This is a genomic window from Paenibacillus sp. J22P169 (assembly GCF_059691995.1).
On the sequence record NZ_JCAUAO010000004.1, the window covers coordinates 173,015 to 230,685 of the forward strand.

Annotated in this window: 52 protein-coding genes (2 of these 52 running past the window's edge); 46 read left to right on the forward strand and 6 right to left on the reverse strand. The window is 46.5% G+C overall.

Annotated features, from left to right (window positions below; genetic code table 11):
• Positions 1-27: the start of a metallophosphoesterase family protein gene (locus AC58QG_RS20955; RefSeq protein ID WP_497364069.1), read on the reverse strand. It extends 927 nt beyond the left edge of the window; only the first 27 of its 954 coding nucleotides appear in the window; its start codon is at positions 25-27; its stop codon lies beyond the left edge, outside the window.
• A gap of 103 nt (positions 28-130) precedes the next feature.
• On the opposite strand from AC58QG_RS20955, the gene AC58QG_RS20960 reads away from it, so the two are divergent.
• The 9 genes from AC58QG_RS20960 (at position 131) to AC58QG_RS21000 (ending at position 7,945) form a co-directional block, all read left to right on the forward strand.
• Positions 131-265 (forward strand): hypothetical protein, encoded by a 135-nt coding sequence (locus tag AC58QG_RS20960; protein ID WP_497364070.1) that lies wholly within the window; start codon positions 131-133, stop codon positions 263-265.
• Between the two features lie 10 nt (positions 266-275).
• On the forward strand, positions 276-1,046 hold the full coding sequence (locus AC58QG_RS20965; RefSeq protein WP_497364071.1) for a DeoR/GlpR family DNA-binding transcription regulator: 771 nt from the start codon (positions 276-278) through the stop codon (positions 1,044-1,046).
• A 144-nt stretch (positions 1,047-1,190) separates the two neighbouring features.
• Complete coding sequence (locus AC58QG_RS20970; RefSeq protein ID WP_497364072.1) at positions 1,191-2,618, forward strand: spore germination protein; 1,428 nt, start codon at positions 1,191-1,193, stop codon at positions 2,616-2,618.
• Entirely contained in the window at positions 2,615-3,685 is a 1,071-nt protein-coding gene (locus AC58QG_RS20975; protein WP_497364073.1) for a GerAB/ArcD/ProY family transporter, read from the forward strand. The genes AC58QG_RS20970 and AC58QG_RS20975 overlap by 4 nt, the downstream gene beginning before the upstream one ends.
• Positions 3,682-4,794 carry a Ger(x)C family spore germination protein gene (locus tag AC58QG_RS20980; protein WP_497364074.1) on the forward strand — a complete coding sequence of 371 codons (1,113 nt, stop codon included), beginning with the start codon at positions 3,682-3,684 and terminating at the stop codon, positions 4,792-4,794. The genes AC58QG_RS20975 and AC58QG_RS20980 overlap by 4 nt, the downstream gene beginning before the upstream one ends.
• A 169-nt stretch (positions 4,795-4,963) precedes the next feature.
• A complete protein-coding gene (locus AC58QG_RS20985; RefSeq protein WP_497364362.1) occupies positions 4,964-5,518 on the forward strand; it encodes an NADPH-dependent FMN reductase in 555 nt (184 codons plus the stop codon).
• 117 nt (positions 5,519-5,635) lie between these two features.
• Positions 5,636-6,196, forward strand: a complete 561-nt coding sequence (locus AC58QG_RS20990) for a nucleoside/nucleotide kinase family protein (RefSeq protein WP_497364075.1) — start codon at positions 5,636-5,638, stop codon at positions 6,194-6,196.
• The gene (locus tag AC58QG_RS20995; RefSeq protein ID WP_497364076.1) at positions 6,181-7,050 is read left to right on the forward strand and encodes an aminoglycoside phosphotransferase family protein; all 870 of its coding nucleotides are present in this window, start codon (positions 6,181-6,183) and stop codon (positions 7,048-7,050) included. Before AC58QG_RS20990 ends, AC58QG_RS20995 begins: the two co-directional genes overlap by 16 nt.
• A 133-nt stretch (positions 7,051-7,183) precedes the next feature.
• Positions 7,184-7,945: a sulfite exporter TauE/SafE family protein gene (locus AC58QG_RS21000; protein WP_497364077.1), complete on the forward strand. Its 762-nt coding sequence runs from the start codon at positions 7,184-7,186 to the stop codon at positions 7,943-7,945.
• A 145-nt stretch (positions 7,946-8,090) separates the two neighbouring features.
• Here the strand turns inward: AC58QG_RS21000 and AC58QG_RS21005 are convergent, their stop codons facing one another.
• Complete coding sequence (locus AC58QG_RS21005; protein WP_497364078.1) at positions 8,091-9,158, reverse strand: GntR family transcriptional regulator; 1,068 nt, start codon at positions 9,156-9,158, stop codon at positions 8,091-8,093.
• A 325-nt stretch (positions 9,159-9,483) separates the two neighbouring features.
• Between AC58QG_RS21005 and AC58QG_RS21010 the strand changes: the two genes are divergently transcribed.
• From AC58QG_RS21010 to AC58QG_RS21095, 18 genes are all read left to right on the forward strand, one after another.
• Complete coding sequence (locus tag AC58QG_RS21010; RefSeq protein ID WP_497364079.1) at positions 9,484-10,776, forward strand: ABC transporter substrate-binding protein; 1,293 nt, start codon at positions 9,484-9,486, stop codon at positions 10,774-10,776.
• A 99-nt stretch (positions 10,777-10,875) separates the two neighbouring features.
• On the forward strand, positions 10,876-11,760 hold the full coding sequence (locus tag AC58QG_RS21015; RefSeq protein ID WP_497364080.1) for a carbohydrate ABC transporter permease: 885 nt from the start codon (positions 10,876-10,878) through the stop codon (positions 11,758-11,760).
• 2 nt (positions 11,761-11,762) lie between these two features.
• Complete coding sequence (locus AC58QG_RS21020) at positions 11,763-12,611, forward strand: carbohydrate ABC transporter permease (protein WP_497364081.1); 849 nt, start codon at positions 11,763-11,765, stop codon at positions 12,609-12,611.
• Between the two features lie 92 nt (positions 12,612-12,703).
• Complete coding sequence (locus AC58QG_RS21025; RefSeq protein WP_497364082.1) at positions 12,704-13,663, forward strand: glycoside hydrolase family 43 protein; 960 nt, start codon at positions 12,704-12,706, stop codon at positions 13,661-13,663.
• A gap of 55 nt (positions 13,664-13,718) precedes the next feature.
• Positions 13,719-13,862: an RAxF-45 family protein gene (locus AC58QG_RS21030; protein ID WP_497364083.1), complete on the forward strand. Its 144-nt coding sequence runs from the start codon at positions 13,719-13,721 to the stop codon at positions 13,860-13,862.
• Between the two features lie 109 nt (positions 13,863-13,971).
• Positions 13,972-15,915: a ribosomal protection-like ABC-F family protein gene (gene abc-f, locus AC58QG_RS21035; RefSeq protein ID WP_497364084.1), complete on the forward strand. Its 1,944-nt coding sequence runs from the start codon at positions 13,972-13,974 to the stop codon at positions 15,913-15,915.
• A 3-nt stretch (positions 15,916-15,918) separates the two neighbouring features.
• Positions 15,919-16,044, forward strand: a complete 126-nt coding sequence (locus AC58QG_RS21040; RefSeq protein ID WP_497364085.1) for a hypothetical protein — start codon at positions 15,919-15,921, stop codon at positions 16,042-16,044.
• Positions 16,045-16,079: 35 nt separating this feature from the next.
• Positions 16,080-16,778 carry a pirin family protein gene (locus AC58QG_RS21045; RefSeq protein ID WP_497364086.1) on the forward strand — a complete coding sequence of 233 codons (699 nt, stop codon included), beginning with the start codon at positions 16,080-16,082 and terminating at the stop codon, positions 16,776-16,778.
• 33 nt (positions 16,779-16,811) lie between these two features.
• Positions 16,812-17,141, forward strand: a complete 330-nt coding sequence (locus AC58QG_RS21050; protein ID WP_497364087.1) for a hypothetical protein — start codon at positions 16,812-16,814, stop codon at positions 17,139-17,141.
• 14 nt (positions 17,142-17,155) lie between these two features.
• Positions 17,156-18,244 (forward strand): nitric oxide synthase oxygenase, encoded by a 1,089-nt coding sequence (locus tag AC58QG_RS21055; protein ID WP_497364088.1) that lies wholly within the window; start codon positions 17,156-17,158, stop codon positions 18,242-18,244.
• Between the two features lie 660 nt (positions 18,245-18,904).
• On the forward strand, positions 18,905-20,770 hold the full coding sequence (locus AC58QG_RS21060; RefSeq protein WP_497364089.1) for a sensor histidine kinase: 1,866 nt from the start codon (positions 18,905-18,907) through the stop codon (positions 20,768-20,770).
• Complete coding sequence (locus tag AC58QG_RS21065) at positions 20,736-21,545, forward strand: response regulator transcription factor (RefSeq protein ID WP_497364090.1); 810 nt, start codon at positions 20,736-20,738, stop codon at positions 21,543-21,545. The genes AC58QG_RS21060 and AC58QG_RS21065 overlap by 35 nt, the downstream gene beginning before the upstream one ends.
• 93 nt (positions 21,546-21,638) lie before the next feature.
• Positions 21,639-22,997, forward strand: coding sequence for an extracellular solute-binding protein (locus AC58QG_RS21070; protein ID WP_497364091.1), 1,359 nt, complete (start codon positions 21,639-21,641; stop codon positions 22,995-22,997).
• A gap of 87 nt (positions 22,998-23,084) precedes the next feature.
• Positions 23,085-23,966, forward strand: coding sequence for a carbohydrate ABC transporter permease (locus tag AC58QG_RS21075; RefSeq protein WP_497364092.1), 882 nt, complete (start codon positions 23,085-23,087; stop codon positions 23,964-23,966).
• A gap of 21 nt (positions 23,967-23,987) precedes the next feature.
• Complete coding sequence (locus AC58QG_RS21080; RefSeq protein WP_497364093.1) at positions 23,988-24,869, forward strand: carbohydrate ABC transporter permease; 882 nt, start codon at positions 23,988-23,990, stop codon at positions 24,867-24,869.
• Positions 24,870-25,007: 138 nt separating this feature from the next.
• Positions 25,008-25,160, forward strand: coding sequence for a hypothetical protein (locus AC58QG_RS21085; RefSeq protein WP_497364094.1), 153 nt, complete (start codon positions 25,008-25,010; stop codon positions 25,158-25,160).
• Between the two features lie 221 nt (positions 25,161-25,381).
• The gene (gene rarD, locus AC58QG_RS21090) at positions 25,382-26,263 is read left to right on the forward strand and encodes an EamA family transporter RarD (RefSeq protein WP_497364095.1); all 882 of its coding nucleotides are present in this window, start codon (positions 25,382-25,384) and stop codon (positions 26,261-26,263) included.
• 183 nt (positions 26,264-26,446) lie between these two features.
• Entirely contained in the window at positions 26,447-27,925 is a 1,479-nt protein-coding gene (locus AC58QG_RS21095; protein WP_497364096.1) for an alpha/beta fold hydrolase, read from the forward strand.
• A 572-nt stretch (positions 27,926-28,497) separates the two neighbouring features.
• Here AC58QG_RS21095 and AC58QG_RS21100 read toward each other — a convergent pair.
• The gene (locus AC58QG_RS21100; protein ID WP_497364097.1) at positions 28,498-28,725 is read right to left on the reverse strand and encodes a hypothetical protein; all 228 of its coding nucleotides are present in this window, start codon (positions 28,723-28,725) and stop codon (positions 28,498-28,500) included.
• A gap of 496 nt (positions 28,726-29,221) precedes the next feature.
• Here AC58QG_RS21100 and AC58QG_RS21105 point away from each other — a divergent pair, with 496 nt between their 5' ends.
• From AC58QG_RS21105 to AC58QG_RS21165, 13 genes are all read left to right on the forward strand, one after another.
• Positions 29,222-30,088 carry a MurR/RpiR family transcriptional regulator gene (locus AC58QG_RS21105; RefSeq protein WP_497364098.1) on the forward strand — a complete coding sequence of 289 codons (867 nt, stop codon included), beginning with the start codon at positions 29,222-29,224 and terminating at the stop codon, positions 30,086-30,088.
• A gap of 179 nt (positions 30,089-30,267) precedes the next feature.
• A complete protein-coding gene (gene murQ / locus AC58QG_RS21110) occupies positions 30,268-31,182 on the forward strand; it encodes an N-acetylmuramic acid 6-phosphate etherase (protein WP_497364099.1) in 915 nt (304 codons plus the stop codon).
• 70 nt (positions 31,183-31,252) lie between these two features.
• The gene (locus AC58QG_RS21115; RefSeq protein ID WP_497364100.1) at positions 31,253-32,689 is read left to right on the forward strand and encodes an ABC transporter substrate-binding protein; all 1,437 of its coding nucleotides are present in this window, start codon (positions 31,253-31,255) and stop codon (positions 32,687-32,689) included.
• A 94-nt stretch (positions 32,690-32,783) separates the two neighbouring features.
• A complete protein-coding gene (locus AC58QG_RS21120) occupies positions 32,784-33,686 on the forward strand; it encodes a carbohydrate ABC transporter permease (protein WP_497364101.1) in 903 nt (300 codons plus the stop codon).
• A gap of 17 nt (positions 33,687-33,703) precedes the next feature.
• On the forward strand, positions 33,704-34,564 hold the full coding sequence (locus AC58QG_RS21125) for a carbohydrate ABC transporter permease (protein WP_497364102.1): 861 nt from the start codon (positions 33,704-33,706) through the stop codon (positions 34,562-34,564).
• Between the two features lie 30 nt (positions 34,565-34,594).
• Positions 34,595-35,563 carry a GNAT family N-acetyltransferase gene (locus AC58QG_RS21130; RefSeq protein ID WP_497364103.1) on the forward strand — a complete coding sequence of 323 codons (969 nt, stop codon included), beginning with the start codon at positions 34,595-34,597 and terminating at the stop codon, positions 35,561-35,563.
• Positions 35,563-36,267 (forward strand): PIG-L deacetylase family protein, encoded by a 705-nt coding sequence (locus AC58QG_RS21135; protein WP_497364104.1) that lies wholly within the window; start codon positions 35,563-35,565, stop codon positions 36,265-36,267. Before AC58QG_RS21130 ends, AC58QG_RS21135 begins: the two co-directional genes overlap by 1 nt.
• Before the next feature lie 91 nt (positions 36,268-36,358).
• On the forward strand, positions 36,359-37,498 hold the full coding sequence (locus tag AC58QG_RS21140; RefSeq protein ID WP_497364105.1) for an exo-beta-N-acetylmuramidase NamZ family protein: 1,140 nt from the start codon (positions 36,359-36,361) through the stop codon (positions 37,496-37,498).
• 25 nt (positions 37,499-37,523) lie between these two features.
• On the forward strand, positions 37,524-38,435 hold the full coding sequence (locus AC58QG_RS21145; protein WP_497364106.1) for an N-acetylglucosamine kinase: 912 nt from the start codon (positions 37,524-37,526) through the stop codon (positions 38,433-38,435).
• A 29-nt stretch (positions 38,436-38,464) separates the two neighbouring features.
• Positions 38,465-40,087, forward strand: a complete 1,623-nt coding sequence (gene nagZ, locus AC58QG_RS21150) for a beta-N-acetylhexosaminidase (protein WP_497364107.1) — start codon at positions 38,465-38,467, stop codon at positions 40,085-40,087.
• A 559-nt stretch (positions 40,088-40,646) separates the two neighbouring features.
• Positions 40,647-41,717, forward strand: a complete 1,071-nt coding sequence (locus AC58QG_RS21155; protein WP_497364108.1) for a serine hydrolase domain-containing protein — start codon at positions 40,647-40,649, stop codon at positions 41,715-41,717.
• Positions 41,718-41,743: 26 nt separating this feature from the next.
• Complete coding sequence (locus tag AC58QG_RS21160; RefSeq protein WP_497364109.1) at positions 41,744-42,925, forward strand: anhydro-N-acetylmuramic acid kinase; 1,182 nt, start codon at positions 41,744-41,746, stop codon at positions 42,923-42,925.
• A gap of 245 nt (positions 42,926-43,170) precedes the next feature.
• Positions 43,171-44,019, forward strand: a complete 849-nt coding sequence (locus AC58QG_RS21165) for a tetratricopeptide repeat protein (protein ID WP_497364110.1) — start codon at positions 43,171-43,173, stop codon at positions 44,017-44,019.
• Between the two features lie 131 nt (positions 44,020-44,150).
• Here the strand turns inward: AC58QG_RS21165 and AC58QG_RS21170 are convergent, their stop codons facing one another.
• On the reverse strand, positions 44,151-44,747 hold the full coding sequence (locus tag AC58QG_RS21170) for a hypothetical protein (RefSeq protein WP_497364111.1): 597 nt from the start codon (positions 44,745-44,747) through the stop codon (positions 44,151-44,153).
• A gap of 38 nt (positions 44,748-44,785) precedes the next feature.
• On the opposite strand from AC58QG_RS21170, the gene AC58QG_RS21175 reads away from it, so the two are divergent.
• Positions 44,786-47,140, forward strand: coding sequence for a sensor histidine kinase (locus AC58QG_RS21175; RefSeq protein ID WP_497364112.1), 2,355 nt, complete (start codon positions 44,786-44,788; stop codon positions 47,138-47,140).
• A 36-nt stretch (positions 47,141-47,176) separates the two neighbouring features.
• A complete protein-coding gene (locus AC58QG_RS21180) occupies positions 47,177-47,821 on the forward strand; it encodes a response regulator transcription factor (protein ID WP_497364113.1) in 645 nt (214 codons plus the stop codon).
• 47 nt (positions 47,822-47,868) lie between these two features.
• Here AC58QG_RS21180 and AC58QG_RS21185 read toward each other — a convergent pair whose 3' ends face one another.
• Both AC58QG_RS21185 and AC58QG_RS21190 read right to left on the reverse strand, forming a co-directional pair.
• On the reverse strand, positions 47,869-49,530 hold the full coding sequence (locus AC58QG_RS21185; RefSeq protein ID WP_497364114.1) for an MORN repeat-containing protein: 1,662 nt from the start codon (positions 49,528-49,530) through the stop codon (positions 47,869-47,871).
• A 28-nt stretch (positions 49,531-49,558) separates the two neighbouring features.
• On the reverse strand, positions 49,559-49,945 hold the full coding sequence (locus AC58QG_RS21190; protein ID WP_497364115.1) for a DUF4280 domain-containing protein: 387 nt from the start codon (positions 49,943-49,945) through the stop codon (positions 49,559-49,561).
• A 269-nt stretch (positions 49,946-50,214) separates the two neighbouring features.
• On the opposite strand from AC58QG_RS21190, the gene AC58QG_RS21195 reads away from it, so the two are divergent.
• The 4 genes in view from AC58QG_RS21195 to AC58QG_RS21210 are tightly spaced (at most 30 nt apart) and all read left to right on the forward strand, a layout consistent with a single transcriptional unit that may run on beyond the window.
• Positions 50,215-53,460, forward strand: coding sequence for a stalk domain-containing protein (locus AC58QG_RS21195; protein WP_497364116.1), 3,246 nt, complete (start codon positions 50,215-50,217; stop codon positions 53,458-53,460).
• A 16-nt stretch (positions 53,461-53,476) separates the two neighbouring features.
• Positions 53,477-56,245 carry an adenylate/guanylate cyclase domain-containing protein gene (locus tag AC58QG_RS21200; RefSeq protein WP_497364117.1) on the forward strand — a complete coding sequence of 923 codons (2,769 nt, stop codon included), beginning with the start codon at positions 53,477-53,479 and terminating at the stop codon, positions 56,243-56,245.
• Positions 56,246-56,260: 15 nt separating this feature from the next.
• The gene (locus AC58QG_RS21205; protein WP_497364118.1) at positions 56,261-56,764 is read left to right on the forward strand and encodes a GNAT family N-acetyltransferase; all 504 of its coding nucleotides are present in this window, start codon (positions 56,261-56,263) and stop codon (positions 56,762-56,764) included.
• A gap of 30 nt (positions 56,765-56,794) precedes the next feature.
• On the forward strand, positions 56,795-57,671 hold the start of the coding sequence (locus AC58QG_RS21210) for an MFS transporter (protein ID WP_497364119.1). Its footprint extends 2,183 nt past the window's final position; 877 of the gene's 3,060 nt are visible here — the first part of the coding sequence; the start codon lies at positions 56,795-56,797; its stop codon lies off the right edge, out of view.

Genomic DNA, 57,671 nt, shown 5'->3' on the forward strand with positions numbered 1-57,671 from the left:
TTCTCGAAAGACGAGGGGGTGCGGCATGAATAAGTCCTCCAGTTTCATTCTATTAGTTGTAATTATGTGGTTTTATAATAAAAAGATGTTGTTTGTTGACAATTGTAGCCCGTGAGAGAACGGACTGTCAATGAGTAATTTCAAGATTATCCTAGACAACCATTTAGTTGACAGGTCTGGCGCCTCCAAATACAATGGTAAAAACAACAAAAATCCACATCAATATGATGTGATCGGTCAAATGTGGAAGACGTTAAACGATTAGGAGGTCTGGAATGTCATTAACCTATGAAGATCGCAGGATGACGATTCTGAATCATTTGGAGCTGGAAGGGAAAGTTCAGGTCCATCACCTTGCGGAATTGCTTGCAGTATCGACGGAAACCGTTCGGCGGGATTTGGATCGTTTGGAGAAGGAAGGTAAGCTGCGTAAGGTTTACGGGGGCGCTGTCAAAATGCGCATGGAACTGGTTGAGCCTCCATTTTTGAATCGCGTGCAAATGATGAGGCCAGAGAAAGCCGCGATAGGTATGCTGGCAGCCTCACTCGTTCAAGATGGGGAAACGATTATGCTGGATAATGGCACAACGACGATCGAAATTGTCCCGTTTCTGAAAGACAAGACGAATGTTACGCTCATTACTAACTCGATCCCGATCCTCAATCTGGCGATGGAAACGTTCCGGGGAAGAATTATTTTTGCGGGCGGGGAGGTAAGTCAGGAGTGTAGAGCCGTAACGGGGTCTCTTGCAGATCAATTGCTGGATCAGTTCAAAGTGAACAAAGCCATTATTTCGGCTGGCGGCATCTCCTTGCACGATGGCATTACTGACTTTCATTTGGCCGAAGCTGTTATTTCGCGGAAAATGATGCAGCGTGCTGAAGAAACAATTCTGGTTGCAGACCACAGCAAATTCGGACTTTCTACTTTCGCAAGAGTTGCTAAGCTTGAGGAAATCTCTATGCTGATTACAGATTCGGGCTGCCCGAAAGAATGGGTGGATACGTTTGAGGCACTTAGCATTGAAGTGCGCATTAGCGAGTAGGCTATGTAGCGATACAAGAGGATAAGATAGGTTACGCTTCCTTCGTGATGAGGAGGCGTTTTTGTCGTCTGCAGGCATGTACTTGGATAATCTTGACCGACTGGTAAATACTAACGGAAATGTAGCAGAGCGGGAGGGAAAGGTGTGGGAATTGAACAGGATTCATTTCATATCTCGGAAGAGATCGAGACGAATATTCGTAATCTTTACCAGTGCTTTCATTCTTCCGATGATGTGCGCTCCAGGGCCTTTACAATGCAAGGCCTAAAGGGAAGCCTCCTTTATCTGACTACAATTACAGATACAGATAAACTGCAATCGGACATTCTCAAACCCTTACTACAATCGGCGGATGGCCGTCTTGAAGATACACTTCCTATTTTAGATATTGAGCTTGTCACTGATTTGAAGTCAGCCGCGGCAGGGATGCTTCAGGGGAAATGTGCTATTTTGCTGGAACACCGGATGGATATTGTATTAGTCGATGCCAGTGTAAGAGCTGTGCACAGTATGGGAGAACCACAAAACGAACAAACGGTTCGTGGATCGCATGTCGGTTTTGTGGATGACGTTTCCGTTAACGCGCAATTAATCCACCAACGATTAAAGAATGCGAACTTGGTTGAGAGGCACTTCACACTAGGCTCGGAAAACCCAACGAGCGTAAAACTCCTCTATATGTGTGATGTTGCTGATATGAATGTAGTCGATGAAATTATTGCCAATCTTCTTACAAATCAGGCTACCTTCATTAAATCCCCGGGCCAAATCACAGATCGTTTGGAAAGCAGTCATTTATCGCTATTTCCCCAAATGCTATTTACGGAAAGACCTGACAGTACGGTGTCGCATTTAATGGAAGGCCGAGTAGCATTATTGATAGACGGCAGCTCGTTCGCAACTATTTTGCCTGTGACGTTCTTTATGTTTTTTCAGGCCGCAGACGACTTTAATGTCAGGTGGTGGAACGGGACTTTTGTTAGGATTCTTCGGCTCATCAGCGCCATGCTCGGCATCGCCCTGCCATCTGTATACATATCTATTGTTTCGAATCACTTTGATATATTGCCGATTGATTTGGTGTTTTCCTTGAAAGCTTCGTTGGAAAATATACCATTCAATCCGCTCATGGAAGCCTTATTCATGATTACCGTGCTGGAGATTCTCAGAGAAGCCGCGATCCGATTGCCGAAATCGATTGCATCAACACTGTCCATTGTGGGAGGACTAGTTCTTGGAAGTGAAGTCGTCAATGCGAATTTAGTTTCCACGACAATGATTGTTGTCATTTCCCTAACAGCCGTTGCTATGTTCAGCGTGCCTTCTCATGAAATGCGCCTTACCATTCGGCTCATCTCATTCCCGATGATGGTCGCATCCTCACTTCTAGGTTTTGTGGGGATTGCCTTTAGCTTCAGCTTGTTATTTATGCATTTAAGTAAGCTTGAAACGTTCGGCGTGCCCTACTTTTATCCGTTCATGCCGTTTAAACCCAAACGTATCCTGATCACGCTAGTCCAGCTGCCAAGACGGATCTTCGGCAGGAAAGCTTCAGATAGGAGGGTATCATGACACGGGTACAATTATTTGCCTTCATTTTGCAAACACAGATCGGTATCGCAGTATTGTCATTCCCCTATGATTTGCATAAAGCTGCCGGTGCGGATGGATGGATATCGTTACTTTTGGCTGGAGGGTGCGTGCAGCTTGTCTTACTTGGTTACGTCCTACTGTGCAAAAGATTTCCCGGACAAAGCCTGTATGAATTCGTACCTCTCATCGTTGGCAAATGGCTCGGAAATACGATCACAGCGATTGTTATTTTGCATTTTACCTTTACAACCTGTCTGATTCTATTGCTGGAGATGACATTTGTCGAGCTGTGGATATTACCTTTTTCGAATCCTTGGCTTATCATCGTTGCGAATTGTTTGGTTTGCCTCTATTTAGCTAAAGAGAATATCCGGATCATTGCTCGTTACCATGCGATGATTAGTTTATTAATCATTATTATGTTAGCGATTATGCTGACGAGTTTTCGTACGATGGATTACCGCTATCTATTGCCTATTGGGCATGAAGGTTTACACGGAATTATGATGGGGGTCAAAAGCTCTGTGCTCTCTTTTCTAGGTTTTGAAGTATTTTTAGTAGTGAATTCCGATATCCAATTGAATGGAAAGAGCTTGGTAGCTCCTATTCTATGGGCAAATGGATTGGCAACCTTATTTTTTTTGATCGTTGTCCTTGTCTGCTTTCTGAATTTTAGTCCCGAGTCACTTAATCACATTCCTCAGCCGGTACCGTATTATTTGAACGGCATTTCACTGCCATTTTTGGAACGACTGGATCTGCTGTTTCTTTCGATCTGGCTGGTGAAAGTGACCGCTACACTGATCAGTTACATTTATTGTGCTACGAAGGGGTTGGGCTATCTGTTCCATGGTAAGCAGCATAGGAAAGCTGTTTATTATATAGTGCCTATTGTCTGTTTATCTAGCATGTTTTGGAGATCAGAGGCTAGAGTCCAATTATTATCGCAAATCACGAAGATTGAAGGGTTCGTCACTCTCGGGATTCCGATTGTGCTCTTAGTGTTGGCATGGTTAATGGGAAAAAGGGGGCAATTACCAGCATGAGGAGCCTTGTACTTGGGTGTCTGATGGCTCTGTTACTCTCTGGATGCAACTATCATAATGAGCTCAAGAACCTGCAATTGATCTACGCAACGTCCATTGATGCGAATGATAAAAATGATATTGTCACCACCGTAACCATTCAATCCCCAGGCGGGAAGGAAAGAACAGCACCCGTGCATGAGGTATTATCGGCATCAGGACCAACACTACAAGAATCCTTATATAAAAAAATTGGATTACAAATCGCAGGTCCCATAGGTACCTCCAAAAATCAAGTCATGCTGATCGGAGAGAAGCTGGCCAAAAAAGATTTAGCAGATATTCTGGACTCTACATTTCGAAATGCCAACGATCCGATGCTGGCCAAAGTAGCCATCGTTCGTGGAAATGCAGGCGACTTGATTCGCCTGGATCGTATAGGCTCCGCTACCTCTGGGGAATACTTACGGAAAATAATTATGAGTGCCAGGTACGAAACGGTCATTCCCTCCTTAACTTTACATGCCCTTTATCCTATGTTGCACGATGTAGGGCGCGATCCCGTCATTCCAATGCTTAGGAAAGAGTCAGATAAAGCTGTTGTGGATGGTTTAGCTTTGTTGCATGATCGTAAATATACGGGGTATTCGTTAACGCCAGAGCAATCCACGCTTAGCATTTTAATGTACGGGAAAAAAGCCAACCTCTGTGTGATCACACGGAATATCAAGGAGGAATCTGAACCAAATGATCCCTCTGATTATTTATCATTAAATATGAGCAATTTAAAGCGATATAAGCATGTGTGGATTGATGCTGAGGGCCGAGTTCGGGTGCGTATAGACGTGAGAATGAAAGGCTCTGTCATTGAAATTGCCAAATATAATCTATCCGAGAAGCAGCAACTGGAGCAATTGAATAAGCGATTCTCCGAGATACTCACGGATGAAGCAAATGATATTTGCAAGCTGATGCAGCGAGCACATTCAGACGCATTGGGCATAGGACGGGACATTATCGCTTTCTATCCAGACCAATGGAAGCAGATGGACTGGGAGACCGAGTATCCGAAGGTGAACTTTCAAGTTTCAATGAAAGTAGAGATAGTTTCACATGGGATTATTAATTAGTGAATAGCAAGTAAGTGCATTCGAATTTGCTAAGTAGGTTTCTTAAAGTATACCGAGTATCTTAAAAGTGCCTACTTCCAGTTAACAGGTTTAATCGTTATACTAACAAAGTAACATTTAGTAAGTTGTTTACTTTAAGTTGTTTACTTTATATTAGGAGGTAAGAATGATGACAAACGAGAAACAGAAGCTAAAGATAGGTATTATTCTTGGCAGTACCCGTCAAGGACGCGTTAGCCCGCAAGTAGGAGAATACATTAAGCAAATTGCTGACGGACGCGGAGATGCTGCGTACGAAATCGTGGATATTGCAGAGTATAAATTGCCTTTCTTAGGTGAAGGTACAGGGGAAGAACCTGGTCTTGCAACGTGGAATGCGAAGCTTGACAGCTTGGACGGCTTTGTATTTATTGTTCAAGAATACAACCACAGCATTACAGGAGCTTTGAAAAATGCACTTGACTCGGCACGTGAGGCTTGGAATAACAAAGCTGCTGGTATCGTGAGCTATGGCTCAACAGGCGGTGCTCGTGCGGCTGAACATCTGCGCGGTATTCTAGGTGAGCTATTGGTAGCAGACGTTCGTGTGCATCCGACTTTCTCCTTATTTACAGATTTCGAAAACTTCTCCGTCTTCAAACCAGCTGATCTTCACAAAGACAACGTGAATGCGATGCTCGATCAAGTGAATGCATGGAGCGGCGCGTTAAAAACGATAAGATAATATGAAATAGATTTAGCCCCGCAGGTTGAACCTGCGGGGTTATTTTATTTGTAGGCCTCAACCGAAGTAGTATGGTAAGCTAATATGGATAATTATTCCTAATGGAGTGTGACATTCGTGGATAAGAAGCCTCGCGTAGTATCCGTTGCTGCTGTTTCTGGTGGAGGCAAGACAACGACAATCAATCAATTGATTCGCACTTTAAAAAATGCTCAGGCACTCTATTTCGATGATTACGATTTTGAGAATTGCCCAGATATTTGTGAGTGGGTTGAGCAGGGGGCCGATTACAATGCATGGGTGCTTTCCCCTTTCATTGCAGATATTCAGCTTCTTCTAAGAGACGAATCACTCGATTATATTGTCCTTGATTATCCTTTTGCCTACAAGAACGATAGCGTGCGTGAATTTATTGATTTGGCCTTCTATATCGATACCCCTTTGGATATTGCCATGGCTAGACGCATCTTACGCAACGAGCAAAAACATACGATGCATGAACTGCAAAGTGATTTACAGAACTATTTGGCCAGGGGAAGATCCGCCTATTTAGAAATGGAAAAGACGGTGAAAGCAAATTCTGATGTCATCATTCAAGGCGAATTGCCAACTGATCTCATCGTTGATCGCATTGTGGGGGAACTACGAAAGGAAGAAAAGTCATGGGAAATCCGATAGTTAGCGTGAGTTGGATAGATCAGAATGAAATGATGAATGAAGTACTACAGCAGCAAGATACGTTGACCATACATCCGATGGATCAGGGTTTTGAAGCAGAAGTGATGAAGATACAGTCAGGCGCAGAGAGTTTTGTGCTAAAAATATGGAATAAGCGTTCGAAACCGAATGTTCGTTTTCAATTTCATTTATTAAATGCCCTTTCGGGGCTAGGGTTATCGGTCTCTAAGCCAATAGGCTGGGGAACCAATGCGGACGCCGATTGTGTACTGTTAACAACATTTGATGGAACCCCGGTTACGAAAGTAAATGAACAGAACATGACTGCGTTTGCGAACATGTTATCTAACATTCATCAAACGGATGTCCATTTTGCAGAAAGTATACAGATTCCCCGCCATGATTTCATCGATTACTTTTTCCATCAAGCCAAAGAACATCCAGATATATATCAAGCATTACTTCCACTGGTGAATCGTGCTCAAATGAAACAAAATCGATTTATTCATGGTGATTTCCATTTAGCCAACATTGTAAAAACAAATGAGCGTTACACGGTAATCGATTGGACGAATGGGCAATTAGGGGATCCCCGATTCGATTTTGCATGGGCGCTGATTCTAATGAAGATCTACCTCTCGGACCGATATGCCAATGTATTTCGCATCGCGTATGTATTGGAAAATGAGATGACACAGGAAGATTTAGAGGTTTTCGAAGCGTTGGCTTGCCTCAGATGGGTATTACTCAATCGGAATGGTGGCACACCTAAAGGCCCTCGAACGATCGCGAAAGTTGAAAAAATAATCCAAAAAAATCGGTCTCTCAAAAAGCTAGCATTAGAGATTTCCTAAACTAATGAGGTTAAAGTGAATTGCCATTAATTTCACCATAGGTAAATTCTTGCTTGAACGGATACAACATGCGAGAATAGGTGTTGTTGGACAAGCCAACCTTATTAATACACAAGAGGAGTTAACTTACACCATGTTGCACTTGAGTTGGGAAATGATGATCTTCGTTATCGTTGGCGGGTTCTTGGCAGCCTATGTAGATTCGGTTGTAGGGGGAGGCGGACTTATTTCGGTTCCTGTGCTGCTTGCAACAGGATTACCGCCGGCGCTGGCGTTAGGTACGAATAAATTAGCGGGCACAATGTCTTCGCTGACAAGTACGATTTCATTTATGCGGACAGGGAATGTTGATCTAAAAGCGGTACGAGGATTATTCGTGCTATCCTTGGCTGGAGCGGTATGCGGGGTATTCGTGCTGCGCCAGATTCCTTCCGACTTTCTAAAACCACTGGTCGTGGTGATGTTGATTTTAATTACGATTTATACAATATTCCGCAAGAATTGGGGAGATATTTCCACCTTCAATCAATACACGACGAAAACGGCTTTCCTAATGGGCTGCGCAGCGTTCGTCTTAGGTTTCTATGACGGTTTCTTCGGCCCAGGAACAGGATCATTCCTCATTTTCGTTTTTCTGATGGTCGGATTCGACTTCGTCAAAGCAGCAGGCAATTCCAAAATACTTAATTTTGGCAGTAACATCGCCAGTCTAATTACATTCATGGCACTGGGGTCTATTAATTATTGGATCGGCATCCCGATGGGATTAGCCATGGTGTGCGGCGCATTTCTCGGCTCACGGATGGCGATTCGCAAGGGATCGACGTATGTACGACCGCTTTTTATCACAGTATGTGTCCTGTTGGTGGGTAAGCAGATTTGGGGATTGATGTAGGAGAGCAGGTTTCTCATATAGGCGTTATAAGGTCATTCGAACCCGCACAAAAACTGCGAAAGTGCAGCTTTTGTGCGGGTTTTTTTGCTGACTACGGAGAGAGTTAAGGCATTATCGGAAGCACTTCTGCTGCTGCCCCGCGCATCTACCCATTAATCCACTTCACAGGAATCTCCACCCGCTGTGGCGTGTACTTTCCGCTAAATTGCTCAAGTAATAGCTCGACGGCAGATCGCGCCATGCGCTCCTCATCCTGCAAAATATGAGGGAGATTAGGGATTCCAGGATCATCGAAGGATACCAGGTGAATGCTCGCGTTCAGGCCTTCTTCCTGATGCAGCGCCTGATAGGTCAGCCTTGCCATCTCAGCAGTTAAAGCAAAGACGGCTGTTATCTGCGGGTGCTGATGCAGGAAATGAACGAGATGAGCATAGGTATCTCCGGTTCTTAGAATATCGATAGGCACATGACACCACAAACCTTTATCAATCGCTATATTACCATCAATAAGGGCCTTCTCAAAGCCATGGGTACGATCCTCAATCGTAGTATTCGTATTAGCTGGTGATATGAGCGCGATTTGTTGATGCCCAGCTTGCAACAGTCTGGACACGGTCTCATAAGCGCCTCCCCAATTATCAGAAATAATACGATACGTATCTATGTTGCGTAGAAAACGGTCGATGAAGACGAAGGGGAATTTATCTAACGATAGACGCAGCAAGGATTCATTATATATTTCATCCTCTGTCGGGAATACAATGATCCCGCGCATCCCAGGGGCACTCGTTAATTCCTGAACAGAGCGTGATTCTTCAAGGGAAGACTCACGTGTGATGTGAAGGATGAGTTGATACCCTGCGGCCTTGATATAGAACTCGATGTAATCGACAAGCTTTTGAATAACCATGGTTTTCATCGTAGGGATGATAAGTCCGATGTAGCCAGTGGACGCTGGTGCGGGTGTCGGTGCGTTGTTCTTAACAGTCAATGAAGGGATGGAGGCAACGAAAGTCCCTTTCCCTTGAATGCGATTAACGAACCCTTCGTCGACTAGTGCAGCTAAAGCATTTTTGACTGTGATTTTACTAACCTTATATTCATCCATGAACTCTTGTTCTGAGGGTACACGATCTTTGGGACGAAGCTCACCTGATTGGATTTTGTCTTTGATAGATTGATAAATTTGTTTATAGAGAGGGACTTTATGCAATTGGCATCACCTGATTCATGTATTTGATATCTGTATTGTAACGAGAAATGACGAAAAAAGGAATATACTTAGTATAATAAATATAATTATTATATATTTATCGTAATTTATAACCAATTAATTATATAAGTGTACGGATAAGTGAGTTATTATAAGTTATGAAGCGCTTCCAAAACAAAAACGGACGGTGAGAAAGGTTGGTGATAAATATAAAATATAATAATTATGATTTTAGTACCAATTGATTATATTATTATAAATTCACTTGTCATATAATTCAATTATTAAAACGCTTTCAAAAATATTCCATAGGGGGATACCTTACATGAAGAAGAAACTTCAAATGTCATCGGCCATCTTACTAGCATCCATGGTATTACTGACCGCTTGCTCGAGTACTAAAACTGAAAGCGCATCCAATAGCGCTACACCAGTTAAATTAAGCTTCTGGACCTTTAACGAGCTGCATCAGAAATTTTTCGAAAGCATAGCAACTTCTTGGAATAAAGCTCATCCTGATCAGCAAGTTCAAATTGAAGCAACAACGTTCCCTTATGATGATAATCACAATAAACTGTTGGTCGCCCTTCAATCTGGAACAGGCGCACCGGATATGGCTGATATCGAGATCAGTAAAATCGGCAACTACCTAAAAGGCGACGTACAATTGGCGGCTTTGAATGATATCGTAGAGCCGGAAAAAGGGAATCTCGTCATGTCCCGTTTGGACAATTATGCGAAGGACGGCAAATATTACGGGATCGATTATCATGTCGGTGCACAAGTGATTTACTACAATAAAGAAATTCTAGATAAAGCAGGCGTAAATGCCGACGATATTAAGACTTGGGATGATTACGAAAAGGCAGGCAAACAGGTTCTTGAGAAAACGGGCAAGCCAATGGCGACCGTAGAAACGACGGATCAGTGGTCCTACTGGCCAATGGTTGTGCAGCATGGTTCGGACTTCTTGGATAAAAGCGGGAATGTAACACTAGGGGATCAAGCAAATGCAGATGTACTCACCTACTTACAGAAGCTTGTTAAAGAAAAAGTAGCCGTGGCTGCTCCTGGAGGCTTCCACCATGCTGAAGAGTATTATGGCTTTATGAACAAAGGTGGCGCAGCTTCCGTCTGGATGCCAATGTGGTACATGGGGCGTTTCACGGATTACATGCCGGATTTGAAAGGCAAAATTATCATTAAACCTATGCCGGTATTTAAACAAGGTGAAATGCGTTCTTCCGGTATGGGGGGAACAGGTACTGTCATTACAAAGCAATCCAAAAATCAAGACATGGCGAAGAAATTCCTTTCCTATGCAAAGCTTTCCAAAGAAGGCAATATCCAAATTTGGTCCCAGCTTGGCTTTGATCCAATCCGTTCTGACGTTTGGTCCGATCCAGCACTTAAAGCTGACAATAAATTCACTTCCTATTTTGGGAAAAATTTATGGGATGTATTAATTAGTGTGAAGGGTGAAATCGCGCCAACGAATGTCAAAGAAAGAACACCGGCTGTGTCGGATTATATCAAGACGAAAGCGATGTTCCAAGCACTTAATGACATGAAGGATCCTAAACAAGTGTTGTCTGACGCGGTTAAAAATATTAAATAAGCCGAACGCCAAGCGTTCCGCTGCAGGCTGTACCCGAGGGGTGAATGTCCCTCGGGTTAAGCTTTCAGTGCTTCAAGAAAGGAGTGATGATCGAACAGTATGAATAAATTTCTGTATTCTTCGCGGATAGCCCCATACGTGTTCGTTTTGCCTTTTATCTTATCGTTTCTGATTTTCTTTGCTTATCCGGTAATTACAACCATTAACATGAGCTTTCAAGAAGTATTGCCAGGGCAGACACATTATATTGGTCTCGCTAATTATAAAAATTTATGGAGTGAGACTTTCTTTGCTGCGCTCAAAAATAGCAGTCGGTATACGTTCTGGACACTGCTTGTACTCATTCCACTTCCTCTAATTCTTGCTGTTTTCTTAAATTCGAAGCTAACAAAGGCAAGCGCATTCTTCCGTTCTGCCTTGTTTATTCCATCTCTCACCTCTGTTGTTGTTGCTGGAACCATCTTCAGGCTAGTATTCGGAAGCTTGGATGATTCCGTTATGAATGCATTCCGCCATCTCTTAGGAATGCCGACGATTAACTGGTTGGCGAATTCGGCCACAGGGATGTTGGTTATGGTTATATTGGCGACATGGCGCTTTACGGGTGTTAATATCATCTACTTCCTATCTGCGCTGCAAAGTATTCCACATGAACTATACGAATCAGCTGAGATTGATGGTGCGAATGCTTGGCAACGGTTCTGGCGTATTACCCTGCCTTTGTTGAAGCCGGTTGCGATTTATGTGATCACCATTTCCATTTACGGCGGTTATTCGATGTTTACAGAAAGCTACATTCTTTGGAATGGCAACCGTTCACCGAATGATATTGGTCTAACAATGATAGGTCTTCTTTATCGCGAAGGGATCGAGAGAAATAATTTAGGCTTTGGTTCAGCAATTGGGATTACTCTGCTTGCGATCACGATGGTGATCAATGTGATTCAGCTGAGATTTTTCGGCTTATTCAGGAAGGAGGATTAAGCATGCTTACCCAACAACGGAAAAGGCTTTTTCCTTCCTTCCTGCTTTTGATGCTTTTTCTAGTCTTAGCAGGCCTCGCGCTCTTCCCGTTCTATAGTCTTGCTTTGGCTTCGCTCAAGCCCTCGAAGGAGATGCTTCGATACGGACTGAATGTGAAGCTGCAACCAGAACTGCTGTCCATGCATAACTATACGTTCCTATTTTCAGCATCAGCGAAGAAATATTTGCTCTGGTATAAGAACAGCGTTCTGATCTCCCTCGTTTATACGGTTCTCTGTCTCTTGCTGTCCTCGATGGTTGGCTATGGACTTGCGATGTACCGTTTCGCAGGGAGAAATATTATCTTTGTCTTCGTACTGTTGGTCATGATGGTGCCGGTAGAGATTATTATGCTTCCGTTGTATAAGCAGATGATTTCGTTTCATTTGATTGATACCTATAGCGGCGTGATTCTCCCATTCGTTGTCGCACCGCTGCCGATTTTCTTCTTTCGGCAATATGCCGAAGGACTGCCCAAGGATTTTCTGGATGCAGGGCGCATCGACGGCTGTTCGGAGTATGGTATCTTTTTCAAAATCATGGTGCCATTAATGACGCCTGCTTTCGGAGCCATGGCGATCTTGCAAGCGTTGGCGAGCTGGAATAGCTTTGTATGGCCGTTAATTGTGCTCAAAACAGGAGAGAAGCTGACACTGCCAATCGGACTAGCGAGTCTGATAACGCCTTATGGAAATAACTACGACATTCTCATTGCTGGCTCTGTGTTGGCGATCGTACCCATTCTAATTGTATTTATTTTCTTCCAACGCTTCTTTGTATCAGGTCTCACGGTTGGCGGAGTGAAAGGGTAGCGGCAAGGGAAACGTGTAGTAATTACAGGAATGAAGGAGTATGACATTAACATCTGGGGCACTTTGACGGATGAAACTAAAGGAGAGTAACCATGGAGAATTTGGAGACTAGCTATATCAAACCACTCTTGGAGCAGCGTGCTGATCCGTGGGTATATAAACATACAGACGGATATTATTATTTCACGGCTTCCGTGCCAGAATACGATCGTATTGAGCTTAGACGCTCACTTACGATTGAGGGCTTGAAGGAAGCAAAGGCAGCAATCGTGTGGCGTAAGCCAACGGAAGGTCCCTTAAGCGCGAATATTTGGGCACCTGAGATCCATTTCGTCGCAGGCAGCTGGTACATCTATTTCGCAGCAGCTAGAACGACCGAAACCAACGAAGGTCTATTCGATCATCGGATGTATGTGCTAACGACAGATGCGGCTAACCCACTCGAAGGTAGCTGGCAGGTGGAAGGACAGCTGCGAACGGCGTGGGAAAGCTTTGCCTTAGATGCGACGTCATTCGAGCATAACGGTACGCGTTATCTCGTTTGGGCACAGAAGGACCCCACAATCGTAGGCAACTCGAATCTATATATTTCAGCCATGAGCAACCCGTGGACACTGAGCGGTAAGCAAGTCATGATTGCGACGCCAGAGTTTGCTTGGGAAATCATCGGGTTTAAGGTGAATGAAGGAGCGGCTGTTTTGATTAGAAACGGTCGAATCTTTATCAGCTTCTCGGCAAGCGCTACAGACTTCAATTACTGCATGGGGTTATTGACGGCTCAAGAGGATGCGGACTTATTGGATCCGGGGTCATGGGTGAAAACAACAAGCCCTGTGCTTACAACGAACGAAAGCATCGGTCTTTTTGGACCTGGTCATAATAGCTTCACGGTCTCGGAGGACGGGACCCAAGACATGCTCGTTTTCCATGCTAGAAATTATAAAGAAATTGTTGGCGATCCGCTGTATGATCCGAACAGGCACACGTTTGTACGTGTACTGAAATATAACGCTGATGGCAGCCCAGATTTTGCGGGATCCATTGCGAATTGACCGATGGTTATGGTACTATTTTAGCAGAGTGTAATTTGAAGGAGGTGAAGGTAGGATGAATCGAGAGTTCGTAAACAACCGTGTGAGCCAGTTACCCATTGCGATGGCTGGCATCGTTCATGCAGAAGTCAAAGACGCGAGAGGTCTGTCCACTTATGCGCATACGGTTGTACAACTCACGAAAAGACGCCTACCTTAACCCTCTACGGATACCATCCGAAAGGTCGTGGGAATTTTTTCCTGCGGCCTTTTTGTGTTAGCCAAGATCAAGGCGGGGGCGGTCTTCATACCAAGGAGGATCCTTCATTATGTTAATTATTAACGGTCAAAATATAAAAAAATACCACGGTGCCCAGCTGGTGCTGGAGGATGTTACGTTTGAAATTCATCAAGGGGAACGTGTTGGGCTTGTGGGTCGCAATGGCAGTGGGAAATCAACGCTGCTGCGCCTTATTGCCAAGATGGAGAAGCCCGATGAAGGGCAATTAACGGTGCGAAAGGATACAGGGATCGGGTATTTGGCCCAAATCCCAAGTGCTTGGGAAAGCTTCACTGTGTATGATGTACTGGCTGCGAGCTTTCAAGAGCTGCTTGCGTGCCGCGCAACAATGCGTCAGCTCGAAGGGGAAATGTCGAGCCCGGCGGTGATGAACGACGAGAAGCAGATGGATCAGTTGTTGAAGCGATATGCTGGACTCCAAGAGCGATTCGAACGAGAAGGCGGCTACGAGCTAGATGCGCGCATCGATCAGGTAGCGAACGGGCTTCGTATTGCGAAGGGGTTTTATGAACGGAGCTTTGCCTCCTTATCGGGGGGAGAGAAGACGAAGATCACCTTAGCTTCCCAGCTCATCGGTAAACCAGACTTATTGCTGCTGGATGAGCCGACGAATCATCTGGATTTGGCAGGTGTGGAGTGGCTGGAGGAGTACCTCAAGCATTATGAGGGAGCTTGTATCATCGTCTCTCATGATCGTTATTTTCTGGACCTCGTTGTCACGAAAATTGTGGAATTGGAAGATGGTGAAGCGACAACGTACCATTGCTCCTACTCGGGTTATGTGAAGGAGAAGGAGGTGCGATTGCTTCAGCAGTTCGCAGAGTACCAAGAGCAGCAGAAGGTGATCAAAAAGATGAAAGAGACGATCAAGCAGCTGATCGAATGGGGGCGTATAGGCGGGAATGAGAAGTTTTTCCGCAGGGCATTTTCCATGCAGAAAGCGCTGGATCGGATGGAAAAGCTCAAGCGTCCCGTGCTGGATCCGAAGGCGGCTGATTTTGATTTGAAGCCGGAGGATCGCTCCGGTCGCAGGGTGTTGCGCTTCGAGAATGTCACGAAGCGTTATGGCGAGAAGACGCTGCTGGGACGGGCGAGCGGTTTGCTCGAATACGGCGAGAAGGTAATGCTCGTCGGACATAACGGCTCAGGGAAAACGACGCTGCTGAAGATGCTGCTAGGAGAAGTACAGCCGGATAGCGGGGAACTCGAGTTGGGGGCTCGCGTCGATATCGGCTATCTAGCCCAGCAAGCGTATCCCGCAGATGATAAGAAGTCGGTATTGGTGTATTTTTGCGAGGAAGCCAAGCTAGAAGAAGGGGAGGCGCGGGGGCGACTCGCGGCTTACCTATTTTATGGCGCAGATGTGTTCAAATCGGTAAGCTCCTTGTCTGGCGGCGAGTGGACGCGATTGCGATTAGCCCTTCTTGTACTGCGCAAGCCGAACCTGCTCATTCTGGATGAGCCGACGAATCATATGGACATCGCGTCGCGCGAAGCGCTGGAGGATGCACTGGAGGAATTCCCAGGCACGGTGCTGGCGGTGACGCATGATCGGTATTTTATGAATCGGCTCGCACGTAAAATATGGGAGTTGGATCAAGGGAAGATCACCGTGTTTTTAGGTGATTTTGATGCGTATAAAGAGAAGAGCGGAGAGCTTCGTGCTAAGGAAGAGCTTAGGGGTGTGGAGCGCCGAGTCGCTGATAAAGAGAAAGTGAAAGAGAAAGAGAAAGTGAAACAACCTGAGGAATCGGGAGTTAAAAGGGGCAAACTATCGACTTCGCCGGGGAAGGCTGCTTTGGAGAAGCGGATTGCGAGCGTAGAAGAGGAGTTGGCGAACTTGGATCTTCAGCTGCAGCAGGAAAGTGCGGGACTGACACCGGGGGAGCTCGCGGAGCTTTGGGAGAAGCGGGAAGTCGTGCAGGGCCAGTTGGATGCGCTGTATGAGCAGTGGATGTTGTTGGAGGAGTAGCGTGTGCGATCAGCCGCTGTAACGATGAAAGACACGCTTACAGAGGCGAAATGGGCCAGTCTAACCTTGTTAATCGTTTCGCCATCGTTCCGCCATTGTTCCGACATGGAGTCCGTACCCCGAGTATGATAAGCTAGAAGTACTTATAGAAGGAGGCGATTGCTGTGATCCAAGTTTTCCCGGCCAACACGCGTAATTCAACCGATATGGGGTGGCTCAAGAGCCACAAAAGCTTCTCATTCGGTGATTATTTTGATGAAGAGAATGTTAGCTTTGGTGTGATGCGTGTATGTAATGACGATGATATCGCAGCAGGACGGGGCTTTGGCCCACATCCCCATAGCGATATGGAGATTGTCAGTATCGTGCTCAGCGGAGCGATTAAGCATGAAGACAGCCTTGGACATGTAGCCATAACGGCTTCCAATGGTGTACAGCGGATGTCCGCAGGCAGCGGCGTTATTCATGCCGAGTACAATGCGTCGGAAACGGAGCCGATGAGTCTTTTTCAGCTATGGTTTATGCCAGCAAAACGTGGAATGGAGCCCTCTTTTGAAAATGTGACGTATGAGCCGGAAAAGATGGTGAACAACCTCTTACCAGTCGTAACACCTGAGGGCGGTCCTCACATCGCGAAAATCTATCAAGACATGAGCATTTACCTGAGCAAGCTGGATGCGGGTAAGGAGCTGCAATTCGAGCAAGGCGAGAATCGTCGTATTTTTCTTATGCTCGTGAGCGGAAAATGCTCCGCCAATGATGCGGTACTGGAAGCGAAGGATAGCGCGCGTATGCAAAATGAGTCCAAACTGACGATTCGCGCGCTGGAAGATACACATTTCATGCTTATTGATCTGCCTTAAGGCGATAACGGAGAGATAGAGGAGGTTGCAGCGATGAAGGAAACTTTTCTAGTGAAGCATGCGGTTGGCGGACGTGCATTTATTGATACAGGTAAGCACCCCGTGCCCTATACTTGGGAGCAGCAAGGCGAACAATGGTTGTTCCGTGTTCAGATTGATCAGCCAGAGCGGATTGCGGAGCTTTTGAAATGGAAAGATGAATTGAACGTATTTGTTTTCCAAGAGTTTGAGAATGAGCCTACACGGAAATTATGGTTCTATGTCGGTGATGATGCTGTTCAGTTTACGGAGGACAAAGGCGAGCTAACGATCGTCGCAACTTCCCATATCAGCTATATTCCCGATCAATTTAGTGTGAAGTGATTGGAGCTATACCGATGAAAGTTCAGGACCAGCAACTAGAGAAAGCGATCCCCTTTATACAAGAATGCTATACCGAATTGGGCAAAAGTCAGGCTCAAATCAACACGCGTATTACAGAGATCGCGCAAGCGATTCAGTATAAAGGGGCATATGAGCATACAGTTGAAGAGCTGACGCATGGTGCGAAAATGGCTTGGCGCAACAGCAACCGCTGCATTGGGCGCTTGTTCTGGGAGTCGCTTCGCGTACACGATGCTCGTCATGTCGAAACCGAAGAAGCAGCGGCTGATGCGCTGTTCAAGCATATTGAGGAAGCAACGAATGGCGGCAAAATCCGCCCCGTGATCACGGTTTTCCCACCTTCGCGTAAAGGGGGGCCTATTGTTCAGATCAAGAATGAGCAGCTGATTCGTTACGCTGGCTATGAAACCGACCATGGCATCGTGGGCGATCCTGTTTCACTAGCCTTCACGAAGCAATGTCAGGCACTCGGCTGGCAAGGGGCAGGCACACATTTCGATGTGCTGCCGCTTTTGATTCAGGTAGGCGAGCGAGCGCCAAAGCTATTCGAGATTCCGAAAACGTTGGTTATGGAGGTGGCTATCACGCATCCAGAGCTGCCAACCTTCGAGGAACTGAACCTGCAATGGTACGCAGTGCCGATGGTTTCCAACATGTACCTCGAAATAGGCGGCGTGATCTATCCCGCGGCTCCTTTTAACGGTTGGTACATGGGAACCGAGATCGGCGCACGGAACTTTGCCGACGAGGCCAGGTACAACATGCTGCCGCGGGTAGCATCGATCATGGGGCTCGATACGCGGCGCGAGTCATCCTTATGGCGAGACAAAGCGCTGGTCGAGCTGAATGTGGCGGTGCTGCATTCCTTCGCGCAGCAGGGTGTCGCCATCGTCGATCACCACACGGCAGCGAAGCAATTCAAACGCTTCGAGGACAACGAAGAGAAGAGCGGACGTGACGTGACGGGTGATTGGACATGGCTGATTCCGCCGATGTCTCCGGCAACGACGCACATTTTCCATCAGCATTACTCGAATGAGATCAAGCTGCCTAATTTTTTCTACCACAGTAGAAAACGCTAGATACGGTTAGTACTTGAAGTCGACTCAACCTTCACATTTGGTGTGAAGGTGGGGTAGGCTTTTTTTGTTGTTTAGGGAAAAAGAGGGAATAATCGACTTACTCACCTCCGAAAGTCCTTGTCTGCACGAGTGAGTCGAAAAAATCGACTTACTCACCTCCAAAAGCCCTTGTCCTGCACGAATAAGTCGAAAAAATCGACTTACTCACCTCCGAAAACCCTTGTCCCGTACGAATAAGTCGAAAAAATCGACTTACTCACCTCCAAAATCCCTTGTCTGCACGAGTAAGTCGAAAAAATCGACTTACTCACCTCCGAAAGCCCTTGTCCCGTACGAATAAGTCGAAAAAATCGACTTACTCACCTCCGAAAGCCCTTGTCTACTCGAGTGAGTCGATTTGAGCTGGTTTATCCGTTTTTTCCGAATAGCACGTGTCGGATAACTCCCTCTGAAGCTAATAGTCCGAAATTGCTGAATTAATCTCATTGACTGCATCATTACATTAAGTAATCCTTGTATTAATTCGGAGAAATCGGACTAGCGCAGCTTCTGCTAAAGTAATCCTTGCAATCACCAATAGTTTAATAGCCAAACTAACTCGTATGTAGTATGATTTGGCATATTGAAAGCACTTACTATACGCGAAAAGGGGAACTACGCTTGTGGCAGAAGATGGCTAACTGGAATACATTGCGCAATCAGATGCTTGCTGGATTCATATCCGTGATGATCATCGTTTTGATCTGCGCAGGCGCTATTACGTACAACTCGGTGTCGACCCTCCTTAATACGAAGGCGGAGACACAGATGAAGCAGATCGCCAGCCAAGCCAACGGCAGGCTGGAAGCGCTTATTACACAAATCGATACGTTGACTTTACAGGCTGTAAATGATGTATATCTGCAGCAAGTGTTTCTTTCGTCCGCTCAAGGGAAAACGATGAGTTTCAGCGAACGTCAGTCGCTGTTGAAGATCGCCAATCATATCCAGGCCTATAGCGGCGTGAGCAATGTAGAGCTTTATACCACTGACTTTGCGCGGATGTTTCCGTTGGATGAACAGAAGCTGACGGATCTCGTCGAGCCGAATTGGATCGAGCAAGCGGATAAAGAAAAGGGAAGATTGGTATGGATTGGGAACGATCCGAAGAATCCAGAATCGGTACTCGCCATTCGTCGGATCAATTTAATTGACCGATGGTTCTCGAATGGCGGGTATTTGATGGTGCGGATCAATCGCAGCTATTTTGATTTTCAAAACAAGCTGGAGGGCATCGGGCATCGCGAGTTGATGCTGCTAGCCGATAGCTCCGCTAGGCCGATTGTTTCCGATGACGAAGCGCTTGCGGGCATTAGTGCGCTGATGCATACCGATGCGCAGCAGGTTACCCTGGAGCAGAATCGGTACATTCTGGTGAAGCAGCTCTCGGAACAGACGAACTGGACGTTGATGATTCTGTATCCGGTGAGTGATATTACCGATGGGATTTCCGTGCTGCGCTGGGCGATTATCGTGTCTGGAGCGATCGGATTGGTTCTGTTTATTATCCTATCGTTTCTGCTTTCCTCGATGATTACGAGGCCGATTCTTCGGCTGATGCGAGCCATGCGAAATACAAGGCAAGGGGTGCTGACACCCAATCTGACACAGTCCTACACCACGGAATTGAACGATTTGAACATGACCTACAATCAGATGGTAGACAATATCAATCGGCTCATTAAACTCGTGTATGAGAAAGAAATAATCCAAAGCCGCACAGAGCTACAAGCGCTTCAAGCGCAGATTGATCCACATTTTTTATATAACACGTTGGAAGCATTGTACTGGTCCTTACAAGAGAAGGACGAAGAAGAACTTGCCGATCTTGTGGTATCCATGTCTGATTTATTTCGGTATGTCATTGGTAATCCGAACAAGGATGTATGGGTTACTTTAGATGAGGAACTGGAGCATATTAAGCGTTATTTGAGCATAATGAGTGTGAGGTTCGGCTCACGTCTTGTTTGGGAAATTGACAGTGAAGAGGCGTACAGTCATGTTCATATTCCGAAGCTGCTGATCCAACCTTTGGTGGAGAATGCGATTTTGCATGGTTTGGAGGGTAAAATAGGAACAGGGTTAATCACGATTCGCTTGGAACCGTCACCAGTGGAAACGACAGGGCTCCGCATCACCGTAAGTGATGACGGTCCGGGGATGAATGAACAGACACTCCAAGCTGTGCTGGAGTCGATCGAACGCGGTGGTACTGGATTAGGCTCTGGATCTAACTCCAGCTCTAGCTCAGCCCCTAGCTCAAGTGCAGGTTCAGGCTCCGCCGCTCCTAACACCAAAGGAAAAGGCATGGCTATCTCCAACGTACAGCGGCGCCTTCAGCTTTATTATCCGTCTCTTCCGGATACGTATCGTGGTTTGACGATCACGAGTATGCCTGGGCACGGGACAAGCGTGAGCTTCGATATTCCGATTTATAAGGAGGAAAACGACGATGATACAATCGGGGAAAACTATACTCATCGTTGACGATGAGCCATTAACAAGAGAAGGCATACGCAAAACACTAGAAGCCTGGTCAATTGGGCGTTATTCCATACTCAGCTGCAGCAATGGGACGGAGGCACTCGAACTTTTACAATCGCGTCCCGTGCATCTGCTGATTACGGACATCCGCATGCCTGAAATTAACGGTTTGCAAGTCGTGGAAGGCTCGCGAGGGATCGGACATAAACCTGTAGCAATCATTATCTCGGGGCATCCAGATTTTCAATATGCACAAACAGCCATCGAGTTAGGCGTTGTTAACTATTTGCTCAAGCCCATCCAGAAGAGCAAGCTGATTGACGCCGTTGAGCAGGCGCTGCGCATTGAGGAAGAGCGAGGTCGCGTAGAAACGATGGAGAAAATGGTGGATACTCGCCTGATGCAGGCGAAGACCGCTGACAAAAACTATAGTCCGCCTGTTCAGCAGGCTGTGCTTTATGTGGAGGAGCATTTGGATGCACCACTGGGAATGAGCGAGGTGGCCAGCCATATCCATCTGAATCCGAGCTATTTTAGCGCTCTTTTCAAAGAGCAAACCGGTTTCACCTTCAGTGAATATGTCACGAGAAGTCGGATCCAGAAGGCGAAGGAGCTCCTGCTGCAAACCAGATTAACGATTGCGGATATCTCGGAGCAAGTAGGCTATCAGACGTCGAAATATTTTATCAAGCTGTTCAAAGAGTATGAAGGGACAAGCCCTAATCAGTATCGGAAACAGATTATGGATGCCGATGATCGGATAGATACCTCGAAATAGTGGAATATTACCCGATAGCTGTTACTCCCTGCAGCGGCAATGTAAGCGCTACAATAAAACACGTAGCACACAAATGATTAGGGGGAAACAAACATGGTAAGAAAAACGCTTACATGGTCGCTAACAACGATGCTTGGACTATCGATGGTACTGACGGGCTGTTCTAGCTCCACAGATAACGCGAGTCAAACGACAGCGCCTAAAGAATCCGCGAAAGCAACGGAAGCTGCAACTGCGCAACCCGCTAAAAAAGTAACAATTAAGATGATGCACCTTTGGCCGACAGGAAACTCGGCAACACAAAACAAAATTGTAAACGATATCATTAAAGAGTATCAAGCCGCGAATCCGAATGTGACGATCGAACAAGAAGTGCTCGAGAATGAACAATACAAGAATAAAATGAAGGTGCTTTCTACTTCAAATGCTCTTCCTGATGTGGGCTTCACGTGGGCAGCAGGCTACATGGATCCTTATGTAAAAGGCGACATGTTTGCTCCGCTTGATGACTTGCTGCAAGGTGATTTGAAAGATAAATTCGTGAAAGGCACAACAGATGCTTACGCATTCGGCGGTAAAACCTACGGTCTTCCGGTCGAATTGAACATCGTGCCGGTTTATTACAACAAAGCACTCTTTGCCAAGTATAACCTTGCGCCACCTAAGACGTATGATGAGTTCAAAAATATTGTCAAAACGCTTAGCTCGAACGGTGTAGCTCCAATCGCACTTGGCAACAAAGACCGTTGGACAGGTTCCCTCTGGTACATGTACCTTGCTGACCGAATCGGCGGACCAGAAACATTGAAAAAAGCGATCGACCGCTCAGGCTCCTTCAACGATCCAGGCTTGGTTCGCGCAGCTTCGGAAGTTTCTCAGCTTGTCGACATGAACGCGTTCAACAAAGGCTTTAACGGACTTGGCAACGACGAAGGAAAAGCAGAGTTCATGAACAGCAAAGCAGCGATGTACATGATGGGAACATGGGAATTACCGAACTACACAACGAACAAAGATGTTCCACAAGCGTTCAAGGATCAAATCGGCTTCTTTAAATTCCCAACCGTTGATGGCGGAAAAGGCAACATGGACAGCTGGGTTGGCGGACCAGGCGTAGGCTTGTTCGTAGCTAACAACTCCAAAGTAAAAGAAGAGTCCAAGAAATTCGTTAGCTTCTTCGTATCCAAGTGGGGCGAGCACGCAATTTCTGAAGCAGGCGTAATCCCAGCAACAAAAGTAGACACATCCAAAGTGAAGCTGCCGCAAATGTACATCGACCTATTGAATGAACTGAATAAAGCGAGCAACATTACACTGTTCGCAGATGTTCAAATGAAGCCTGCATCCGCAGAAGTTCACTTGAATATGATTCAAGCTTTGTTTGGTAAAGCCGTGACACCGGAAGCTTTTGCGAAAAATCATGAGGATGCTTTGGCGAAGGAAGCTAAGTAACCTAACGAATACGAACGATTTGGGAAAGGACATATCCCTCCAAGTGATATGTCCTTTGTCATTATCGGTGAAAGGGAAGTGCCTACTATGGATAAAGTCATGTCTAACAAATCCATGATTGCGATCTACGTGATTCCTTCGTTATTTCTGCTGCTAGCCTTGATCTATATGCCGATCGTAATGACGGGCTACTACGGGCTTATGAAATGGGATGGCGTAGGCAAAATGAGTTTCATCGGTTTGCATAATTACGCAGAATTGCTTAAGGACAAATTATTCTGGGGAAGCGCGAAGCACTCGTTTTTGCTGGCGATTTTCTCAACGATCTCCCTGCTCGGTTATCTACTAGTAGCATTGGTGCTATCCGCAAACATTCGCGGGGCTAATTTTTTTCGCAAAATCTATTTAATCCCTATGCTGCTTTCCTCTGTTGCAATCGCTCAACTATGGTTGAAAATATTCCACCCAACGAACGGGGTATTGAATCATATCCTGACGTCACTGGGGGTCACGCATACACCGGAATGGTTGTCCAATCCATCCATTGTTCTATACGCTATTTTTATGCCGATCTTATGGCAGTACGCCGGATTTTATATTTTGATTTATTATGCCGCTTTGAAAAATGTACCGACCTCGCTGATCGAAGCAGCACGTATTGATGGCGCTAGTCCATGGCGCGTTGCGATCTCCATTCGCGTTCCGTTAATCGCAGAGGTGATGAAAGTAACGGTCGTTCTAGCAGTCGTCGGATCGCTCAAATATTTTGATCTGATTTATGTCATGACAGGGGGCGGACCTAACGGATCCAGTGAAGTAATGGCTTCCTACATGTACCGCAAAGCGTTCAAAGGCTATGATTTCGGTTATGCCAGCGCAATTGGCTTTTTCCTGCTCTTGATTTGCCTCGTGGCTACTTGGTTAATCCGTAAAGCGACGGCGTCTAAAGATGATATCCAATACTCGTAACGAAAGGAGATTCCGATTCCGATGCAACTCGAAACCACCCGTCGTCAGGCTCAGACGCTAACCACTCGAAGCAAGCTACCTGAACAAATCGGATATGGCGTGCTGTACGTCGTGTTGACGATTGTCGCCGTGATTCAGATTTTTCCTCTCTTGTGGCTCATGCTATTCTCTTTAAAAAATAATGAGGAAATCTTCAATCTGGCTCCGATGGCATTTCCAGAAAGACTCCGTTGGGAGAATTACGAGAAGGTCTGGACGCAGGGCCATATTAATAGTTACTTTTTTAACAGCGTCTGGATGACGTTAGTATCGGTTGGAGTCACAGTCTTATTAGCAAGCTTGGTGACATTCGCATTGACTCGGATGAAATGGAAGCTGCAATCCTTTGTGCTTGGTCTGTTTATGGTTGGCATGATGATTCCCGTGCACTCGACGCTCATTCCTTTGTTCAGTCTTTTTACCAAAATGAATCTAACCAATCATCCGTTGTCGATCATTTTGTCCTACATTGCCTTTAATCTGCCGATTACCATCATGATTATGCTTGGCTTTTATTACACGCTGCCGCGTGAAGTAGAAGAAGCTGCCGTTATGGACGGGTGCTCCGTGAATCGTATCTTCTTCAGCATCATACTGCCGATGACGGCATCGGTGTTATCTACGGCTGTTATCATCAACATGATCTATAATTGGAACGAGTTTATTTTCGTGAATACTTTCATCTCTTCGGAAAAGTATAAAACATTAACCGTAGGCGTACAGAATTTCGTCGGCCAATATACAACCGATTGGGGAGCGATTGGTGCTACCCTGATGATCAGTATTTTGCCAATCATGATCGCGTTCATTCTGCTCAGCAACCGTATCGTAGAAGGCATTGCGGCAGGTTCGGTTAAAGGATAATTGTCATATTGCGTACAGAGGGCCCCCGTGAAATCGGGGGTTTTTGTTTATATCAAATGGAAAGAATATGTATCAATTATTTTGAAAAAACCAATAATAAGGTCACACCATACAACATAGAGGTAGGAGGCGTACGCCATGGATATTGATGCTTTTTTGGCAGAAGTCCTGAGCTCGAATGAGGATTGGCATGTGACAACGAAGGATGCCGTATCGGTCATTGATCCGATTGTTGAGAGGGAAATCCCATTTTTTGATCAACATGATGATTACCTTGAATCAGGATTTTGAGAAGACAGAGGAAGAAACACGTAAACAACCTTGAGCAAAGCATTTGATCTTAGATCAAATGCTTTTTTTATTTACAAAGTTATGCCTGAGAGCAACAGGGTGGGGGAGTAATGTATACAAAAACCCATCATTCTATTACAATGGAGCAATGTTATTAACCGACGGACAAATTTTATGCGGCATAGAATTGTGTTACTTGAAAGTGAAATGAGGGTTTTACCATGAAAAAAGGGCTAGGGTATGCCATTATTGCTTATATTGCTTGGGGCTTACTGCCTGTGTATTGGAAGCTTTTCGGGTCGTTGATGGCGGGAGAAATTTTGTCGCATCGCGTGATTTGGTCATTCGTATTTATGGCTATTCTGATAATGCTTGGAAAAGGTAAATGGCAGCAATTTCGCAGTCTCATCACCAATCGCAAGACCTTATTACTGATGGGGGCGAGCAGTCTCCTGATAAGTACGAATTGGCTGATCTTTATTTGGGCCGTTAATAATGGGCATGTGATCGAGACGAGTCTCGGGTATTACATCACACCACTCTTCAATATTATGCTGGCTGTGCTGTTCCTTCGTGAAAAGCCGACGGGCAGACAATGGCTGGCTGTGGCTTTGGCAGGAATCGGTGTCCTCATTGCCACCATTGATTACGGCAGATTTCCGTGGGTATCGCTCACATTAGCAGGTACCTTTGGCTTATATAGCCTGGTGAAAAAAAGAGTCACCTATGATGCCTCAATTGGTCTCGCGGGAGAAACAGCCTTTGTTTTCCCGATCGCCCTTGCTTACATCATCTACTTATTTGCTACGCATCAGGATGCTGCTTGGACACTGCCGCCGGTTACCCTGATCATGCTGTTCCTAGCAGGTGGAGCCACCGCGCTGCCCTTGCTATGGTTTGCCAAAGCTGCGGCTCAATTACCGCTATCTATGCTAGGCTTCATTCAGTATATCGGCCCGTCGATTACGCTTCTGCTCAGTGTATTTGTGTTTAAAGAGAATTTTTCACCAGTGCTGTTGATTAGCTTTGCCTTTATTTGGAGTGCACTTATTGTTTATGCATTTGCATCGATCCGAGTAGCGAGAGTAGCTATCGCTGATTAGACAGAGAAATCTCCGAAGCCATCGAACCGCTTGAGACTATATGTCTTAGGCGGTTTTTTATTGTTGTAATCTTCCTTGCACGGGGAGAGCTTGAAGGGAATTACTCCTTTCGAACTACTCTGGATTCTAGTATAATTAATGTAATATGGAAATTACAGAGCGGGAAGCCAGGAGGGCACTGAATTGTCAGTTAAACGATTTTCAAATAGCTCTAAGGCGTACACGTACATCGAGTCATCCTTTCCTTCGAACGAAACCATTGTGCTGTTTCATGGGAATGGTTGTCACTCTTCTATGTGGGAATCGATAGAGCCCTATTTCAACCCTACCTATCATTTGTTATATATCAACCTTCATGAGAGGAATGAATGGAAGGCGCTCTGGGAAGCGGAATTTACCTGGGATTCAATCTGTGCGGAAATTCAGGCCATTGTAGAACTATTAGATATTCAAAAGTTTCATATCATAGGTCACAGCTTCGGGGCTTCGCTTGCCATTGCGTATGCGAGTAGATATCCCAATCATGTACAAACATTAACATTAATGTCAGTGGTTGTATTTTACCCGCCAAAAGAGGGCAAAGCAATCCTGGATCATTATTTCGCTTCGATCAACAAGTATGAATTAAGTGAGATCGTGAATCGTGAAATTATCCCTCATCTCACGCTGTTTCCTGATGATCATGAGCAAATCCAACGTATCCAACACATGTTTCGTGAAGCCGATAAGCAGCTCTATTTGGGCTTATCTCAACTTCAAATGCTAAAGCAACCCTTGGAAGAGGCCAAACAACTCGCATGTCCTACGCTACTTTTAGCCGGAGAAAAAGATAATCTCTACTTGCCCTCGCTTCAAGCGATAACGGCTAGTTATTTCAAAAATGGGACCTTCTTAGTGATGCCGAATGCAGCGAATGCTCTATTCCTGGATCAGCCGGCCTTAACTGCTGTATGGGTCAGCGATTTTATTCGGAAAGCTGTTGGGACCCCAGTGGCGCCAAGTCGAAAGCCCAGTATTTCCAGTCACTTGTCGTTATCCCTGCACGTTGCTGCATCTGCTGTGCCACCAGTGAAGCTGGATGAACAACCAGTCATCAACCTATCCTTGTTTCATTCGTTTCGAGTCAGTCTGAATGGACATGAAATCAAGGAGGGCTGGAATAAGCGGTATGCGAAAAACATCCTAGCCTATCTGGCGTTTTATCCGAATTGTACACGTGAAGAATTATGTGACGCCTTGTTTCCACAAGTATCGCTCCAAACCGCGCTTCGAAATTTAAGAGTCTATTTGAATTATTTGAAAAAACTGCTGACGTTAAACGATCACACCTCGATTCTGCAGACGGACAGGACGAATATCCGACTAGACGCCTTGGTGATCTGTGATGTTCAAACCTACAAGCAACAAATTCAGCGGATCGATCAGATCGAGAATATAGAAGACAAAGCTGTCGCAATAAAAAATATCCTGGATGCGATCTACGATCACTCCTTTATGAATGGCATTTACGATCAATGGTTTATTGATCATAAGTTTCGGTTGGAGGAGCAATTCGCCAATCTATCTCTGTGGTTGGTGAACCGTGCAGAATCGCTAAATTCGAAATACAGTGTAGATCAGTACCGTAAACTAGCGGACCGCTTGTTAGTGCCGTCTACTTGAGTAGAGGGAGTCGGAGTTGATGGAGTAGTAGGATGAGTAGGAGTAGGGGCAGAAGCAGAGTAGAAGTAGGAGTAGTAGTAGGAGCAGAGTAGAGTAGAGTAGAGTAGAAGTAGGATGAGTAAGAGTAGAAGCAGAAGCGGCAGTAGGTTGCTGAATGTGTGCCTCTTGGCAGGCCTCGGGACGATTAGTTGGAAAACCTACAGCTAATTCGGAGGGATTTGCTGTGAATTGGAGTTTAACTGGAAAGTCTCCAGTTATTTCTCCTGATTGACCCTCATCTGGCGAAAATGCACCAAATTAACTGTAGTAAATCCAGCTATTTCTCCAAAGCCAGCCATTTCGAGTGAAATAGCTGTATAAAATCCAGTTATTTGCGCAAAGTCGGCCGTAAATATTGAGATGCTTTTCCAAAGACGGCCGTCACTGCCGAGTTACTCCTCCCGAGACTTACACCCACGCAAAGAAACCCGTTCGAGTAGAATCTGGGAGGGCCTCGGCACGATTAGATGGAAAAACTACAGCTAATTCGGAGGAATTTGCTGTGAATTGGAGTTTAACTGGAAAATCTCCAGTTATTTCTTCTGATTGACCCCCATCTGGCGAAAATGCATCAAATTAACTGTAGTAAATCCAGCTATTTCTCCAAAGTCAGCTTTTCCGAGTGAAATAGCTGCATAAAATCCAGTTATTTGCGCTAAGCCGGCCGTCACTGTTGAGCTGCTCCCAAAGCCGGCCGTAAATATTGAGATGCTCTTCCCAAGACGGCCGTCACTGTTGAGTTGCTCCTCCCGATCCTGCATTCATTGTTGAAAATACTTCCTCCCGAGACGCACACCACGCAAAGAAACCCGTTCGAGTAGAAGCGCTCGAACGGGTTTTGCTATTCGCTTATGTGCTGCTCGACTGCAGACTCCTGGCGTTCCGCGGCATTCACAGGCTACGCCCTGCACAAGCTCCGATACCCTTGTTCGATCTGACACGACAGTTCGTTCCAGAGGGCAATTATTCACTCGGCAGATGACGGTTTACAGCATCCCGCTCTTCGCTGAATTCACCTCGTTGTTTCCAACATTTCCAAGCCGCCAAATCTCGCTGCTAGTAAAGCACAACGCGAAGAATGGCCGCGATGAACAATGTAAATAAATTTCAATTCCATTCATGTTCAATGAAATTAAATTCCATTAATGCCATTAAATTTTACAGATAATTTACAGATGTATCTTGTGTTTTTGCCTAATAATACGTATGATGAAGGTGATTTCAGCACGGATAATTTATGGTGAGTAGGGAACCTATATGTCAATAAACGATAATATTTTAATCAAAATTCGCGATATGAAAGACAGCCTGACGCCTGTAGAGAAGCTAGTAGCCGAGTATATACTAGACAATGTGGACGAGATTCCACATCTCTCGATTAAGAGTCTCGCGCTAGCAACGAAAACGAGTGATGCATCTGTTCTACGCTTTTGCAAAACGATGGGATATAAGGGTTATCGTAACTTTATCGTGAGCATTTCTGCTTCGCTAGGGTCGATGGATGAGGAGCAGAAGGACCAGTACACGGATATTCAACCTGGCGATGACCTCTCAACGATTATCTCCAACATTTCGCACAATAATAGCAAATCCATTGATGATACACTCAGTGTCATCGATAGAAATGAAATTGCCCGCGCGGTCAAAGTGTTAGTAGAATGCAATCGGATCGTTTTCTTCGGGATTGGTGCTTCGGGGTTGGTAGGCATGGACGCAGAGCAGAAATTCTCACGCATTAATAAGATGTGTCATACGTATACGGACGGCCATAGTCAACTTACAGCAGCTACGCTGCTCGGGAAAAGCGATGTGGCTATCTTCATTTCGAATTCGGGCAGTACGATTGAGATTCTCGATACGCTCGAAATTGCAAAGAAGAACGGTGCCTGCATCATCGCGATTACGAAATACAATAAAAGTGCATTGGCGGATAAGGCGAATATCGTACTCAGCATTTCGACACCAGAAATCACGATTCGAAGCGGAGCTATGGGCTCACGGATCGCGATGTTGACGGTGATCGATATTCTTTTTGCAGGAGTAGCGAGCAGTGAATATAAGCATGTGAAAAAGTATTTGGCCAAAACACACGACATTATTGCCAGCAGTAAGCATAGAAAATAAGCGAATAGAACACATTAACGATGTCCTGACAGACGTCGTTTTTTTTGTCGAAATATTAGAAATAAAAAATCAACATTTTATTTTACCATAAAATAAAATTTCAAAAAGTATTGACCATCATGAAGTTTTTCGTTAGTATTAGACCAGTAAAGAGTAAAGCAGGCAGGAGGACAGCAGCTATGGATGAGTATCTATCGGGTTTAACTACGGAAGAAATTAATGATAAGACACAGACAATTGACGAATGTTCAACAGAGCAAATGCTTCGGATGATGAATGAACAGGATGCGTTGGTTCCAGCAGCAGTTGGAGCCGAAATACCGCAGATCATGAAAGCGGTTGATATTTTGCATCAAGTTCTCAAAAACGGTGGCAGGATGCTCTACGTAGGAGCTGGTTCTTCTGGCAGACTTGGTGTGCTTGATGCCTCTGAATGTCCTCCAACCTTTGGCATTGATCCAATGTTGGTGCAAGGCCATATCGCCGGTGGCGATGGCGCATTGCGTACGGCAGTGGAAGGTTTTGAAGACAACGCTGAGGAGGGGGTCGCCCTCATTGAGCGATGCGGAGTGACAGATAAGGATGCGGTAATTGGGATCACGGCCAGCGGAAGTGCACAATTCGTTATAGCTTGCTTAAAGAAAGCGAAAGAAATTGGTGCTGCAACGATTGGTGTCGTGAATAACAAGAATTCCAAATTGGTAGCTGTTACAGATGTATGCATCGCGCCAGTGGTTGGGCCGGAAGTGATTATGGGATCTACTCGCCTGAAGGCGGGTACAGCACAGAAGCTGGTTCTTAACATGCTAACAACCGGGACTATGGTTAAGCTTGGAAAGACGTATAATAATCTCATGGTTGACATGAAGGCTAGTAATATCAAATTGTACGATCGCTCTGTTCGCATCATACGGATAGCGACTGGGGTGGATGAATCCACAGCGATTGCCCACCTCGAGAAAGCATCTATGAACTGCAAGCTTGCCATTATGATGATTAAAACAGGCATGGAAGTAAAGGAAGCGGAAGAAGCACTAGAACAGTGTGAGGGTAGTTTGAAGAGAGCCATACGTACCTTTGTAAAAGTTGTTTGATCACTTTAAAACAAATAAGGAGAGACTTGAGCTACAATCAAGGATCCCTATCCTAGGAGGTTTGTTTTTCATGAAAAGAAAAATGCCCGTATTAGCTTCTGTCGTAGCTTTAACAATGGCTCTAACAGCTTGTGGTGGCTCTTCTGGTACAAAAGAAACGACTACACCAGCAGGCTCAACAGCTCCTGCAGCTACTGCTAGCACTGCAAAAGACACCATTACTGCATTGCTTCCACCGGTTTCACCAAACTACCAAAAAACGTTTGAACAATTGTCGAAGGATTTTGCAGCTTTATATCCAAATCTAACGTTGAAAATCGAACCAGCTAGCTGGGAAGATATGAAGCAGAAGCTGGATACACAAGTGAATGCAGGCAGCCCTCCGGATATCGCTTTCGGTGGTTCAGGAACGATTCCGAAATATTTGGAGCAAGGCTTGCTGATGGATGTTTCAGATACAGCTACACCAGAGATGGTAGGCGATTACGATAAAACGGCATTGGATTACATGAAGAGCGGAAAAGGTCTATACGGCTTCCCAGCTTACATGGAAGTTCATGCTTTAGGCGGTAACAAAGAGTTCTTGGAGAAAGCAGGCATTGATTGGAAAAAAGTACAGACAAGTGGCTGGACTTACGATCAATTCCGTGAATCAATCAAAAAAGGCGTAGTGACTGAAAACGGTAAAACGCGTTATGGCTTTACTTTCGCAGTAAAAGGCGTAGCCGCGGTTGATTACTTGGGTATTATGGCTAAAAACGCTGGTATGCCTTATGCATTCACATCAGATATGAAATACGCGTACACAAGCAAAAATTATCTAGGTTTGCTAAAAGATCTTCGTCAACTAATCGACGACGGATCCATGCCGAAAGAGCTTAGCTCCGTAGATGCAGGTAAACGTTGGAACATGTTCTTGACAGCTCAAACGATGATTACAGGTAAAGGTCTTGCTGTATTTGAAAACTCTGCAAAGGCGAACAATGCTAAGCTTAAAGCAAATGACGCTAGCGCAGTAAAAGACAGCGTGCCAGTTGATTATATCGTATTGCCTGCACCAACGTTCCAAGGTGCTAAAGCTTCTGCTAACACAGTCGTTGACGGATACATGACGTTCCGCGGCAAAAAAGAACCAACTGCTGAGCACAAAGCAAACGTTGTAAAAGCGGCTTACTTCTTGGCTAGCGGTACTGTTGCAGCAGCTACGAATAACGATCTGTTCGCTGCGCATATTACGAAAAGCGCTAAAAAAGCTGCAGAGAGCATGAAGATTGACAGAAACCCTGACAATGTTGCAGCTGTAGATAACATGCTTAAAAATGCAACACCAAACCGTACAGATATCCCGACAGATTTGGCTGCAAAAGCAATTAAGTTGGAAACGGAAGTAATCGTTCCTAAATTCCAAGGTCTACTTGCAGGTGAAATTACACCTCAAGCTATGTACGATGCTGTGAAAGCTGCAGCGATCAAGGAGTTCGGCGAGAACGGAATTGCAAAAGACTAAGTTGTATATTTGACCATCGGATAGGCGTGCAGCGGATGCTGCGCGGCTATCCGAACTACTTTTAAGAGAAAGTTCTGAAACGGGGTTGAGAATTATGGACAATATCGCAAAACCGATAAAAAGAAAGAAGTTTCAAGGGGATGCAATGTGGGGTTATGCGTTTATTGCCGTCTCTCTAATCGTGTTTGTGTTATTTCATGCGTACCCGGTCGTAAGTGCCTTTATCATTAGTATGCAGAAATACAAACCGCTCGGTTCCACATTTATTGGATTCGATAATTACACGAATTCATTAAAGGATGCTTTGTTTTGGAAAGCGATGTGGAATACGGTTGTCTACACGGTGTTGACGGTACCCGTTAACTTGATACTATCTTTCGCACTTGCCATTTTGATTTTGCCGCTTAGGAAGAAAACGCAATCCTTCTTCAAGGGCATTTATTATTTGCCTATGGTGGCTTCAGGTGTCGCTTTAGCAGTCGTGTGGCTCTGGATTTTCGATCCGATGCAAGGCGGTATTATGAATCATATCATCGCTCTTTTTGGTTTCGAGAATCAGAACTGGCTAGGCCAGAGCGCGACGGCAATGTTCTCACTGGTACTTATGTCCTGGCTATCAAGTCATGGCACAAGCATTATTATTTACTTAGCTGGTTTGCTAGGTATTGACGAAACGTATTACGAAGCAGCTGAGCTCGATGGAGCAGGTTTCTTTCTTAAGCTGTGGCACATCGTCATTCCTTGCTTGCGTCCAGCTACACTTTTCTTACTGGTTACTGGCGTCATCGGCTCATTCCAAGTATTCCAGAATGCGTTCCTGATGACTGGCGGAGGACCGAACCATGCGACTACGATGGTTGGATTACTTATTTTTGATAATGCGTTCACGCTATTCGATTTCGGTAAAGCGGCAGCACAATCACTGCTACTAGCTCTCGTTATTGGCGTAATTGCATTCATTCAGTTTAAATACGCGGGTAAAGACGTCGAGTATTAAGAGAGGGAGGATAATAAATGGCATTGTATAGCAATCACGCAGGCAATCCCAAAGTAAAAAAGATTAGAAATGGGATCATTTTTATCGCCCTTCTACTTTTTGCTTTGGCGACGATATTTCCGATTTACTTCATGTTCATTTCATCGCTCAGTGATCCGGTTGCGGTTGGAGAGATTGAGTACTCTTTATTTCCCAAAAAGTTTACGCTTGCTTCCTACAAATATTTCTTTGAGTTTAACGAGCATTCTGTTCGTTGGCTGCTGAACTCGCTTATTGTAGCCGTCACGGTCATGGTTTCGAACGTTATTTTTGCCAGCATGGCAGGCTACGCATTCTCCAAAATTCAGTTCAAAGGCAGAGGCTTTCTCTTTGCTTTGCTGCTAGGTTCCATGATGATTCCTCATCAAGTGACGCTTGTCCCTCTTTACATTTTGATGGTTAACGTGTTTGAACTGCAAAATACGTACAGCGCATTGATTTTGCCAGGCTTCGTTACCGTATTCAATATCTTCCTTGCCAAGCAATTTATGGGCAGTATACCGAACGAGATACTGGAGTGCGCCAAAATCGAAGGCTGCAATCAGTTCCAAATATATGGGAAAATCATTTTACCTTTGTCCAAAACAGTTCTGGCCGTTATGGCGATTCTGACGTTTATGGAGAGCTGGAATACGTTCTTCTGGCCGTTGCTTGTGACCAACTCCATGGATATGCAAACCATCCAGGTCGGCCTCAAGAGCTTCCGATTTGCGAATACAACCATGATCGCGCCAATGATGGCTGGGGCAACAATCTCGGCATTGCCAATGTTTATTCTATTCTTTAGCCTACAAAGGTACTTCTTGGAAGGCGTAACTGTAGGTGCGGTGAAGGGCTAAGGCTTTGGTCAAAAGGAGGCTGCTCCAATCATGCTGGTAACTTGGGACGATTCGTATCGACAGTCCGTCATCGCGTTATGGAATGATGCCGCGGTGAAGGATGGCTATAAGGAGCTTACAGAACAAAGCTTTGACCAGATCTTTGCGGGAAATCCTTATTTTGATAAGGAAAACACTTTTCTTCTACTAGCCAATGATAAGGTCATCGGTTTTGCCTGCGGATGTACGGGGGATGACCTACCTCTTGGTGACGTGGCTGGATACATCACGTGCATCGTGTTAGCGAGCGGCTTTGATACGGATGCCAATTATTTAATGCTATTAACTGCTTTAGAAAAGCGCTTTAAACAGCTGGGTAAAAAGCAAGCAGATATCCTCTTTTTCAATCCAATGCTATTGCCGTGGTACATCCCGGACACACCTCAGCATGAGCATAATAATGCCCCAGGTGTTCCTGTGGAAAGCAAGCTTTATGCGTTTTTACTGAATAGTGGTTATATTGAGCGTGCGAAGCAATGTGCCATGTATCTCCATTTGTCAGAATTTACGATACCTGATGAAATCAACGTGAAAGAAGCAAAGGCGAGCGCCCAAGGGTACACCATTGAGAGGTTTGACCCGGGTAAGCACGCAGGAGTGGAAGACATGCTTGAGGGCTTTGGGAATCCGTTATGGCAAAAGGAAATCGGTGCATCTACGGCAAATGGCGTGCCAGTTGTCATTGCAGCGTATCATGGCAACACCATTGGCTTCGCAGGCCCAGTTATTCGCCAAGCGAACGGACGGGGTTATTTTGCCGGCATCGGTGTGCTCCCTGATCACGAGGGTCATGGTTTGGGCAGTATTTTATTTTTCAAGCTATGCGAAGCGTTTCGGGAGATTGGGACCGATTACATGTCGCTTTATACGGGGATGTCGAACCCAGCCATCCGAATCTATGAACGTGCAGGATTTCAAACTGTGAAACTTTTTGCTGTCATGAGAAGGGAGTTTGCATAATGAGCGAACCAAAAATGACCATTCTAGCTATCGGAGGTCACGTCGGAGATGCAGAATTAACGGCAGGCGGCGTACTAGCCCACCATTCTCTGAAAGGTGACCGAATCGTTACTTTAGCGTTAACTGCTGGGGAACGTGGCGTTCCTGCAGGACAAGACATGAAGGAATATCGTGTGCAAAAAGTGAATGAGGCTAGAACCTTTGCTGAAATGCTTGGTGGGGAATCTATCGTCTTTGACATTCCGGACGGTGAACTGCAAGATAACGAAGAAATGCGCTACCGTGTGTGTGATGTTATTCGTGACGTACGTCCGAATGTGATTATTACGCATTTTAAAAATAGCATGCATAAAGATCATATGACGACTCACCGTATTGTGAATGATGCACGCTTTTTCGCGGGGCTATCCTCGTTTGAGAGGGAGAAGCCTTCTCACTTTGCTCCGAAATTGTATTATGCCGAAAACTGGGAGGATGCCGTCGACTATCGTCCTTACGTGTATGTCGATTTTCCTAAAGAGGCGTTTGATCTATGGGTGAAAGCTGTTTCGACACATTGGTTTGTGACTGGCAGCAAATCTTTTCAATACTTGGAATATTACAAGCATCTGATGCGTGTACGAGGCCTTGAAGCGAGAAAAGAATATGCGCAGACGTTCATGGTTCCAGAAGAAACGATGCGAATTCGCCAATCGGAATTATAAAACTGAATCATAAAAAAATACCAAATGACTGTAACGAGACTTGAGCTTGTTGCAGTCATTTTAAAATCAAGGCGAGTTCGGGGAGGTAGCGATGATCTTAAATGGTATCGATTGTATAGAACGTTATGCTCATTTATTCGAAGGTAAACGTGTAGGGCTGATTACAGCACCTACTGGATTAAACAAGGATTTTGTATCGACGATACAAATCTTCCATGAGAAGTTCAACCTGGTGGCCTTGTTTTCGCCAGAGCATGGGGTACGTGGGGATCTAGCAGCAGGTGCGTTGGTCGACACGTATGTAGATCCGTTGACGGGAATTCCCGTCTATAGCTTGTATCGGAAAGATTCCAAACGTCTGACACAGGAAATGCTGGATGAGGTCGACATCATCGTCTACGATATCCAAGACGTAGGAACCCGTTATTATACTTTCATATATACGATGCTTTATGCTTTGGAAGATTGTGCGCAAGCTGGCAAAGAATTTGTTGTTCTTGACCGGATCAACCCGCTTGATGGCATAACAGTTGAAGGCAATGTGCTCAAAAGCGGCTTCGAATCCTTTGTGGGCAACTACCCGCTCAGTGTTCGATATGGACTGACGCCTGGAGAGGTCGCTATGATGGCGAACGATGAAAGGAAATTGAACTGCAAGCTGCATGTCGTACGTTGTGAAGGTTGGGAACGAAGCATGCTGTTCTCGGATACAGGACGTCCATGGATTATGCCTTCCATCGGCATTCCTCGATTTGAGACAGTGGTGCTGTATCCGGGCACTTGTATTATTGAAGGAACGAATCTATCGGAAGGTAGAGGAACGACAGCCCCGTTTGAGATCGTAGGTGCTCCGTTCATTGATGCGCACCAGTTAGCGGATGAAATGAATGCGAAAAAGCTGCCTGGCGTCGTGTTCCGTCCTGTTTATTTTAAGCCGTCATTTTCCAAATTTCAGGGAGAGCAATGCGCAGGCGTGCAAATTCATGTGCTTGACAACCGCGCGGTTCGTCCCATTGATCTTGGGGTTACACTGATGTTTACGATTAAGAAAAATTATGAGCAATTTTCATTTTTGCCACCTTTTAAAGAGGGTTCAAGACCATTCATTGATTTGCTTGGCGGCGGCAGCCACTATCGCGAGACTGAGGTCAACGTTCCGGTTCTGCTGGAACAATTCCGTGAAGAAAGCAGTGAATTTGCTCGAAGAAAGCTGCAATATCATCTGTATTAGAGGCATTAGGAGGTGACGTTCGTATATGAAGAAATATGCAGTCGGGCTAGATGGCGGAGGTACGAAAACCGCAGTAACCATCGTCGATGAGAGCGGTAACGTTGTTCACACGTTTACGTCGGGGGCGATTAACTATAATGGCCAGGACGAGGCGAGTGTTGGGGCTAGTCTAGCGGAGATCTTTCGGACGATTGATAGCGTATGCGATGGACTCATTCATTGCGCGCAAGTGTGCATTGGTGCCGCTGGCATCAGCAATCCAACGGTCAAGACCCGTTTAGAATCTAGTGTTCGGGCATGCGGCTATAAGGGTGGGCTGATCATAACCGGCGATCAAGATACTGCGCTTTGCGGCGCACATAACAGGGAGCTCGGGATCATTTTGATTGCAGGTACAGGTTCGATTTGTTATGGCAAAAATGAAGCTGGTGACACCCACCGTGCTGGCGGTTATGGCTACCTTATTGATGATGAGGGCAGCGGCTATAGTATCGGAAGGGATCTGCTTTCTGCCGTCGTACGGGCTCATGATGGACGGTTGCCTGCGACGGTGATTACGAAGATGGTGTTTGAACAGTTAGGCATGACATCCATCCAACAAATCATCGGGTTTGTCTATGACAAACAGACGAATAAGAAGGATATCGCTGCACTAGCGCCCATTTTGTCCGCAGCTTGCGAGCTAGGGGATAAAGCGGCACTGGCTATAGCCGACAAAAGTGCCCATTCGTTAATAGAACTAGTTGTACCCGTAGCGGAAAGACTGTCGATGCAAGAAGGAATGTTGGCGATAGCTGGGAGTGCGCTTCTAAAGAATAGCTTCATACAGACAGCTTTTGTTCATTTGCTAAAAGAACGTTATCCGGCTATGACTTGTATAACACCGAAGAGAGATGCCGCTAGCGGTGCCGCGCTAATGGCGCTTAACCGTTTGTAGTGATTATGGGACGAGGGATGGTAGTTACTATGAGAGAAATACATGAGATGTCGCTGCAGGAGAAAATCGGACAGATGATTCTTTGCGGATTTGAAGGCACGGAACCGTCAGAATCGCTGGAAACGCTAATCGCGGAACAGCGCATCGGCGGTGTTATTTATTTTGCACGGAATGTACAGAATACCAAGCAGATTGCTGAGTTATCCGGCAGTTTGCAGGTTATTGCGGAGCGTAACGGAACGTTGCCACTCTGGATTTCCATCGATCAAGAGGGTGGCATGGTAGCCCGCATTACCGAGGGAGTTGCGCTTATGCCGGGGTCTATGGCTCTGGCTGCCGGAAATGCAGGTCCAGAGGGAGCTTATGAAGCGTCCCTTATTTCGGGTAAAGAGCTGCGCTCGTTAGGTATCAATCTGAACTTTGCTCCGGATTTGGATGTGAACAACAATCCGGATAATCCTGTCATTGGCGTGCGGTCATTCGGCGAATCGCCGGAGAAAGTCGCTCAGTATGGCCGAGAGGCTGTACGGGGCTTCCAAGATGCGAACGTTGTGGCAACCGCCAAGCACTTTCCTGGTCATGGGGACACGAATACGGATTCCCATCTGGATTTGCCAACGATTACACATGATGAAGAGCGAATTCGCTCGGTTGAGCTTGTACCATTCGTAGAAGCCATTGATGGTGGAGTCGATGCGATTATGTCTTCGCATATTTATTTCCCAGCTTTAGAGCCTAGCAAGCTGCCTGTTACGCTTTCCAAGGCTGTGCTCACTGGCTTGCTTCGAGAAGAGCTAGGCTATGACGGCGTGATCATGACCGATTGCATGGAGATGAACGCGATCTCCGAGCATTACGGTACGGTTGCCGCCGCTGTAATGGCGGTCGAAGCAGGGGCTGATCTCGTGTTAATCAGTCACCGACACGACCTCCAGGTCGGCGCCATTGCGGCGATCGAGCAAGCAGTACATGAAGGCCGTATCACTGAAGCGCATATCGATGCTTCGGTCCGCCGACTGCTCGCGCTGAAAGCGCGCCGAGGTGTGATTGCGGAGCAGCCTCGTGCGACAGCAGCGCAAGAGGTCGGGATCGCGGCGCATTGTGCGGTCGCTCAGCGCCTCAGCGAAGCAAGCATCACGCTCGTCAAGGACGAGCAGCAGCTGCTTCCGCTCCCGAGCGTGCGAACGCTAGCGGTCACCGTGGCCGCAGCAGTTTCGTCGGGCGTCGACGAAGCCTACGCGGGCGTCGCAAGCTTGGGAGCTGCGCTGGCCGAGCACGGCTTGGACGTGATCGATCGCGTGCTCCCGCTTGCGGCTGTGAGCGATCTCCGCGCAGCGGTGCTTGCGGATGCGCGCGACGCGGAGCAGATCGTCATCGGGACGTACAACGCCCGATTCCATCCTGCGCAGGTCGAGCTGGTGCGCGAACTGCAAGCGCTCGGCAAGCCTTTGGTCGTTGTGGCGCTGCGCGTGCCTTACGACCTGCTGGAGTTCCCGGACGTATCCACGTTCATCGCGGCTTACGAAAGTCGACCGTTGGCGCTGCAAAGTACGGCACGTGCCCTGCTCGGAATTGTGACACCGCAAGGCCGTCTGCCGGTGTCGCTTGGCGCTGACTACCCAGCGGGTTGGAGATGGGAAACCGGACAGTGATGGACGGGGCAAGTCGTTTTGTCCCGGAGGCTGCATGTAGTCCGATATCTCCGACTTAAATCGAGGATTACGTATGTAAAAAGACCAATAGTCCGATTTTGCCGCATTATTTAACCATTTATCTTGCGTGAGACTTGTTTTGGTCGATTTAATTGGTTTATTTAGGCCTAATTGAGATTTAAAGGATGTAGTCAATTAAATTAATTCGACAATTTCGGACTAATAGCTGTAGAGGGAACAATCCGACCTAAGCTAATCCTGAAAATCGGATGAATCAGTATGGAGTAAGTAAGTCGATTATTTCGACTTGCGCGAGCCCGACATGGGCTTTTGGAGTGTGTAAGTCGATTATTTCGACTTACGTGAGCGCGACATGGGCTAATGGAGTAAGTAAGTCGATTTTTTCGACTTACACGAACCCGACATGGGCTTTTGGAGTAAGTAAGTCGATTATTTCGACTTGCTCGAGCGCGCCAAGGGCTATTGGAGTAAGTAGTCGATTATTTCGACTTACTGACTTAAGGTTCAAGGCAAAGAAAGTGAAGGGAGCTCACTCGTTATGTCCAATTGGGATATCGCTAAGATAAGCAACTTCATTGAACAAGAAATTGCTGAAGGACATCTACCTGGTGCGGTCCTGTATATCGCTCATAGAGGTAAGGAAGTATTAAAACAAGCCTATGGGAGTCGAGTTAGTTATCCGGAAGCTGCTCCGATGAGAACAGATACGGTTTTTGATTTGGCTTCACTGACCAAAGTTGTTGCAACGCTGCCGGCGGTGCTTCACTTGATGGATCAAGGGAAACTTTCATTGGCTGATCCGATTGGAGTCTTTTTACCCCAATTTCGCCTGATGCAGGAAGAACCCATTCGGATTGTACATCTGCTTACACATTCATCTGGACTTAGGGCGGATATCCCCGGTATGAGAGGTCTGATGCATCTATCCCGGGATGAGCTGGTGGACCTGATCTTAAACGAGCGGCCCCTTCATCCCCCGGGAACCAAGGTCGTGTATAGTGACATTGGCATGATCCTGCTCTATCTGATCATTGAATCTGTGACCGGTGAAGCGTTCAACACCTATCTCAAACGAGAAATATTTGACCCACTGGAGATGTCGGAAACAGGGTTTTGTCCAACCTTCGAGGAAACGCGCTATGCGGTTACCGAGTTTTCCGAACAACGTCAAGCATACAAGTCAGGCATTGTTCACGATGAAAAAGCGGAGCTCATACAGGGGGTAAGCGGTCATGCGGGGTTATTCTCAACGGTTCACGATTTAGCGAATTATGTGGAAATGATCCGGCAGAATGGCGTCTTTAAGGGTCGGCGAATTATTTCCAGGGCAGCCATCGAGCTGTCATCCCGTAACTTTACGCCTTATGACCAAGAGTTTCGGGGGCTCGGTTGGTTACTGAGAAATCCGAGAAGCTTCCTGTTCAGCGGTGATTATGTATCCGAGCAATCATTCGGACATACTGGTTTTACAGGAACGAGCCTTTTGTTCGATCCTGAGCAGGATCTGCAAATCATTTTTCTTACAAACCGGGTTCATTTCGGGCGTACGGAACACATCTTGCGAATTCGGCCAAGGCTGCACAATCTCATACTCTCTCAATTCAAGTAATCCAATTACCAAGGAGATGAATCGTCTTGTTACGTACACTTCTGAATAAAACGTCCCTAACCATAGCAGGACTCATGTCCGGCACTTCACTTGATGGCATCGATGTCGCTATCGTCCGCATGGAGGGTCGCGGACTTGATACAAGCATCAAGCTGCTTCACTTCGAGAGTTTTGCTTACGAAGCGGATCTTCGCGAGAAACTCAAGCTATTATGCACGATCGAGTATTCGGATGTTGCGCAAGTATGTGGAATGAATTTCGCCATAGCAGAGCGGTTTGCAGATGCTGTCATTCAAACTGCAGCTGCTGCCAACATGAGCATGGAGGAGATCGACCTCATCTCCTCGCATGGGCAGACGATTTGGCACATCCCAGTTGCGGAGGAGGCGGACCGTTTTCTTCCCAAATCAACGCTGCAGATCGGGGACCTATCCGTCATTGCCAAACGAACAGGCAGGCCTGTTGTTGGCGATTTCCGGACAGCCGATATGGCCGTCGGCGGGCAAGGCGCGCCGCTTGTGCCATACGGTGACTATCTCCTTTTCAGGGACGCGAACAAAGGGAGAATCCTCCAAAACATAGGCGGAATAGGAAACTGCACAGCTATCCCTGCTGCTGCCAGCGGGATCAGTGCTTTTGACACGGGGCCAGGGAACATGATTATGGACCAAGTCGTATACGAATTGTCCGGGGGACAAAAGTCGTACGATGCCAATGGAGATTGGGCAGCCAGAGGCAAGGTACATAAGGAATTACTAGAGGATATGCTCGCACATCCGTACTTCCAAGAAGCGCCTCCCAAATCGACAGGACGCGAAATATTCGGAAAAGCCTACGCTGCGGCATGGCTGGCTTCCGTTTTGGAACAAGGTCTGCCACACGAGGATATCGTTGCGACGGCGACAGCTTTTACCGCGCATAGCATCGCTCGCGGATACCAGGATTTTATTTTTCCACAGAGTGAAATAGCGGAAGTGATTGTTAGTGGAGGCGGTGCACATAATCGCACGCTTCTTGGGATGCTCGGTGAGCTGCTGCCAGAGCAGAGCATTCTCACGTCAGATGAGCTCGGCATCTCCTGCGATGCGAAAGAAGCGATGCTGTTTGCTTTGCTAGGCAATGCCTTCATCCAAGAAGAGCCGAACAATGTTCCTGCAGCAACGGGAGCGGAAAGACAGACGATCATGGGGAAATTAGCTTTGCCATAGGTTCTAAAAAAAGACCGAAGCCATCTGATTAGCAGATGGGATGTCGGTCTTTTTTTTTAGTTAGGAGAAGTGTCTATTTTTTTGACCACATAAGAAAGTACAAGTTTTCGGTTTTCGAAAACTGCTTGCTTATTGGCAATTAAACCTACATCTAAACGTGGTCACTCATCCTTGTATTGCTTCTATAGAGGTTTTCTCATACAATGTTTACAACTTACTAGAGTCTGTGAAGGAGAGTAGTATGCATGCCGCCTATCCTAAAAAGTGTTCTTAAATTAATCGCTGTGCTTATCGTAATTGTCATGGGATTTAAGGTTAATTGGCTAGTGGGAGTTGCTGCAATTGTGGTAATTCTTGGTTATTTTGTTTATGTGAATCGTTCTGCCTTTTACGCTCAGAGGGGCAATCTGGCATATATGAAGGGTGATCGTGAGCAAGCGTTGATTTGGATGGAAAAAGCGTATCTCTCCAAAGCCTTTCTGCCGAAGCATCAGATAGGATATGGCTATTTGCTAATGAAGACAGGTGATCTTACCAAGGCTGAGCAAATGTTCGAAGAGGTCCTGCAATCAACGAATGCTGCGGAAATCCGTAGTCAAGCCAAGCTCAATGTGGCAACGGTGTACTGGTTACAGAACAAAAGGGATGAGGCTTTGCGTATACTGCAGGAACAAGCGAACGAGGTCAAGAACACGCTGGTTTATGGAAATTATGGTTATTTTCAAATCTTGCATGGAGACTTAGAGGCAGCGCTTGCCTATAATCTCGAGGCGTACGAATATAATGATAGTGATCTAACCATTATGGATAATCTAGCGCAAAACTACTATATGCTCGGTCGTCTGGATGAAGCTGATGAGATGTACGCCAAGGTGATTGCGAAAACGCCTAAGCACGCGGAGTCCTATTATTACTATGCACGAACGCTTCAACAACTTGGTCGAACAAAGGAAGCCCGGGAGCAAATTGAAACAGCACTGGGGAAGGAGTTAGCGCTCGTTACTCCTTTAACCAAGGAGGATATAGCGTTAATCGCAAGTCAGTTAGATGATGAGCTCGTCGTCGGAAGCAGCGTTAGTCCGATTTCGGACTAACTAAGATTTAATGACGCGGACAGTGAGATTAACTCGGCAAAATCGGACTAATTGGTGCCAGGGAAGTTATTCAAATAGGACCGTCAGGATGAACCTTCCTGACGGTATTCGTCTTACCCACCCCGTTTCATTTACCCAGAAATCAATTCATCATGATTATAAGTGAGTTGTGATGTTGGTGACGCAGCGTTTATCAATTTTTTAGTCCAGATGCAGTATCCCATGCCTACATACGATAATCCCCAGAAGAAGGCAAAATATTTGTTATCGGCAATGGGCAGGAACATCGAGAGAATCATGATCAGCATGAGTACGGGTACCCAACGAGGGAAAACTTTTGCCAAGAAAGTCAGGATCATGAACACCAAAGTACCTCCAAGGAAACCAATCATACCGAACATTCGTGATAAGTTAACCAGCAACCCTTCCGGTTGGACCGCATCTGCTCCACCGGTAGCAAATTGGGACCATAGCATCGCTGTTGTTAGGATATTGCCAATGATGATGGCGAGGATCGTGATAAAACCGGTGACCCCTGTTTCACGGGATTGTACCTGGTAAAAAACGATTGACCCAACAGACATTAAAATGCAAGCAATTAAGCCTGCCGTCAATTCTTGTGTGCTATCGGTTCCCCAAATTAGAGAGGCAGGGGTCATCCCCATTCTTGCAATTCCTGCTAAAATACAAATCATGCCTAGCCATTTGATTACTTTTTGCTCAGTCATTTTTACTCATCCTCCAATTGTTTAAGTGTGTTGCTCTTGTGTTTAGATTAATGGAAGGGAAATCACGGAGAATAGAGCAGCGTGTTCCTGGTTTTCGGGAATATTTGCGGGACGATTTGGGAATTGACGGTCCGAGTCGGGAAATTGCTCAATATCCATATTCAGCTTTCGATCCAGCAAGCTATAATACATACAGGCAAACATTCAGAAGAAAGAATGGCGGTGTGGGAAGAATGTTAAATCTGAGCAACGCAGGCAGTCCGGAAGCTGTTAACAAGCGGCAAGTGTTGTGGTTGATGCGGATTGCACAGCTTTTTGTACTCAGCTTCAGTCTACTGACAGCTGCGCTATATGTAAGCGCAATTCCACAGTACTACAAGGTACTTGTAGGGGAATGCATCATGCAAGGCTGCGGTAATCTCGTTCCTGCCATGCCTTTGCCGGCAAATGGGTTTAGCTTGGAGCAATTTGGACTGTTATTCGTACTCATTGATGTTTTGTTTACATTCGTTTTTTATATGACATCAGCGATCGTGCTTTGGAAAGGATTCCGGGAACCGATGGGGCTGGTGGCAGTCATCGCTATGGTGTCTTTCGGATCATCGTTTCCATCGTTGGTCATGGCGGCATCCGAAGGAACTGTTTTTACACATTATTGGTTCTTAGGAGTCTCCATGCTAAGCTGGGTTTCCTTATCCTTGTTTCTCTTGCTTTTTCCGAATGGCAAATTTGTGCCCAAATGGTCGCGTTACGTGTTTGTGCTCATTATGATCGTGGACGTGATGACGCTCGTCTATGAAGGGCAGATGTGGGAAAAGTTTCATATCCCGGCCATATTACAGTTTCTCTGGTATGGCTCATCCACGCTAATTTTGATCTATTCCCAAGTATATCGGTTTCGAAAGAGGGCTACTGCTGCCGAGCGGCAACAAACGAAATGGGTCGTTTATGGGGCTTCCATTAGCATTGTTGGATTCATTGGCATGAGTGCGTTGTTTGACCCTAGTCTTAATGATGGAACAGCGCTGACTTATGTGTATTTGAACGGCGTATTGAATGCCTCCCTTACGGCTATTCCCATTACATTAATGTTCGCCGTGCTGCGGCAAAGACTGTGGAACATTGATCCGTTGGTCAAACGAACCTTGGTTTATGGATCTTTGTCAGTTTGCATTGTACTCATTTATACAGTGACCGTTTTATATTTAAGCCGTGTATTTCAAACTCGGGATCATTATGTCGTTTCGTTACTGGCAACCGCGATTGTGGCGGTTGCTTTCGCTCCTCTGAAAGAATGGTTGCAGCGGCAAGTAAATCGGCTAATGAAAGGCCGCCACGACGATCCTTACGCGGTGCTGCTTGAGCTAGGCAATCAGTTGATTCAACCTCAGAATCCTGATGCCATGCTGCATGCTGTTGTAAGAACGGTGAAGGATGCGCTTCGGCTTCCATATACGGCAATCTATACCGGTATCGGCGGACAGACTACATTAGTGGCTTCGGCTGGCAGCCTGCTCTACGAGCAACATGTCCTGCCGATTATTCATCGCGGGATAGAACTGGGGACGTTGCACATTGCCAGCCGATCAGCAGGGGAAGTATTTACGGCGGAAGACAACAAATTTTTGGATGTTCTCCTCAGGCAAGCTGGGCCGATTGTGGAGAATTGGCATATGACGCAGGGGATGAAGCTACTGGCACAGGATCTGCAGGAGTCAAGGGAAAGGCTAGTGCTAGCGCGGGAAGAAGAGCGTCTCCACATTCGAAAAAATTTGCATGATGATTTGGCGCCGAAGCTGGCTGCCCTTGCACTGAATGCGGCGACTGCTCAGATTTATGTCGAGAAACAGCCTGAAGTAGCGATTGAAATGTTGGCGGACTTGCGCAAAGTTATCCGCTCAACGGTGGATGAAATTCGCACGCTGGTCCATGACCTGCGTCCTCCAACACTGGATGAGCTTGGGTTAATCGGGGCTATACAGGAACGGATTGCTCTCTTGTCCAAGCCTGCGGTGATGCTTGCAGGGGAGAAGGGCGCTGAAGTGCTGGACATTCAATTATATGCACCTGGGCCGCTGCCTTCGCTTCCAGCCGCTGTTGAAGTGGCGGTGTATCGAATTGTCACGGAAGCTTTAGTGAATGTCGTGAAACACACTAAAGCTACCTCCTGTACGGTAAGGCTGGAAGTATCCGAAACCAGTCAGCTTCAGGTGGAAATTAGAGATAATGGAGCACACTTTGATCCTTTATCAGTTAATCCAGTTGCTGGAGGAAAGAGCGGGATTGGGCTGGTTTCAATGCGGGAACGGGCAGCTGAATTGGGGGGGCACTGTAACATTGACCGGCCTGCGGGCGGAGGTGCCAGGGTTTTGGCGGTTATCCCCTTGTCCTAAACGTGCATAAATCCGTGTAGAGGAGAATCACAGACGATGAAGATAATGATTGCAGATGATCATCCAATATTTCGAAGCGGTGTCCGAAATTTGCTTCAAACCACGGAAGATTTAATAGTCGTGGGAGAAGCGGCATCTGGAGATGAGGTTCTGGGGCTTGTGGAACAATGTCAGCCTGATTTGATTCTAATGGACATACGAATGCCAGGGCTCAATGGGATTGAAGCGACTCGGTTAGTCAAAGAAAAATATCCGCACATTCATGTGTTAATTCTCACCATGTTCCGCGACGACCAATCAGTCTTTACGGCTATGCGCGTTGGAGCCAAAGGATATGTGCTCAAAGACGCTGACGAAATCGAGTTGCTTCAGTCTGTCCGTATGGTTGGCAATGGTGGAGCTGTGTTCAGCTCCGATATTGCGGCACGCATGATGCATTTTTTCTCCGAACCGAGAACACTCAACCCCTCGGAGCATCCGGCATTATCCGAACTGTCCAAACGTGAAATGGAGATTTTGGAGCAGATGGCTGAAGGTCATACCAATGTCCAGATCGGCGCACGTCTAAATATCAGCGCCAAAACCGTTGCCAATTACGTTTCGATGATTTTGAATAAGCTGCAGGTTGAGGACCGCAATGAAGCCAGCAGAATTCTGCAAGAATTTCGGGATGGTTCATAGAGTTGTAATAAAAAAGCCTCAGCCACGGAAATCATGGCCAGAGGCTTTTATTTCGTCGAGCTCACCTGTAACAGGTGAGCTTCTTTGGTTCTATTAAAATGGGTGAGCGTGAAGAGGAAATCACCTTTATAGTAGCTATTCTTATAAGCGCCAGCACCTGCGCCGACTTCCAGTTCCATAACGCTGTAGCCAGCATCGTTAGGCTCGTTCAGCTTCTTGAAGGTCTCGATGCCTGGCTGCAGCAGCGCCAAAGGCTTCGAGCCCCAGATGCTAAGCGACGTAACCACCGCTTCCTTCGGGTTAGTCTTCGACGGCTCTACCAGCAGCGATAGCTGGTAGGCCGGGTAGCTCAGCAGCAGCTTCACGCCGACAGGCGCTGCTGCTGGCGCGGCGGCCCCGGCAGCCCCGCCTGCGGCCGGCTCCTCACCGGAGGCGTCTGCGACCGCCGCCTCCTGGCCCGCGAGCATGACGCTGTCATCCTGCAGCGTCACTTCCGCCGGTTTGCCCAGCAAGTCTTCGACTTTCTTGCTGGACAAACCGATGAAGCCCTGCAGGCTGACTGCGCCGCCTGCCCAAAAGCTCCGCAGCAGCGGCGCGCCGTCTGCGTCAAACAACGTACCAAGGCCGTCATAGACGCCAGCCTTGAAATCGCCCTTGTAGACGAGTTTGCCTAACTCGTCATACGCTTCCCCGGCGCCGGTCAGGGTGCCGCTCTGGAACGCGCCTTTGAGGCGCGGTACGCCTTTTTCGTCAAAAGAGGTGCCCTCGCCGTTATACAAACCTACAAGAAATTGACCTTTGTATTTCATCATGCCGCTAGGGTAGAACTCCGTGCCATCTCCCGAATAGCTGCCATTTTTAAAGCCGCCTTCATACATGAGGATGCCCTTTGCATCATAAAGCTTGCCAGCGCCATTATACAGACTTGCCGAGAATTCACCTTCATATTGAGCGATGCCTCCAGGGGCGAACAGCTTCCCAGCGCCATTATACATGCCGCCATTGAAGGCTCCTTCATAGAGCAGGTCGCCGCTTGGCACAAACAATTTGCCAGCCCCGCCGAATTTACCATTTTGAAACTCACCGATATAAATCACTTTCTGTTTCTCATCATACAGCGTGCCAGCACCGTTATAGACATCGGCAGTGAAGGCACCTTTATACACCAGGTGTCCTTGCTCATCATAAAGTGCGCCGTTCCCAGTTTTTAGACCCTTTTCATAATCGCCTTCATACGCGAGAACACCGTTGTCATGGTAAAGCTTACCTTTACCAGAATAAAGACCATCTACCAGATCGCCGACATAGCGTGCTTCTTTTTTGTCTTTTTTGGGATCAGCCACAATTTTACCATTACCCGAAAAGCTGTTGAGCTTAGGTGTGTTTTCTTGAAGTACGGGTACACGATTGAGCCATTTATTTACGATTGCTGGCGGACGGATAAAGATGAAGAAAAGCAAAACAAGAATGAACAATAGGATGATGACAAGAAGCCTTTTGGAGATGTAGTAGGAGCCGATCAAAACGTAGTTTTTCAAAGAGGATTCGCGCGTTTGCAGCATGACTCGCATCATTTGTTGAAATTTAATAATGGCTAACTTAGGCAGCCTTCCAACAGTTAAGATGGCCTTCATAATATGTCCGATGAAAGGTGCTACGATAGGCCTTAGCACTTTCTCAATCGTTTTAATCGGCTCCAATGCTCTCACTCCTTATTTCAATTGTAAAAAGAAGAATTTATGGGACCTGAATCGTCATCTGACCAGGCTGTTGAACAGATATTACACCGCCCCAGTTACACATGCATTTGGAGCTGTTGTTTAGCGCAGGCATATTCGCGATAAGAACTGTCGGAGCTCCTGGTGCCCAAGGAGCTGCTGTGACCGGGATGCAGGGCATTGGTGTCAATACGCCAAAAGCTGCTGCTGTTGCAGCTGCTACCATCGGATTTGCCATTGAATTGCACATGCCAAACGGCAGTATATTCACCATGGGCTTATTATCCATAATATTGGCGATAGGCATCGAGGTCATGACCATATTCGCTGGAAGGACCATTAATGAGCTAGGTGCAGCACCAAATGTGCATTGCAGCATCGCACCGCCACATACTAGATTCCCCATTTTCTGAGCCCCTTCCTTGAAATTATTTCCCGTGCAATATTCGGCAAAATTTGCTCTTGTTATTCTTTTATACTACTAGAAAAGGTAATATGCGGCAATCTAATCCTCTCTTCGATTATTTTCGCTATTTTCTCCCAAAGAATGGATGCGAGAGTGGTAGAGATATTGTACTATTAAGAGAGAGAAGTACGTGAGCGGAGGGGTTTGTCCTGATTGGTTTAAATATGGTGAAAATAGGGCTAGTATGCATGCTTGCAACATCCTCAATCATGGCGGTAAGTGCACGGGTGGAAGCTGCAGGAGTTAAGGCTTTGACCATGCAGGAGGCTATTAAACAGGGGCTCCAGAAGAGCCCTCAGCTGCGCGATGCCAGAACGGATGTGCTGAAGAAAAGGATCGAGCTGGAGCAAGCGCAGCATACGGTTAACAATGAAGAAGCCAAAGCTGCAGGATTATTCGCAAAGCCCCATAATTTTAGTCAGGATATAAGCACCCGGTTGAAGGTGCCAGACGCTAGGTCGCAGTTGTTTATGGCTCAAGAAACATTGCGGCAGCAAGCGAATACGGCTCGATATGATATCGAGAAAAGCTATTTAACAGCCTACCAAGATGCTGTGGCGGAAGAGCGTTCTCGTAAGAAATACGAAGAAGCGAAAACAGCGGTAGATACGGTAAAGACGAAGCGAAAATATGGTCTTGCCGATGCTGCAGAACAGGATAAGGCGGACAAAGCGCTAGAGCGGGCAGCGTCCGACTACAAACAAGCGCAATTGACGGCGAAGTCAAGCCGTTTGGCACTAGGTAAGCTACTGCAGCTTGATATGGAAAATAAAGTGGAGCTTTCGTTTCAGCCAGATTACGCGGATTTGAATCAGAAAATGCTTCCTACCTATATAGCAATGGGGCAGAAGACAACATTAACCCTGTTAAGAGATACGGAGGCTCGCCGTTTGGCTGATGAAAAGCTGAACACGACCCGTAATTTATACAGCGGTAAATTTGGGCCGGCCCGCATGAGGGTGATGGATGGGTTATTCAAAGAGCAAGAGATCGATATGGAGCTGTTTCAAGCGAGCTACGATGAAACGCTAACTCGGGTGAAAGAGGATTGGCAGGGCTTTTTTATGCTGTTAGGAATCATTCCAATTCCAAAGTCATTGCTTCAAGGCGAATTTGATGGATTGCGCTATTTGGATGACCTGACGAATGCATTGCCGCTAGCAACAATGGAACAGAACAAGGCGCAGCTGCAGGAAGTAGAAAGCCGAAACGCGGTTATTGCGGATATAAGGCAATCCTTTTTGGAAGCCAAGGGTGCCGAAGAAGGCTATGCGCAAGCGTTGCGAGATAAGGATAATGCGGTAACAAATTTAGCAAAGGCAAACCAAAAGGTGAAGCTGAGCTTGATGAAAGCAGAGGAGCTTCAGACTTATAAAGATGCGATTGAGCAAGCGGATCAACAAATTGTGGCAGCTCAAATTGCTTATAAAATGGCGTTAGGTAAGCTCGATTTAGGAACAGGTGGGGCAGTGAATCGTACGCTCCGCGAAGGGGTTCTACCATATCGTGATCTAGATGATGGCTTGTCTCCAATGAAACCGGAGAAGCCTAAAGCGCCAGTAGGTACTTGGAAGCTGAAGCCAGCAGTTGGACAGCTGCTTAGCGATTTCAGTATTCATGTGAGCAAAAAGCTGGGCGCAACGGATTACGCTGTATTTACCAAAGACGGTAAACGCGTCGGGAAGCGGACGAAGATAAATAAGTCGGTGCGGAATTTAACGCTGAAATTTAGTCAAATTGATCAGCTTAAGGTCGTGCTTTATAAGAAGGAGCAAGTCATTCAAACGTTGCCTCTAGATGGAAAAGGAAGTACAGGACAATTGGTTGCTGCGAGCGCGGAGAATGGTTCGAGTACGGGGAACGATGGTGGCAACGGAACAGATGACAACTCCGAAAATGCCGGAGAAGGTGAAGGCACCAATGGGGAGGAAGGCTTGGGAACAGTCATTATCGGTTCCTACAAGGTGAAGCTAGAAGCGTTGACGCCTGCAGCTTTTAATGCGGCTGCGGCTACTATGGCTAGTTCGGGACAAGGGATGGTGTATCAATCGGATACACCGGGGGCCCCTTGGATTGGCATGGATGAAGCCTTAGATCCTGAAGCTTTAACGAACCCGTCCAGTTCAGCTGTTCTGTCTAAGGAAGCTGTAGACGCGATCAAGGTGACCGTAGAAATCAAGGAACCTGGCACGATAGCTTCCCTAGAAACACCGGCACAGCTGCAAGGCAAGATTGATACATTAAAGCAAGATATCGAGAAGCTGGAAGCTGCCAAAACAGCGGCTGTGGCGGCCATGAAGCTGAATGAGATCGCGGATCTTGCTGTACAGCTGGAAGACGCGAAGGCCCAGCTCGGTATGCTGGAGGCGCTGCTCAAAGGCGACACCAAAGCCGCGCTCTCGCAGATGGAGCTGGTGAACAACCCGGACGCGCTGATCGTAGCGCTGTCCGAGGAAGCATCGCCGGCGGAGCCGGGCGACGGGTCAACGGGCAATGGCGGCGATGGGAACACCGCCGCTGGAGAGCAGGCCAGCGAGGATCAGCTGGCCGATCAAGCTGAGCTCCAGCAGCTGAAGCTGGAGCAAGCCCTCGCCGCCGGCGAGCCGGAAGCCGCTGCAGCCTTGCTGCAGCAGCTTCTCGCGACGCAGGCGCAGCTCGCGGATGCGCAGACGGGCGCATCCGCAGGTCTGGCTTCGCTCGCAGCAGCGAAGCAGAAGCTGCAAGCTGCGCTGAGCGCAGCGCAGGCGCAGCAGGACACGGAGCGGGTCGCGACGCTGACCCGCTCGCTCGAGGCCGTCGACGCAGCGAAGCTGTCGACGCAGAAGGCCGCGCTGTTCGCGAAGCTGGACGCGGTACAGGCCTTGGTGGCGGAGCTGCCAGCCTATTCGGCCGTACAAGCGCAGCTTGAACAGCAGGTCGAGAAGCTGCTGGGCGAGCTGCAGCAGCAGGAGAAGACGAAGTACGCGCCAGAGGAGCTGCAGGAACTTGCCGAAGTCGCCGAAAGCTTGGCGAGCATAACGTCCATCCCTACTTCTTCTGATGAAAAAGCTGGTGAATCTAGCGGCAAAGTCCAAGGCCCTTCGCAATCTGTCACGATTCAACCTTTTTCGGCAGAAAACGTGCTTTCTTCCAATATTTCTATCAAATTCACGGCTCCGCCTGTTATAATAAATGGACAAGCCTATTTACCTATACGATCTGTTTCCGAATCGTTCGGAGCGGCGGTAGATTGGGACCCAGAGAGCTTTACAGTCACAGTGAGCACCGAATATACAACGATTACAAGCTCAATTAACCAAGTCACTGCTTATATCGATGGGCAACCGATCGTAATAGATGGACCATCCTTGTTACTAGATGGTAGGACCTATGTGCCATTAAGATTCATTTCCGAGTCTTTGGGCCTGGGTGTTGACTGGAACGCAGCGATGCAAATCATTCAGATTACAAATTAAGAGGAGATTACAAGCGATGAAGAAATCGATTGCGGCATTGCTGCTCGTCTTGCTGCTACTGGGTGCTGCAGGTACTTATCTGGGCACACACCAAGATAGCATCCAGCTGTGGCCATGGAAAAAAAGCATGCCTTTCGACGGATTATCGAAGGCCATCTCAGACTCGCAAAATAATTTATTCGTCATCGATAACGCCAAAAAAACGATTCACAAGCTGGATGCCCAAGGTATTCTCGAATTCTCCATTACTAGTGAAACTGGGAAAAATGGTGAAGTGTATCGGTTTAATGATATGGCGGTCGATGATCAGGGCTATTTGTATACGATTCGGACCTTGCTAGATCCATATGGGATTGCTGTTAAATCCGAACAAATTGTACGCTATAAACCAAATGGTGAATTTGATCGCAGCCTATTCACACAGGAATATGGCGACACACAGTCCACGAGATACCGGCTCGGCTCCTTGCGCAATGTGCAAGTGCACGAGGGAATGGTGTACTTTTTCAACGATGAAGTAAAGAATTTAACCTTATACGAAACACCCACGGGGAATGGTTCTACCACAGAGCCTAAGCTCGTTTATACGATTCCGCTTCCTGACAACAAATACGTGTCAGAAGCTGATGGATTTAAGCCAGGAGATATCTATTACTCCACGCGGAGTGGTGAAATTTATCGTGCTTTTAGCGATGGACACTCCGAGCTGGTCTATCCACTCCCTGGGCTAGATCGCACGCGACGGAATTTCCCAGAGAGCCTGCATTTGGATCATCAGGGACGGTTGATTTTCATTGATTTTAACTCGCGTATGATTACAAGGCTGGATCCGAAACAACCTTATGTATTAGAGGGGCTTATTAACGATGAGAAGGCCAAAGAGAGCGGTGTGGAGTTTGCCTTTGATACGACTGCGAGCAGTATTGGTCCCGATGGCAGTCTCATTATCGTAGAGTCCGCGCAAATTAATCGTCGACTTCCCGATGGTACGATCACACCTTCACTTATTGAAGCGGAATTTAGTCAGTCTGCTCAAAATCATGACATTCTGGTATGGTCGATCGCTGTGGCATTCATTTTGCTGGTGCTTTATGCCATCAAAATCGTGTTCGTTAACCTGTTTAAGAGACGTTTGCCGCTTATGGTGAAGCAGATTTTCATTCTAATTCCTGTCATTGCATTCTCGATGATTCTCCTCTCTACCGTCATTTACAACAGTTTCTCTAAGAAAATGGAAGAAGAGACGTTTAGTGAGTTGATCTTACTTGCGAAAAACGGTCAAAACCTGGTTGATGGCGACAAGTTGCAAAGCCTCACATCCCCTTTGGATTACGGCGGTACCATTTATCAATCCTTCCGCAAGAAGATTCAATCTGTCTTCGAGAATAATGCACGAGACGATAATCAAGGCTTTTATAAGGCTGTATATAAATATGAAGATGGCGTCATTTATCGCATTCTGGAAGATGATGATGGCATGCATATGTTTAATCCATTCCAGCAAACGCCAGAGAATCAACAGGTTGTTCTGGAAGGCAAGACGGCAACAGGCCAATGGGAGGACTTCTCTGGAGAATGGCGCTATGCCATCGCTCCGATTTTCAACTCATCGGGTAAAATTGTGGGTGTTTTTGAAACAAGTAAGAACTTGGATGGCTTGCTGAAGCATCGCCAGTCAGTCCTAAATTCGATTATTCGCAATATTGCTTTTATCTCGGTAGGCTTACTGCTCGTGCTTGTGATCATGACGTATGTGCTTCTCTCTTCTATTCGGAAGCTGCGCAACAGTGTAGGCGAAATTGCCAAAGGGAACTGGGATACCGTTGTGAAAATCAATACACGGGATGAAGTGTCGGACCTGGGCGACAGCGTCAACACGATGGCTGCACGGATTCGGGATTACATCACCAAGGTGGAGAATTTCAGTCAATCCTACTATCGATTCGTTCCGCAGCAGTTTCTGCGGTTCTTGAATAAAGAAAGCATTTTGGATGTCGAGCTGGGGGATCAAGTGGAACAGAACATGTCCATCCTGATTTTTAACATCCGAGGGTTTTATCAATTATCCAAAAGGCTGACGCCAGAAGAAAATTTTAATTTCGTCAATTCGTTCCTCAAACGATTCGGTCCGTATGTCCGCAAGCATGAAGGGCTTATGAATAAGTATCTGGGTGCAGGTTTTATGGCTTTATTCCCGAATCAGACGGATGAAGCGCTGCTCGCTTGTGTGGAGATGCGGAAGGAGCTAGATACATACAACTCGCATAGATTGAGTGTAGGTTATTCTCCGCTTGATTTTGGTATCGGTCTACATAAAGGTCCTCTCCGCCTTGGTATCATTGGGGAGGAACAACGCTTGGAAGGAAATGTTATTTCCGACGGTGTAAACCTAGCGACAATGCTGGAGAAGATGACTGAGCCGCTAGGATCATCCATTCTTATCACGGATTCCGTGGTAAAGTCCTTGGCAAAGCCTTCTGACTTCCTCTATCGCAATCTTGGTTTGATACAAGTGGATGGCGTCAAAGAGCCTCTTCACTTGTTCGATGTCTATCAAGGAGATGCAGAAACGATCCGCGCTTTGAAAGAGAAGACGAAAGCCTTGTTCGAGCAGGCTGTTACGTACTATCAGGTGGGACGATTCTATGATGCACGTGAAGCTTTCTTGATGGTCATCAAGCAAAACCGTCAAGATAAAGCAGCCCAGCTGTATTTCTATGTGTGCGATGAGTATTTCCAGCAAGGCACGACAGGTGAATGGAATGGTGCATTATCCGTTTCTTAAAGAGGTGATTGTAACATGCAGGTAAGTAATTGGACTGTACATGAATTAACGATGGAGAAAGATGCTGTACGGATAACAGATTTTTATCTATCACCACTCTCCTTCGATGATCAGCATCATACCCCAGGCGAGCTGGAGCATTTCCGTAATGCGCCGAAGCTTAGCTTATCTCAGCGTAATCACCGGCATTGGTTTATTGAGAATGATGTTGGTGATATTATCGCGGTGACGAGCTGCAAAGAGAATGAACATCAATCCGGTGGATTTCTGTGGGATTACTTAGCAGTCCACCGGGAATATCGCAGACATGGATTTGCAAAGGTGTTATTTCAAGCGTTAGAAACATTTGCCCGTACCGCACAGGGACGTTACATTTTAACCTACACCTGTGATTTACCTGAATATCTCCCGATTCAAAAGATGTTCAAAGCCAATGGCTTCGAATTAATTGGTACCTATCCGAATTATTATTATGATGGTGAGGCTAGATTAGCCTTTTATAAACCACTGTCCCCTTGACAGATAGACTAATAGATTGGACCTGATGAGATGCAAGGAACCTTAAAAGGGTGGATGGGGCTGCGCGCAGAAGACAGTCGTAAGCTTTGGATGATGCTGCCGATCTTTTACTTTAGTGGAATTGCGGAATCCTTGAATTATACGGCGTTCATGGCACTTTTTAATCAACGCTTCGGCGTGCAATTTTTGCCCTATATCTATATGGTTGAAGCCGCTATTATGCCGCTTGAAGGCTGGCTCCTAGCGAAGCTCGCGAACCGACTGCCGAAGGCCAAGATGATGAGCACACTATACGTCATACTGATGGGATTGCTCTTCCTAAACGGTGCCGTATTGCTTGGATTTAAGCTCGGCGGCATTGACTATCGCTACTACTATCCGATACTTTTTCTAACTTCGAATTTTGTTGTGAGACAGTTGACCTTGCTTTTGTGGAGCACAGCGTTTGATTTGTGTCCTACCCAACAGGCGAAGCGACTTATGCCCGTATTTATCGCGGCTACTACGACAGGCGGAATTACAGCAGGTTTGCTCGCGCATCAATTAGGCAAGCTGCTGGGCACGGAAGCTGTGTATGCGCTCGCGCCTGTGCTCATGGTGTTCGGGTTCGTCTTCTTCCGAAGAGCACTTATGCGATACTTAGTCCCTCTCACTCTGAAAGAAGACAAGAGGCTGAAGACGGCGCAGCCAGTCTCTCTCACTGAGGATGAGAAGCAGCAGTCCTCTGGCTATTACGCTAAGCAAATGCTGCGAAGTCCATTCCTGCTGTGTGCAGTTGCACTCATGACGCTCATGCCGGCCGTTTATTTTATGATGGAGTATCAATATTTTACGGCAGCGGAGTTTAAGTTCTCTAATGAAGGGGATTTGACCTCATTTTATGGCTTAATCACGGCAATTCAATTTA

Bases quoted from the DNA above. Each gene is read 5' to 3' on its own strand.
- AC58QG_RS20960 (WP_497364070.1), top strand. From the start codon at position 131: ATGAGTAATTTCAAGATTATCCTAGACAACCATTTAGTTGACAGGTCT.
- AC58QG_RS20965 (WP_497364071.1), top strand. From the start codon at position 276: ATGTCATTAACCTATGAAGATCGCAGGATGACGATTCTGAATCATTTG.
- AC58QG_RS20975 (WP_497364073.1), top strand. From the start codon at position 2,615: ATGACACGGGTACAATTATTTGCCTTCATTTTGCAAACACAGATCGGT.
- AC58QG_RS20980 (WP_497364074.1), top strand. From the start codon at position 3,682: ATGAGGAGCCTTGTACTTGGGTGTCTGATGGCTCTGTTACTCTCTGGA.
- AC58QG_RS20985 (WP_497364362.1), top strand. From the start codon at position 4,964: ATGACAAACGAGAAACAGAAGCTAAAGATAGGTATTATTCTTGGCAGT.
- AC58QG_RS20995 (WP_497364076.1), top strand. From the start codon at position 6,181: ATGGGAAATCCGATAGTTAGCGTGAGTTGGATAGATCAGAATGAAATG.
- AC58QG_RS21000 (WP_497364077.1), top strand. From the start codon at position 7,184: ATGTTGCACTTGAGTTGGGAAATGATGATCTTCGTTATCGTTGGCGGG.
- AC58QG_RS21010 (WP_497364079.1), top strand. From the start codon at position 9,484: ATGAAGAAGAAACTTCAAATGTCATCGGCCATCTTACTAGCATCCATG.
- AC58QG_RS21015 (WP_497364080.1), top strand. From the start codon at position 10,876: ATGAATAAATTTCTGTATTCTTCGCGGATAGCCCCATACGTGTTCGTT.
- AC58QG_RS21020 (WP_497364081.1), top strand. From the start codon at position 11,763: ATGCTTACCCAACAACGGAAAAGGCTTTTTCCTTCCTTCCTGCTTTTG.
- AC58QG_RS21025 (WP_497364082.1), top strand. From the start codon at position 12,704: ATGGAGAATTTGGAGACTAGCTATATCAAACCACTCTTGGAGCAGCGT.
- AC58QG_RS21030 (WP_497364083.1), top strand. From the start codon at position 13,719: ATGAATCGAGAGTTCGTAAACAACCGTGTGAGCCAGTTACCCATTGCG.
- abc-f (WP_497364084.1), top strand. From the start codon at position 13,972: ATGTTAATTATTAACGGTCAAAATATAAAAAAATACCACGGTGCCCAG.
- AC58QG_RS21050 (WP_497364087.1), top strand. From the start codon at position 16,812: ATGAAGGAAACTTTTCTAGTGAAGCATGCGGTTGGCGGACGTGCATTT.
- AC58QG_RS21055 (WP_497364088.1), top strand. From the start codon at position 17,156: ATGAAAGTTCAGGACCAGCAACTAGAGAAAGCGATCCCCTTTATACAA.
- AC58QG_RS21065 (WP_497364090.1), top strand. From the start codon at position 20,736: ATGATACAATCGGGGAAAACTATACTCATCGTTGACGATGAGCCATTA.
- AC58QG_RS21070 (WP_497364091.1), top strand. From the start codon at position 21,639: ATGGTAAGAAAAACGCTTACATGGTCGCTAACAACGATGCTTGGACTA.
- AC58QG_RS21075 (WP_497364092.1), top strand. From the start codon at position 23,085: ATGGATAAAGTCATGTCTAACAAATCCATGATTGCGATCTACGTGATT.
- AC58QG_RS21080 (WP_497364093.1), top strand. From the start codon at position 23,988: ATGCAACTCGAAACCACCCGTCGTCAGGCTCAGACGCTAACCACTCGA.
- AC58QG_RS21085 (WP_497364094.1), top strand. From the start codon at position 25,008: ATGGATATTGATGCTTTTTTGGCAGAAGTCCTGAGCTCGAATGAGGAT.
- rarD (WP_497364095.1), top strand. From the start codon at position 25,382: ATGAAAAAAGGGCTAGGGTATGCCATTATTGCTTATATTGCTTGGGGC.
- AC58QG_RS21100 (WP_497364097.1), bottom strand. From the start codon at position 28,725: ATGCAGGATCGGGAGGAGCAACTCAACAGTGACGGCCGTCTTGGGAAG.
- AC58QG_RS21105 (WP_497364098.1), top strand. From the start codon at position 29,222: ATGTCAATAAACGATAATATTTTAATCAAAATTCGCGATATGAAAGAC.
- murQ (WP_497364099.1), top strand. From the start codon at position 30,268: ATGGATGAGTATCTATCGGGTTTAACTACGGAAGAAATTAATGATAAG.
- AC58QG_RS21115 (WP_497364100.1), top strand. From the start codon at position 31,253: ATGAAAAGAAAAATGCCCGTATTAGCTTCTGTCGTAGCTTTAACAATG.
- AC58QG_RS21120 (WP_497364101.1), top strand. From the start codon at position 32,784: ATGGACAATATCGCAAAACCGATAAAAAGAAAGAAGTTTCAAGGGGAT.
- AC58QG_RS21125 (WP_497364102.1), top strand. From the start codon at position 33,704: ATGGCATTGTATAGCAATCACGCAGGCAATCCCAAAGTAAAAAAGATT.
- AC58QG_RS21130 (WP_497364103.1), top strand. From the start codon at position 34,595: ATGCTGGTAACTTGGGACGATTCGTATCGACAGTCCGTCATCGCGTTA.
- AC58QG_RS21135 (WP_497364104.1), top strand. From the start codon at position 35,563: ATGAGCGAACCAAAAATGACCATTCTAGCTATCGGAGGTCACGTCGGA.
- AC58QG_RS21140 (WP_497364105.1), top strand. From the start codon at position 36,359: ATGATCTTAAATGGTATCGATTGTATAGAACGTTATGCTCATTTATTC.
- AC58QG_RS21145 (WP_497364106.1), top strand. From the start codon at position 37,524: ATGAAGAAATATGCAGTCGGGCTAGATGGCGGAGGTACGAAAACCGCA.
- nagZ (WP_497364107.1), top strand. From the start codon at position 38,465: ATGAGAGAAATACATGAGATGTCGCTGCAGGAGAAAATCGGACAGATG.
- AC58QG_RS21155 (WP_497364108.1), top strand. From the start codon at position 40,647: ATGTCCAATTGGGATATCGCTAAGATAAGCAACTTCATTGAACAAGAA.
- AC58QG_RS21165 (WP_497364110.1), top strand. From the start codon at position 43,171: ATGCCGCCTATCCTAAAAAGTGTTCTTAAATTAATCGCTGTGCTTATC.
- AC58QG_RS21170 (WP_497364111.1), bottom strand. From the start codon at position 44,747: ATGACTGAGCAAAAAGTAATCAAATGGCTAGGCATGATTTGTATTTTA.
- AC58QG_RS21180 (WP_497364113.1), top strand. From the start codon at position 47,177: ATGAAGATAATGATTGCAGATGATCATCCAATATTTCGAAGCGGTGTC.
- AC58QG_RS21190 (WP_497364115.1), bottom strand. From the start codon at position 49,945: ATGGGGAATCTAGTATGTGGCGGTGCGATGCTGCAATGCACATTTGGT.
- AC58QG_RS21195 (WP_497364116.1), top strand. From the start codon at position 50,215: ATGGCGGTAAGTGCACGGGTGGAAGCTGCAGGAGTTAAGGCTTTGACC.
- AC58QG_RS21200 (WP_497364117.1), top strand. From the start codon at position 53,477: ATGAAGAAATCGATTGCGGCATTGCTGCTCGTCTTGCTGCTACTGGGT.
- AC58QG_RS21205 (WP_497364118.1), top strand. From the start codon at position 56,261: ATGCAGGTAAGTAATTGGACTGTACATGAATTAACGATGGAGAAAGAT.